Raw genomic sequence first — 40,527 nt, 5'->3', positions numbered from 1 at the left:
AAGTCAGTGGTTTTAGTCGGGGTGGCAGGATTCGAACCTACGACCTCCTCGTCCCAAACGAGGCGCGATACCGGGCTACGCTACACCCCGAACTTTTATTTTAAGGGAAGTTCAAAACCCAATTTTTTTCAATCTAAATTAAGTAATTCAAGACTGTTTTTGTTTCTTTTTTGAGGCCGTTGTCTCAATTGCGAGTGCAAATATAGGGATAATTTTTATTGCACAACACGTCTTTCGAAATTTTTATTAATTAAAATGAAATTGTTTCTAAGTGCTCAGTAGTACACTATATAATATAGAAATAAGAGGAGTATATACTTCGAAAATGTAGCTGTAATGTACAGTTAGGCTAATCTTGCTGACAACCAATTAGATACGCTTTCAATAGCCTATATAGCTGTAAATGGGGTTATTATTTTAAATAATGGCGCTGATTTATCTTTGTATATCTCTTGTAAAAATGGATTCGTATACAGGGTTACGCTAATTTAAATTGTTTAGGCTATTTATAATAATTCTAAATAAAAACCACCTTAGAATTAAGTGCGTAAACAACTGTTAATGAACGAAGTATGTGGTTTTTTAATCTCTTTTGACCACTCGTGTACTATCTAAACTTTAGTTTGAAATAAAGCATTCCGATACTACCTTTGTCTCGATTTTACGTGATGAGACAATCTGTGACTCTAACTACTGATTACATGTTATCCAAAAAACTATTAGTCCGCTTCGCGACAGCATGCATGTTTGTATGTTGTTTTGTTTTTTCTGGCCAACAAGCCTTTGCCCAGAGAGATAAAATTCCAACCGATGAAGCAATCATCAAAAAAGGAGAAGGTCTCTTTAAAGAATACATATGTAATTCTTGCCACGCTGTGGATAAAAAAGTTGTAGGTCCAGCTTTGGCTGGAATTTACGATAGAAGAGAAGTTGACTGGATTTTATCTTTTGTGAAGAGCCCAGGCAAAATGATTAATGATGGCGATCCTCAAGCTGTAGCTCTATTTAAAGAGTATAATCAGGTGATGCCTAATCAAGATCTTTCAGACGAGCAGATTTTGTCAATTATGGCTTATGTTCTGCATACTGAAGAAAACCCTCCAGTAGAAGCTGCGCCAGTAGCTACTGCAACTGGTGCCGAAGGTGCTGCTCAATCAGGCGGTGTTCCTTCAGAATATCTGAATGTAATTATGGTTACTTTGATTGTGGTGTTGGTACTACTATTAGTAGTATTGGTTATCATCATCAATTTCGTTAGCCGTTACTTAAAGGATAAAAAGCAACTTTCTGCAGAAGATGAAGAGATTGTTAATGAGAAATTTAGTGTTTCTGCTTTCCTAAGAAGCCCAACAGTTATAGGTATTGTTACTTTCCTTGTAGTAACCTTAGCTGCTAAAAACGTGATTGACGGTCTGTACACTGTAGGTGTGCAACAAGGCTATGCGCCAACTCAACCAATCGCTTTTTCTCATGAAATACACGCTGGAACTTACGAAATTGACTGTCAGTATTGCCATACAGGTGTAGAGATTGCAAAGAGTGCAAACATTCCATCAGTGAATATTTGTATGAACTGCCATAGTCAAATCAAGACAGATTCTCCTGAGATACAGAAATTATATGCAGCTCAAGAAAGCGGAAAGCCAATTGAGTGGGTACGTGTTCATAACTTGCCTGATTTAGCTTACTTCAATCACTCACAACACGTAAAGGTAGGAGAGATTGAATGTCAGACTTGTCACGGTGAAATTCAGGAAATGGCTGTTGTTGAGCAGTTTGCCCCTCTAACAATGGGCTGGTGTATTGACTGCCATAGAAATACAGATGTAAATACGCAAGGTAACGGATACTACGATAAGTTGGTGGAGATGCATAACGCAACCTCAAAAACACCTATGAAAGTAGCCGATATCGGTGGTTTGGAATGTGCTAAATGTCACTATTAATTATTGAATAGAATTTCGATTTCTGATTGATATACAATGAAAGAAAATCAAAAAACATACTGGAAAGGGATAGAGCAATTAACCAACGAACCTTCGTTTGTTAAAAATGCCGAGAAGGAATTTCCAGAATACCTTCCTATCAACGAAAATGGTGAGGGAAGCAGTAACAGAAGGGACTTCTTAAAATTAATGGGTTTTGGTATCGCAGCAGCTTCTTTAGCGGCTTGTGAGGCTCCGGTAAGGAAGGCAATCCCTTATTTGAACAAACCTGTTGATGTTGATCCTTCTATTCCTAATTATTATGCTTCTACCTATGTGAATGGCGGTGACGCTGTAAGTGTAGTGGTGAAAACTAGAGAAGGTCGTCCGATTAAAATTGAAGGAAATAAGTTTTCTTCAATGACAAAGGGAGGTACTAATGCTCAAGTAGAAGCTTCTGTACTTTCATTGTACGATAAAGAAAGACTAGTAGGCCCTAAAAAAGCAGGTTCTAAAACTGACTGGGAAACTTTAGATAAAGAAGTAATTGCCAAGTTGGGTGAGATTTCTGCTAAGGGTGGTCAAATTAGAATTGTAAGTAATTCTGTTTTAAGTCCTACTACAAAAAGAGCAATAGCCGAGTTTACTGCTAATTATCCAACAGCGCAACACATAAGCTACGATTCATCATCGGCTTATGGTATTTCTGAAGGAAACAGAAGATCGTTTGGTACATCAATGGTGCCATCATATGATTTTAGTAAAGCCAAAACTATTGTGAGTGTAGGTGCCGACTTTTTAGGTACTTGGATTTCACCAATTGAGTTTACTAAGCAGTATTCACAAACAAGAAAAATTAGCGCGGAGCACCGTGAAATGTCTAGACACTATCAATTTGAGTCTAACCTTTCATTAACGGGTGCAAACGCAGATTATAGAACAGGCATTCGCCCTTCACAAGCTGGCCCATTAGTAGCAGCCATATATAATGGTATTGCGGCTAAGGCTGGTCAAGCTAAAGTGAGTGGTGGAAATGCTGGAGATATTGCGCATTTAACAGCAGCAATCAATGAGCTTTGGACAAACCGTGGTGCTGGGCTTGTAGTCTCTGGCTCAAACGATCCAGTTGTTCAGGTTTTGGTAAATGGTATCAACGCCATGTTAGGTAACTACGGTGCTACTATTAATGTAAATGCACCGCTTCATTTCCGTCAAGGAGATGACCAAGCCATGAGTTCATTTGTAAAAGATACCAACGCTGGTTTAATCAGTGCTGTAATCTTCTTTAACTGTAACCCAGTTTACGATTCAGCCGATGGAAAAGCGTTGCAGGCTGGATTAGCTAAAGTTTCATTGAAGATTTCTACATCAGATAGAATGGATGAAACGGCTGCTTTGGCAGACTACGTTGCTCCTGATCATCATTATTTAGAGCAGTGGAACGATGTTGAATTAAGAACTGGTCACTTCAGTTTAGTTCAACCTACAATTGCTCCACTATTCGATACTCGTCAGGTACCAGAAACGTTTTTGAAGTGGTCTGGAAAAACGGTAGAATACTATACTTACCTACAAGATAACTGGAGAGAGAACTTCTTCACCAAACAAACAGATACTTCTAATTTCCAGACATTCTGGGATAAAACTTTGTTTGATGGTGTATTTGAAACAGGAGGGAACTCACAAGCATATATATTTGACTTTAGCGCAGTACCTGCGGCAGCCACTAGCATTGCTCAGAATTACAAGAGCAATGGAACTGGTCTAGAATTGGCGCTATACGAAAAAGTAACTATGGGTAATGGCTCAATGGCCAATAACCCTTGGTTACAAGAAGCTTCAGACCCAATTACAAAAACTACTTGGGATAACTATTTAACAGTTTCTCAAGCCCAAGCAGAAGAGTGGGGAATCAAAATGGATGATGGTACCACTGAGAAAGTAACACTTTCGGTAGGTAATACATCTGTTAGTTTGCCAGTTTTGATTCAGCCAGGGCAAGCCGCTGGAACCGTAGGGCTTGCCTTAGGTTACGGAAGAACTAGCGCGGGTAGAGTTGGAAATGAAGTAGGGGTGAATGCCTATCCTTTCATTACTAAATTAAATGGTGCAAATGTTTACGATGTTTTTGCTGGAGTAACAGTAGAAAAAACAGGCGAATCATACAGAATTGCACAAACACAAACACACCAGACTTACATGGGCAGAGCCAATGTAATTCAGGAGTCAACTTTAGGTGAATACAAAAAGGACACTAAAGCGGGAAGAGAATATCCGTTGATTTACAAAGAAGGAGAGTATATCAAGCCTTCTAAAATCACGCTTTGGAAAGGTCACGAATATAACAATCACCACTGGGGATTGGCCATTGATATGAACTCTTGTACGGGTTGTGCAGCATGTACTGTTGCTTGTCAGGCAGAAAACAATATTCCAGTTGTTGGTAAGGAAGAAGTATTGAACAGAAGAGAAATGGCTTGGATCAGAATTGATCGCTACTATAGCTCTGATGCTCCTGTAGATGATTTGAAAGCTTTAGAGAAAGCTTCAGAAAATCCAGAAGTTACATTCCAACCAATGATGTGTCAGCATTGTAATAACGCACCTTGTGAAACTGTATGTCCAGTAGCAGCTACTACGCACAGTTCAGAAGGACTTAACCAAATGACATATAACAGATGTATTGGTACAAGATATTGTGCTAACAACTGTCCTTATAAAGTAAGAAGGTTTAACTGGTTCAAGTACCACGATAATACGCAGTTCGATAAGAACCTTTCAATGAACAATGATTTGGGTAAAATGGTATTGAACCCAGATGTAACCGTTCGTGCTAGAGGTGTAATGGAGAAATGCTCAATGTGTGTGCAGAGAATCCAAGCGGGTAAACTTGCCGCAAAACGTGAAGATAGAAGACCAAAAGATGGTGATATTAATATGGCATGTGCCTCGGCTTGTCCTGCAGATGCGATCATCTTTGGCGATTTGAACGACAAAAACTCTAGAATTTCTCAAGCATTGAAAATTCAAGAGAAAGAAGACGGTCAAGGAGCTACCGAGCGTGTAGTGGAAGAAGACAGAGCTTATCACGTGTTGGAGGAAATCAACGTTAACCCTAACGTTTGGTATTTCACCAAAATTAGAAATAAGGAAAAACAATCAACTGAAGCTTAATTTTTAAAAGAGATACACTATGCAGGTTACTTCATCCGTAAGAACACCTTTGATAACTGGCGGTAAGACTGTCCATGACGTTACCGAGGATATCTGCAGGCAGGTAGAGGGCAAGCCTTCCAAATCATGGTTATTAGGCATGGGGATGGCACTTACTGCTTTTGGCATTGGTTTCATCGCTGTAGCTGCTACACTTTGGGAAGGAATTGGAATGTGGGGTCTGAACAAAACCGTAGGTTGGGCCTGGGATATTACAAACTTCGTATGGTGGGTAGGTATTGGTCACGCTGGAACTTTGATTTCGGCAGTACTTTTACTTTTCCGTCAGAAATGGAGAATGGCAATTAACAGAGCTGCAGAGGCAATGACAATTTTTGCCGTAATATGTGCTGCTATGTTCCCGGTACTTCACATGGGACGACCTTGGTTAGGAGCTTATTGGGCATTACCGTTACCGAATACATTCGGTTCACTTTGGGTAAACTTTAACTCTCCACTTCTTTGGGACGTATTCGCAATTTCTACATACTTCTCTGTATCTCTAGTGTTTTGGTACATAGGGCTTGTTCCTGATTTTGCTACCATTAGAGATAGAGCAACTGGAGTAAGAAAGAAAATTTATGGAGCATTAAGTCTTGGTTGGAATGGCGCTGCTAAAGCTTGGAGCCGATACGAAAGTGTATCCTTGATTTTGGCTGGTTTAGCAACACCACTCGTACTTTCAGTACACACCATTGTATCATTTGACTTTGCTACCTCAGTAATACCAGGATGGCACACTACGATTTTCCCTCCTTACTTTGTTGCTGGAGCGATTTTCTCAGGGTTTGCGATGGTACTGACATTGATGTTGGTAACTAGAAAACTATTTAAACTAGAAGACTACATTACTATTGAGCACATTGGCTTGATGAACATAGTAATTACAATTACTGGTTCAATTGTAGGTATAGCATACATTACTGAGTTCTTTGTAGCTTGGTATTCTGGAGTTCCTGCAGAACAATACGCATTCTTTAATAGAATGCAAGGGCCATATTGGTGGGCTTACTGGTCTATGATGACATGTAACGTAATCTCTCCACAGTTATTCTGGTTCAAGAAAATCAGAACCAATATTGCCGCTACTTTCATTATTTCAATTATTGTAAACATTGGAATGTGGTTCGAGCGATTTGTGATTATCGTTACTTCATTGCATAGAGATTATCTACCATCATCATGGGCTATGTTCTACCCAACTGTGTACGATATGGGAGTTTATTTATTCACATTCGGATTGTTCTTTACAGCATTCTTATTATTTGCTAAGTTCTTCCCAGTAGTGAATATGGCTGAAATTAAAAGTATTGTGAAATCTTCATCAGAAAAACAGACTGCATAATTATGAGCGATTCTAGAAATTTTGTTCTCGGTGTTTTTGATGACGAGGACGTACTATTAAGCGCGGTACGAAAGGTGAGAGGTGCCGGTGTTAAAATTGACGAGGTATATTCTCCATTCCCTGTTCATGGTCTTGATGAAGAATTAGGCTATAAGAGATCTAGACTTCCGATTGCCGCCTTCATGTTCGGTATATTAGGAACTTCATTAGCGCTTACAATGCAGTTTTGGATGCTAGGAGTGGATTGGCCAATGATTATTGGTGGTAAAGACTTTACTCCACTACCAGATTTTATCCCTGTAACTTTTGAACTAACGGTTTTACTCGCTGCTTTTGGTATGGTGGGTACATTCTTCGTAAGTACTGATTTAAAACCATGGAAAGACCCTAAAATGCTTGATTTGAGAATTACAGATGATAAGCATGTAATGGCAATTGATTTAGGTCAAAACAAATCTGTGGATGCTCAAACAATCAATAGTGTATTGAAAGATTCAGGTGCTATTGAAGTGAACGATAAAGAAGTTGAAGACTAAGCTAAAGATGATCATGTTGAATAGATTGAAAGCATTTTTACCACTCATAGCGATCTTTGCTCTGGCTTCTTGTAATGCTAGTGGCGATAACCCAGGTACAGAATATGCACCACAGATGTATCATTCAATACCTTATGAGCCATTAACACAAATCAAGGAAAAGGATAGAGGAGAATGGCTGAGTAATAGAGAAGATGGATTAGGTGAATTTTATAATTCAAATCCAAACAATGCCTATGAACAAAATGTAAAGTTGCCAGTAGCAGGTACTGTAAGAAGAACCGCTGATGGTGTACTTCCTTATCGTTTAGGAAAAGATGACATTGAAGCGGCAAGCCTTGTAGAAAATCCTCTACCTGAAACACCAGAAATTTTGGCAGAAGGTAAAAGACTATATGAATTGTATTGCGACCATTGTCATGGTACAACTGGACAGGCAGATGGGTTGGTATCACCTGTTTTTCAAGGTGTTCCGCCTTATACAGCGCCAGCGCTAAGAAATCTTTCAGAAGGACACATTTTCCATGTAATTACTTATGGAATTAGAAGAATGGGAGCTCACGGTTCTCAAATCAGTCCAGAGAAAAGATGGAAGATTGTAAAGTATGTTAAACAATTGCAACAAAAGTAACCCACAAATTTTTTAGAAAATGGCAAAAGAAAGATTTGAATTTACGACAAGCTTAAAAAAGAAGCTATATCTCGTAGCCATCATTGGGTTTGTATTGTTGCTTGTAGGTGCAATATTCCCTGGCGGTGGTCATGAAGCTGAGGCTGGTGATCATGAAGGAACAGAACAACACGATGCTGGTACTTCTGACGATCATGGAACTAATGCTAGCGATAACCATAGCGGTGCTGATAATGACGGCCACGGTGGAATGATATCTGATGAATCAGGTGAAGATCATGGTGCAGGCGAAGCGGATCACGGTGGCGGATGGTTAAAAAGATTAGGCGTAAACCTTTGGATCAACAATGTTTATTTTGTTGGACTAGGTATCATAGGAATATTCTTCTTTACACTTCAATATGCTTCACAAGCAGGTTGGTCTGCTTTTTTATTGAGAGTTCCGTTGGCGATGGGAAGCTGGTTGCCTTACGCGTTTGTATTGATGATTGTTACTTTCATGATTTTTGGTCATGATATTTTCCACTGGACGCATAGTGATTTGTATAATCAATTCTTAGCAAATGGAGAGTTAAACCCGCATTACGATGCACTAATTGCTGGAAAAAGTAGCTACTTCTTTCTGCCTTTAGAAGGAGGCTCATTCCCGCTGTTCTTTGTGCTTAGAATGGTTGTATTCTTTGCTGTATGGTTCTTCCTATTTAAGAAAATTAAGTCTTTGGCTTTGGCAGAAGATGAATTGGGTGGCGATAGCTATTGGTTCAAAATGAGAAAATTCTCTGCGATCTTCTTGGTATTCTTTGCAGTGAGTTCATCTGTTTCAGCTTGGGATTGGATCATGTCAATTGACGTACACTGGTTCTCTACAATGTTTGGTTGGTATGTATTTGCTAGCTGGTGGGTAACAGGTTTGGCTTTCATTACACTTGTAACAGTGTTATTAAAAGAAGCCGGTTATTTGTCTCAAGTCACTTCAAATCACCTACACGATCTTGGTAAGTTTATCTTCGCATTCAGTATTTTCTGGACGTATGTATGGTTCTCTCAATTCCTATTGATTTACTATGCTAACATTCCTGAAGAGTCAGTATATTTTGTAGAAAGATTATTGAGTGACAAATACGCACCATTCTTCTTCATTAACCTTATTTTGAATTTCATCTTCCCTCTACTTACGTTCATGACGAGAGATGCAAAACGATTGAATGTATTCTTGAAAATCGTTTGTATTGTTATTCTAGGAGGGCACTGGATTGATTTTTACCTAATGGTAACACCAGGTACGCTTGGCGAAAATGGAGCATTTGGTTTTACAGAGATTGGCTTGTTCATGATTTTCGGAGTCGCCTTCTTGTTCGTTACCTTAACTGCCTTATCTAAATCAGCATTAGTGGCTAAAAATCATCCAATGTTAGAAGAGGCAAAACATCATCATATTTAATAAGAGTAAACTAAAGATATGTTCGGGTTTTATATAGTTTTAGCGATTTTCTTAGTACTGGCGATCCTTTTAATGATCTTCAGAGTAAGTAGATTGATCAGTGTTGTTAAAGGTTCTGATGAAAAGTCAGTGACTGGAAGTAACAATGTAAACGCCATATTGATGGTGGTTTTCTTGGTATTGTTCTTTGGCTTAATGGCGTGGTATTCATTTGCGCATTTCGATTCATATGATCCACCAGTAGCCTCTGATCATGGTTTAGTAACTGATAAGTTGTTTTGGAGAACAATGTGGATCACAGGAATTGTGTTTGTGATTACGCATATATTACTTTTTGTATTTGCTTACAAGTATAGATACAGAGAGAATCATAGAGCCGAATTCTACCCGCATAACAACAAATTAGAGCTTTTGTGGACTGGTGTACCTGCTATTGTATTAACATGGTTAGTAATTTCTGGTTTTGCAGCTTGGTCCGATATTACCAGCAAAGCGCCAGAAGATGCTGAACAAATTGAAATTACAGGTCAACAATTTACATGGTTGATCCGCTATGGCGGAATGGACAATGAAGTTGGAGATTACGATTACCGTTTGATTGATGCTACTAATGATTTGGGCATGGATTTTACGGATAAGGCCAATTTCGATGATTTTAATAACAACTCTATCGTACTTCCTAAAGGGCGACCTGTGTTATTGAAAATCAGAGCTAAGGATGTACTTCATAGTGTTTATATGCCTCATATGAGATTGAAAATGGATGCTGTTCCTGGTATGCCTACTCAATTCTGGTTTGTGCCTAATAAGACCACTGAGGAAATGAGAATCGAGGAAAATAACCCTGATTTCAATTTTGAATTGGCTTGTGCAGAAATTTGTGGTACATCACATTTTGCTATGCGTAGAATTGTGACGGTTTTAGAACCTGAAGAATACGATAAATGGAAAGCAGAGCAGAAATCTTGGTTGTCAAAAAACCCAGATTATATGTCTCAGGTACCTGAGAATTTGAAAGAGTTGGCCGTAGTTACAGCGGGCATTAACGAGTAATTAATAAGACCAATATATTAAGATGGCAACAGCAACACATATTGATGCACACGCGCATGATGATCACGATCACGAGCATCATGAAACGTTCATCACAAAGTATATTTTCTCACTTGACCATAAAACGATTGCCAAGCAATTCCTAATTACAGGTATTATTTGGGCAATTATTGGAGCAGGTTTTTCTGCAATCTTTAGATTGCAGTTGGGATTCCCTGAAGCAGATTTATCTTGGTTAAGACCGCTTTTAGGTAAATGGATTCAACCAGAAGGTAGCTTAGATCCACAATTCTATTTGGCTTTGGTAACTATGCACGGTACCATAATGGTATTCTTTGTATTGACAGCTGGATTGAGTGGTACATTCAGTAACTTCCTTATTCCGCTTCAAATTGGAGCGAGAGATATGGCTTCTGGCTTTATGAACATGCTTTCTTACTGGTTCTTTTTCCTTTCCAGTGTTATCATGTTTATCTCATTATTCTTAGAAACAGGGCCTGCATCAGGAGGTTGGGTAGTTTATCCACCGCTAAGTGCTTTGCCACAGGCAATGGATGGTTCTGGACTAGGAATGACTTTATGGCTTGTTGCCATTGTGTTCTTTATTGTTTCATCATTGTTGGGAGGTATCAATTATATCACTACAATTATCAACTTAAGAACGAAGGGAATGACCTTCTCTAGGTTACCTCTTACAATTTGGAGTTTCTTCCTAACCGCTGTAATTGGTGTTTTATCTTTCCCAGTTTTATTCGCGGCAGCTTTACTATTAGTATTCGATAGAAGCTTCGGAACATCGTTCTATTTATCTGAAATTTATATTGGAGGAGAAGCACTTCCAAATGTAGGAGGTAGTCCAATTCTATATCAGCATTTATTCTGGTTCTTGGGTCACCCTGAAGTATATATTGTATTGTTACCTGCTTTAGGTATTACATCTGAAATTATCGCAACCAATTCAAGAAAGCCAATCTTTGGTTATAAGGCCATGATTATTTCGATGTTGGGTATTACGGTGCTTTCTTTTGTGGTATGGGCACACCATATGTTCGTTTCGGGCTTGAGTCCATTCTTAGGATCGATCTTCATGTTCTTAACATTGATTATCGCTATACCTTCAGCAGTAAAAGTATTTAACTACCTAACAACACTATGGCGCGGAAATATTGTATTTACGCCTGCTATGCTATTCTCAATAGGGTTGGTGTCGGTGTTTATTTCAGGTGGTATTACGGGTATTTTCTTAGGTAACTCAGCAATTGATATTCAATTGCATGATACTTATTTTGTTGTAGCTCACTTCCACTTAGTAATGGGAGCAGCTTCTTCTTTCGGATTACTGGCTGGGGTTTACCATTGGTTCCCTAAAATGTTCGGAAGAATGTTAGATAGAAAATTAGGTTACATCCACTTCTGGTTTACGTTCATTGGTATTTACGCTGTGTTCTTCCCAATGCACTATATTGGAATCGCAGGTTTCCCAAGAAGGTACTATTCGTTTACCAACTTTGATGCCTTCAGTGGATTTACAGACTTGAATGCCTTTATTAGTGTGGCTGCAATTTTGACTTTCTTTGGACAGTTTATCTTCTTATTCAACTTCTTCTACAGCATATTTAGAGGGAAGAAAGCTCCTCTTAACCCATGGAAGTCGACTACTTTGGAATGGACAACGCCAAGAGTTGCTGGACACGGCAACTGGCCAGGTGAAATCCCAACGGTATACAGATGGCCTTACGATTACTCTAAGCCAGGTGCCGAGGATGACTTTATTCCTCAAACAGTACCTTTCTCAGAGACTATGGATTCAAATCTTCCGCATGAGAATGATATGATTGCAATTGAGAAAGAGGAGAGCGCTAGCGAGATTGTAGTTGATGGGGCAAAAGGTCATTAACGGACGAGCATTTAGACGATTTTCGGCCGTCACGGTAATTGCCGTATATCTCCTGATTCTTATTGGAGGTATTGTAAGAACCACTGGCTCGGGAATGGGATGTCCGGACTGGCCCAAATGTTTTGGAAGTTGGGTGCCACCAACAGATGTCAGCCAACTTCCATCTGATTACAAAGAAGTTTACGCCCAAGAAAGGGCAGAGAAGAATAAAAGGTTTGTAAGTTACCTTACAGCATTTGGTTTTGACGAGTTGGCCGATCAGATTTTAAACGATCCTGATATTCTAACTGAGGAAGAGTTTAATGCTACAAAAACGCTTACTGAATACATTAACCGCTTAGTGGGTGCGGTTATCGGTCTTTTGATCTTCGGAACATTTATAATGTCTATTCGATACTGGAAAACCGATAGAACCATTACCGTTCTTTCTTTTATTGCATTTGTATTGGTAGGGTTTCAGGGATGGATCGGATCAATTGTAGTGAGTACCAACTTGCTACATTGGATGATTACTATTCATATGTTACTCGCTTTGTTAATCGTATGCCTTCTTATCTATGTTTATTATAGATCAAAAAGAGAGGTGCTGAACCTTAATTTGGAAGGAACTGGCAAGTTGCGGGCAGTTTTATTGATTTGCTTTATTGCCACATTGCCTCAAATCGTAATGGGTACACAAGTAAGAGAAAGCATCGACCTTTTAGCAGATCATTTTGCTAGGTCAGAGTGGATATCGAAGCTTGGAATGGAATTCTTAGTGCATCGATCATATTCAATTTTGCTGTTGGGCTTACACCTATATTTGGTTTGGCTTTTAACAATGAAAAAGGATACTCCACAGAAATTGAAGCTTTATGGTGCAATAATGTTACTTATTGTGGGTATAGAGGTGTTGAGTGGCGTTGTGATGGCTTATTTTGGAGTTCCAGCGGCTATACAACCAATACATTTGTTGTTAGGAACATTAATTATAGGAGTACAGTACTATGTGCTGTTGCTTTTAGGAAATAGAAGAGTACAAACTAGTTAACTGAATGATATCAGGTAGTTCTGCAAATATTGGAGTAGGAGAGTTAATCGCTCAAAAAGCCAAGGCTTATTTGGAGTTGGTTAAAATGAGACTATCACTTTTGGTGGCTTTCTCTTCAGCCTTTGGCTATACCTTAGCCATGGGAGGCAATGTTGACTGGACCCAACTGATTTTATTATTTATAGGTGGTTTTTTGGTGTCAGGTGCTTCTTGTACAGTAAACCAAGTAACTGAAAAGGAATTTGATGCGATGATGAAACGCACTCAAAATCGCCCTTTACCTACGAATCGACTTTCCAAAAATGAAGCCTTGACATTTGCAGCCATTGTAGCTGTGGCTGGTATTCTTGTGCTTTATTTTTCTACTAATTTATTAACCACAGGTTTGGCTGTTTTGTCCATGGTGCTGTATAGTTATGTCTATACACCATTGAAAAGAGTAGGGCCAATTGCAGTATTTGTGGGGGCTTTTCCAGGCGCATTACCTCCTTTGTTGGGTTGGGTAGCTGCTACAGGAGCGATTAGCCATGAAGCAATGATTATTTTCGGTATACAGTTTATTTGGCAGTTTCCACATTTTTGGGCAATTGCTTGGGTAGCCGATGAAGATTATAAAAAGGCAGGCTTTAAACTTCTTCCTGTAAAAGGAGAGAAGGATATGAAGACTGCTTTTCAAATAATGACATATACACTATTCTTAATTCCATTGGGTTTATTGCCTACCTATTTTGGCATAACTGGAGTTAATTCTGGAGTAGTGGCCACCATTTGTGGAGTTTTGTTTTTAGCGCAGACGATTAAGTTGATGCGTGATCAATCGAGAAAATCAGCATTGAGAATTATGTTTGGTTCATTTCTCTATTTACCGATCGTGCAGATTGCTTATTTATTGGACATGGTGAAATAATGACAGAGAATTATCAATTTGTAGATAGCCAAGTGGAACAACCACTTTCAATGCATCCAAAGAAGTTTGCGATGTGGTTGTTTATCGTAACTGTGGTAATGATATTTGCAGCATTTACCAGTGCTCATATTGTAAGACAGGCCAGCGGAAATTGGTTGGAATATGATTTACCATCTCTTTTTTGGTCAACCTCTGTGGTCATCATAGTAAGTAGTGGGTTTATGCATTGGGCATACCTTTCTGCAAAAAAGAATGATTTTGTAAAAGTACGAATAGCATTAAGTATCACTTTTGTTCTGGGTATGGCTTTCCTTATTGGTCAGTTTATGGCTTGGGGGCAAATGGTTGATGCAGGTGTGTTCTTTGTAGGTAATCCTGCAGGGAGCTTCTTATACATCTTTACAGGCTTACACGGTCTACATTTAGTGGCCGCTGTGATTTATCTTTTATATCTGTTAATTTCGTCTTTCAAGCTAAAGGTGAACTCTGAAAACATGTTGAACATGGAAATGTGCTCAACTTTTTGGCACTTCTTAGGCGGACTTTGGATATACTTGTTTATATTTTTATTACTTAACCATTAACTAGAACCAATTAACTATGGCTACTACAGCTACAGTCGGCAACAAGAGCTTATGGGCAGGTGGGGTTGCGCCTCTTAAGGCGAGCTATGGAAAACTCATGATGTGGTTTTTCCTGCTTTCAGATGCCTTTACTTTCTCTGGTCTTTTGATCGCATACGCATTTATAAGATGGAGTGCTCCAGCTTATAAAGGAAATCCAGATGACTTCGTGTTTTCTACCGAATATTGGCCAATTCCAGAAAAGGTTTATGATGCCTTTCCAGGAGTACATGGTCAAGAATGGCCGTTAGTCTTTGTAGGTTTAATGACCTTCATTCTAATTCTAAGTTCTGTGACTATGGTTTTAGCTGTAGAAGCTGGTCAGAGAATGGATAAGAAGGGCGTGGTTAAATGGATGCTTTGGACTATTATTGGTGGTATTGCATTCTTAAGTTGCCAAGCTTGGGAATGGGCTCACTTTATATCAGGAAGTGGTGTTGCCACTATCGGTGACGTTTTTATAAACGGCAGATGGGTAGAGGACTATGAAATTATGGGCGCAGGTTTGAGCTTCAATCAATACGGACCGCCTGCTTTTGCTGCGCTATTCTTCTTTATTACTGGTTTCCACGGTTTCCACGTATTATCTGGAGTAGTCATCAATATTATTACTTTCTTTAATGCAGCCAATGGTATGTATGAAAAGAGAGGCCATTACGAAATGATTGAAAAAGTTGGTTTGTATTGGCACTTTGTAGATCTAGTTTGGGTCTTCGTTTTCACTTTCTTCTATTTGATCTAAGGACATTTATATACTATGGAACAAACATCAAACGTGGTTGTACAACCAGTAGATAAGAATAAAATTCGCGGTATTTGGAAGATTGCAGGTATACTTGCGATCATCACCGCTATCGAATATGTATTTGCATTCACAATGGATGCAGGCTTACTTAGAAATGTGATTTTCGTAGGTCTTACTATTCTTAAGGCTTTTTACATCGTAAGTGAATTTATGCACTTAGGACACGAAGTGAAAGGCTTAATATATTCAGTAATACTACCTATGATTTTCATCGTATGGCTTATTGTAGCGCTTGTAGAGTTAGAAGGCGGTGCGGTAAAAAGTAGCAGAGGAATAGTGGATTATAATCCAGCTGGTTCCGAGCAAGTCGATGATAGTCATTAGTGATAAGAGCTATATCTAATAATATTATAGAATCAGACTGAGCAATTGGTCTGATTTTTTGTTGATCAGAGTATTATGAAGAATAAGAAAGGCATATACTTATTTCTGTTGATTTTATTACCAGCACTTATCTTTCTCTTTCTGAAAGGTTTTGGGGAAAATAAATTTCAAATTCCAATCTACTATTCCAATGGAATTGGAGATACTTTGCGTCAAGTAAGCTGCTTAGAAAGAAATACCGACCAATACATAGTGAAAAGTCCAGAGCTAGAAATGGGAATCACAAAAGTGGTTCATTTTGAAAGGATGGACGGCCCAGTGTTAAAAACTAGATTGGAAGAGCTAGAAAAAGTACAGGACGTGTTTTATAACAATCCAGACATTCAAATGATGTCGTATCTTAATCAAGCCTCAATCCAAACCGATGCAATTACGGGTTATAATCAGCGGGTCACATTTATGGATCAGTTCTGGCACTTCAAAGAGCTTGATTCAACTAGCTGGTCTAATTTAAAGTATTGTGGTATGGTAATGTCAGACCTCGACAATAGAGTAGTTTTGGTAGATGCTAAGAATAGAATTCGAGGCTACTATAATATTATGGAGAGAGAAGAAACTGATAGGCTAATACTTGAGTTAAGGATTTTACAAACCATAGATTTGGAAAATGAATAAAGTTGATTTGAAGCAAAAAAGATCAATGCTTTGGATAAGGGTTTTATCCGTAGCCATTCCGTTGGCCGTAGCAGTGCTATTGGGGCTGCCACAAAAGCTTGATTTAGGAGATTGGGTGTATAATCTCCCTCATGTAATCGGGGTAATTAACACGCTTACATCGCTCTGTTTAATTTTTGCGTTGATTGCTATTAAGGCAAAAAAGAATGTAGGTCTACATAGAAAATTTAACACTGCTGCACTTGTTTTAGGTGCACTGTTTTTACTCTGCTATGTAACTTATCATGCTTCTGCACCTTCAACTACATTTGGAGGAGAAGGCGCAATAAAATCAGTTTATTACTTTTTCCTGATTAGCCATATTGTATTATCAATAGGAGTAGTTCCTTTGGTGCTTTTAGCCTTTTTCTACGCTTGGAGCAATATGATTGATAAGCATAAGAAAATTGTGAAGTACACTTATCCAATTTGGTTGTATGTTTCTGTAACAGGGGTTATCGTTTATTTAATGATTAGTCCTTATTATCAGTTTTAGTATAAAACCTTTAACTTTGACGCATCATGAGAAGAGTTAAACAAATTATCTTATCGGCAATTTTGCTAACTGTTTTTAATGTTACTGCGCATGCTCAGTGTGCCATGTGTAGAGGAACTTTAGAATCTTCTGTGGCAGGTGGTGATACAACCACCGCATCTAATTTAAACATAGGTATACTCTACCTTTTTGTCGCACCTTATATCCTTTTTGCGGTGTTGGGCTACTTTTGGTATAGAACTAGCAAACGTAATGGTCAAAAGAACAAAGCTCTCAGCAGTATTACAGGCTAGATGCCCCCAGTGCCGTGAAGGCAAACTATTTATATCTAAAGCTTATAACCTTCGGAAATTCCTTATCATGAAAAAGGAATGTGACTGTTGTGGTGTAAGGTTTGAAAAAGAACCACGCTTTTTCGATGGAGCAATGTACATTAGTTACGCAATGTCTGTAGGCCTCTTTTTAGTTAGTGCATTTATTATCTACAATACAATTGAAGACGCCAATGAGAATACTTACCTCATTGCTATTATTACCGAGGTAATTTTGCTCTACCCTCTGATGTATCGCTACAGCCGCGTTTTCTATCTTTATGCCTTTGGAGGTTTTAAGTACTCTCCTAAACAAAATAATTAGTACTTTAAGCCTGTTCTAAAAGAATAGCAAAAGGATTGTTGGCAAAACAGAGAAAATTCGAATTTCAGAAGCACAGGTACTTTTTACTGTGCATTGGTATATTGGCCCTAACGCTGATTATCGATGAAGTGATTTTTTCGGACAGGAAGAGGAGAGTAGAACCCCAAGAAACCATTTCTGCCAATATAAAGGTGCAACTTTCAATTCTAGACCAAGAAGTAAGGTCTGTTGAAAGCAAAGCCATAGTAGACCTAAGCAGGCTTTTCAATCGATTAGAGGTAAGTGGTGAGTTTCCAATTTTTATTTATGAAAATGGAGAAGTAATCTATTGGTCCACCAACCGCTTTGTTCCCAAATACGGAACTCTAGAAGGCCTATTCCAATACCGTTATTTAGAAATAGGAAACGATAAATTCATCGTAAAGAAGACGACCATTAATAGTGCCCAAAACAGAATTGTAGAGATTTATGGTTTTCTTCCGCTCAAGTCTGATGTTCCAATATCAGAAAATTTTGCCAATACAGGACTTAATCAGAAAATCTTCGGCAAATCATATTATGATTTAAGCGCAGATGAGAGTTTGCCTGAAAATAATCTAATTTTCTCACAGCAAGGTGTTTACCTTTTTTCATTTACAGGAACTGATTTAATGAAAATCGATTACCCTGTTTACTCTACAATTATTATTTTAATGTTCGCGCTGAGTATATTTTTCTATGTGCGATCGGCATTTTTTTATTCGGCTTTGCTCAACGATAGAGGCAAGCCTGTCTATGCATTAGGTTTACTTGCACTAATGTTCTTTGCTTTAAGGGCACTCATGATCCGTTATGAACTGCCTTATAGTGTACGTTCCTATGGTTTATTCGATCCTGTCCATTTTGCCGCAAGTTATTTTGAACCCTCATTAGGCGACCTTCTACTTAATCAGATCAGCCTTTTGGTGGTAGTGGTGTATGGCTTTTTAAATTTTCACGATAGAAATGAGGGAACCCATTACGACTGGAAATTCTTTGGAATACTGGCCTTATCCATGTTCTCTTTTTATTACCTCACTTATGAACTCCATTCCATGCTTAGCAATTCGCAATGGAAGCTGGATATCGCCAAGGATAATAATCTAACAATTTATAAACTCATCAACTACTTTGTGATTTTCATACAAGGAGTGATGTTCTTTTTGCTGACCCAACTGGCAGCAACAAGGTTTATTAACTTGAAAAATAAAGCTCCTTTTCAAGTTGGTTTGGCCATCGTTTTAGTTGCTTCATTGGTATTAGGCTGGATTTTAAAGGAAAGTCTATTTGCCTATTTGGCCATTTACATTATTTACTTGGTGTTAATTGTCCGTTTGAAATTTCCGTCTGAGATCAAAAGGCTTAGTTATAATACCTTCCTCTATTTCTTTACGGCATCTTTCGCAGTGGCCTTGGTAAGTACCTTGGTTTTGGGGGAAGATATTAAAAAAGTGGACAGGCAAGATAAAGTGAGCATTGCCACAGAATTGCTCACCAGCAAAGATGAAACCGCAGAATACCTGCTTGGCGAAGCGAAAAGGAAGATTGAAGATGATATACTTATTCAAACGAATATTTCAAGTGTTTTTTCGCCAAAACAGTTAATCCGACAAAGGATACGGAGGTCATACTTGGGGGAATATTTCGATAAGTATGATATTGAAATTATGCTGTTCAACGGTTCTGGCCGCCCTATAAATAACTCCAATTCTAACGATTACTCAACGTATAACCTATATAGCCAAGACCAGTACCGAACCGATCAAGAAGGTGTGTATTTTTTAAGTTTTCGCTTTCCTACCATATCCAATCACTACTATGTGTTTATGGATATTGAGCGCTACAATACTGTGGTGGGACATATAATAATTCAGTTGGTTAAAAAGGAACAATTGAACAACAGTATTCTTCCTCGTTTGCTTTTTGATGAAAGTAGTAATGTGGCGGATAACGGTCATTTCGACTATGCCCTTTTTCAAAATGGTGTAATGGTAAGTAATGTTGGTTATTTTAATTACGCTAAAGACTTTCCGAGTAATTGGAAAGATAATCCAGAGTTGTTTGGTAAAGGCTTGTTAGTAAATGGTTATACACATTTAGCCGTTCAGGGAAGAGACGCTACTGAGTATTTTATTATCAGTAGCCCTGTTTATCCTACTCGCTTTATGATTACCAATTTCTCGTTATTCTTCCTCTTTATTGTTGGAATGATCATCTTGGTTTTCTTAGCCAGTGCTTTGTTTTATAACCTCAGAAAACGAACGGTAACCATTGCCGCCAAAGTTCAAATTCTGCTGAATTTTGCGTTCTTCCTTCCGCTTATTATTGTAAGTATTGTAGTGTTAAGATTGGTAAATGAAACGGTAAGAAAGAATATTGAAGAGAATTATTTAGAAGTGGCCGAAAGTGCGGGTTCAAACCTAACAGTTACGTTAAAGGAGTTTTTAGATAGCCAAAGCGAGAACAACGAAACCTTAGAGAATAGGGTAGGAGAAATCAGCCAATATTCTAGAGCAGACATCAATTTATTCAACGACAAAGGAGTATTGGTTGCCACCAATCAGCGAATGATTTTTGAAAATCAAATTCTCTCTCCCTTCGTGAACCCAAAAGCCATGGCCGAAATTATTGAAAATCGGTCAAGTGAAAAATTGTATACAGAAAGAGTGGGCGAATTAGAGTATCAATCTACGTATGTTGGAATAAGGTCTCAGAACAATGAATTATTGGGTATTTTGAGTATGCCGTTTTTTGAGTCGCAAACACAACTAAAGAGGCAGCAAACCGATATTATTTCCAATATTCTTAATTCATTTACTTTCATTTTTATAGTGTTTGTATTGCTGTCGTTTTTAGCATCAAAAATCATTACTTATCCTTTTACTTACCTCACCAAAAGAATTAAGGCTACCACTTTTTCCAATATTAATGAGCCTTTGGAATGGAGTGCTGAAGATGAAATTGGGCTGATGGTACGTGAGTACAACCGCATGTTGGTGAACTTGGAAAGAAGTAAAAAGGAGTTGGCCATGAGCGAAAAAGAAAGTGCTTGGCGTGAAATGGCGCAGCAAGTAGCACATGAGATTAAGAATCCACTCACTCCGATGAAACTCAAATTACAGCATCTGAAAAGATTGCTCACCGAGGGTAAAGGGCTGAACCAAGATTTCAATAAACCAATTGATAGTATTTTAAATCAAGTCGAATCACTAAGCGATATAGCAACTTCCTTTTCGTCTTTCGCAAAAATGCCCGTTCCAAGAAACGAAAGGCTGGATTTGGCGGATTCATTACGTAAAGTAGTACGCCTGTTCAAGGCCGATGACGATGTGGAAATCATTCCGAATATTCCTCGAAACCCCGTTTGGATTGAAGGAGACGCTAATTTGTTGGGTAGAATTTTTAATAATCTTATTCTGAATGCGCTACAAGCTATGCCAGAAGGGCGCGTGGCAAAGCTCGAAATCAGCCTAGAGGAAACCCATTCTAAAGCGATTATTAGCGTAAAGGATAATGGTTTTGGAATTCCAGAGGAGATTCAAGACAAAATTTTTATCCCTAAATTTAGTACCAAGGTTGAAGGCTCTGGAATCGGTTTGGCCATTGCCAAACGAGGGGTAGAGCATGCAGGAGGGAGTATATGGTTCGAAACTGTGGCAGACGTGGGTACCACATTCTTCTTAGAGTTTCCATTAAGCGATTAATAGTGTTGCGTGGCTTAATTATTTGTATTTGCTTAATTCTATTTGTGCCAACATTATTTGCCCAAACAGAAGAACAGTGCAAATGGGTGAAAACTGACGGTAAACCAATCGTGCTCGATTCGCTTACTGTCATTCCTGAATCCATTAAAGTGGCGCAATTAGAAGGGCAAAATATTCAGTTCAACTTTCAATTGAATACCAATACCATCAGTATTTCATACCCTGCGTTAGATTCTGTTATCGTTTGTTTTCGCACTTTGCCTTACGATTTACACACCAAACGCGCCAATAAAACACTGGCCATTTACGATTCTACCGCGCTGTTCAAAGATGCCATTCGTTACCAGCAAAAGCTGGCCATGCCCAAACGCGAAGAGGCTTTTTCTACCCAAAACATTTCAAAAACAGGGAGTATTACTCGTGGAATTTCCTTCGGGAATAAACAGGATGTGTTTGTGAATTCTTCCCTAAACCTGCAGATGGAAGGACAGTTGACAGAAAATGTGAATTTGCGCGCAGTAATTACCGATAGAAATGTACCTTTTCAGCCGGAAGGAAACACGCAACAACTACAAGATTTCGACAATATTTTCATTCAGCTTTATAACGATAGGTGGTCATTAACTGCCGGTGATGTAGTGCTCAAGAATGGAGCCTCCAACTTCTTGCGTTACTACAAAAATGTACAGGGAGCACAATTCAAAACAGCTTATAAAATGGCCAATGGCTTTAAAGCAGAAACCACTTTTGCGGCCTCAGTAGCCAAAGGCCGATTTGCCTCCATCAATGTGGATCCCATAGAAGGCGTCCTCGGACCTTATCGAGTTCGAGGACCAAACAATGAGCGTTTCATCATTGTAATAGCAGGTTCTGAAAAAGTATTTGTAGACGGAGAAGAACTGACTCGTGGTTTCGATAACGATTATGTAATCGACTATAATTTGGGCGAAGTTACTTTTACCAACAAAGTGTTCATTACCAAATTCAGTAGAATAAGGATTGATTTTGAGTTTTCAGACCAAAACTATTCGCGTTCTATTTTTCAAGCCAGCCACTACCAATCCAACGATAAACTCGATTTCTCTTTTAACTATTATGGAGAGAAGGACAATCGAAATCAGCCCCTCGCTTTTGATTTGAGTTTGGAAGAAAAACGAATTTTAGCCGATGCGGGCGATGATCTAAATCAGGCCTTTACATCTCGTGTAGATAGCTTAGAATACAGGCCAGATATTGTCCTTTACCGAAAAACAATTGGCACGGATAATTTGGGAAATGAATTCGATATTTTTCAATATTCCACCAATCCAGATTCTGCCTTTTTCAATGTTCAGTTTACTTTGGTGGGGCAAGGTAGTGGTAACTACGTGTTAATTAACTCTACCACGAACGGACGAATTTATAAATGGGTAGCCCCTGTAAATGGGCAGTTGCAAGGAGATTATGAACCTATTTCCTTGTTGAATGCTCCTAACCAAAAGCAAATGGTTACGCTCGGTGCTGGCGCCAAATTAAATCAATACGATAAACTGAGTGGCGAAGTGGCCTTCTCAAAAAACGACCTCAATCTATTCTCAGATTTGGATGCAGATGATGATAGAGGAATGGCTTATAAGCTCATCTATGAATCTGTAAATCGACCTGTGAAAGGGCTCGAAGGCTATAAGTTCAATGCAGGTGCTTCATACGAATTCAATAACGATGCTTTCTCATTCATCGACCGTGTGCGTTATATAGAATTTGACCGCGATTGGAGTTTTAACTCAAACGATTTTGAAGAGAAGTTTGCCGAGAATATTCTGGAAGCCAAGGCTGGTTTGCAGAAGGATGCGCTCAATAATATGGATTATCGGTTGGTGAGAAGAAAACGAGGAGAGGCCGTAGATGGTGTACAGCAATACTTTAAAGGAGCAAAAGAGCTCAGTATTTTTAGACTAAAAGTAGATGCTTTTTCCATGAATAATGATCAGCAAGTCTTGTATTCAGAATGGCAAAGGTTATCCACCGATTTGTCTATCCGTTCCAAGTGGTTAATTCCGGGCTACCGTTATCAAGTAGATCGAAATGAGGTTTTTAACACCACTACGGATGAAATTGTACGGTCTTCAATGAATTTTGAAGCACATACTGTCTATTTGAAAAATGATGAAAGCCTTACCACGAACTATGGAGTTGAATACCAAGTACGGCAAGACAGAACACCATTCAACGGAGAACTGATTAACAGCAATAGGTCAGAAACTTGGAGCGCGTTTTTCAATACTGAAATTGATGAAACACAAACCCTACGAACCCTTTTTACTTACCGAGATTTAGAAAATTTAAACCAAATAGGAGAAGACAGGAATGACCGCACCATTATGGGGCGAGTAGATTGGTTGGGAAATTTCTTAGATCGTTCAATTCAGTCAGAACTATCGTATAATCTTGCCAATAGCCGCGAGCTGCGTAGAGAGTTTATTTTTATTCAAGTACCTACGGGGGAAGGAACGCATACTTGGCGTGACGACAATAATGATGGGGTACAAGACCTAAATGAGTTTTACATTGCGGTAAACCCTGATGAAAAGAACTACGCCAAAATTTTTGTTCCTACCGATAATTATGAAGAGGCTTTCAATACCAACATCAGTTATCGACTAAGAATGAAAACACCCAATACTTGGTTTGAAGATGGAGGATTGAAAAAACTCTTGGCGCGTTTCACCAATACAACGGCCTATACGCTGAATTCTAAAATCACGGATGAAGACCTAGCTGCTAGACTTTGGCCTATAAATGTGGCCGATGATATGATTTTATCTTCCAGACAAACCCTGCGTTCTACGCTCTTTTTCAATCAGTCTAGAGCTGCTTTTGCTGCCGATTTAGGTTTTGCTCAGCAAGAGAATCGACAACTATTATTGAATGGCTTTGAGCGTATTGATAATGACGAATTGAGAGCGCATGTTCGTTGGAATGTAAACTACCAAACTAATCTCGATCTGACTTTTATTTCTGGCGAAAGAGCAAGTAGTTCGGATGTACTTACCCAAAGAAATTACCTGATACAGAGTAAGGTTTATCAGCCGGCAATTTCATGGCAGCCCAGCAATTTTTTCAGGCTCACGACCACTTATGCCAATAAGGAAAAGAAAAATGTTTTTTCTGAAAACAGTAATGAAGGCTCTAAAATCAATGAATTCTCAATCGACACCCGTTTTTCTAAAGCGGCTAAAACTACCTTGAGTGCCAACTTTAAGTACATTAATATTGATTTTACTGGGCAAGAAAACTCACCTACGGGCTATGAATTGTTAGAAGCGCTTCGGCCAGGCCGTAACCTTACCTGGAACCTGAACTGGCAACAGAAAATTGGCAATGGACTGCAACTCCTACTCCGCTATGATGCCCGTAAATCAGAAGGCAATCCAATTGTGCATTTGGGCAGGGTTCAGATATCTGCTTTGTTCTAGAATTAGTTTTCAAAACAAAATACCCTATTTTTAACGTTGTAAGCATAAAACAAATAGCTATGTCCTTTATTAAACCTCTTTTCGCACTTGCAATTTTCTTTACGCTTTCATGTGATGCTCAAACCACCAGCGGGCCACTTGAAATCACTGAATCCACTCAAGCCAGTGATTTAGTGCCCGAGTTGGTAACAGACGAACTAAGTAATCCATGGGGGATGGCTTTTCTTCCTGACGGTAAAATATTGGTTACTGAGAAAGCAGGAACTATTGTATTGATTGAGAATGGGAAGGTGATAAATAAGGAAGTTTCAGGAGGGCCTCAAAGTACAACAAGAGGACAAGGTGGACTTTTGGATATCGAGCTTCATCCTGATTTTGAATCGAATAAATGGGTTTACTTTACTTTTGCCAGTGCAGAAGGTGAGGGTGACGGAGCAATGACTGCCCTTTCAAGAGCAAAATGGAACGGCTCGTCATTTGATAATCACGAAGTGCTTTATAAAGGTTCACCTAACACAAGAGCAGGCCAGCATTTCGGAAGTAGAATAGCCTTTGATGCTCAAAATCATGTTTACTTTTCGATTGGAGACCGTGGTAATCGGGATGTAAACCCTCAAGATATTACGCGTGACGGAGGGAAGGTCTATCGATTAAATGATGACGGTTCAATTCCTTCAGACAACCCTTTTGTGAATACGGCTAACGCAAAAACAGCGATTTACTCTTACGGACATAGAAACCCTCAAGGTTTGGCCACGAACCCAGCAACTGGCGATATTTGGGAACATGAACATGGCCCACAAGGTGGTGATGAGGTAAATATCATTGGAAAGGGAAAGAATTACGGTTGGCCAGTGATTACCTATGGTGAAAACTATGGAGGTGGTGCTATCACCGACAAAACGGCTATGGAAGGAATGCAGCAGCCCGTAACTTATTGGGTGCCGTCAATTGCCCCTTGCGGAATGGCCTTTGTTCAGAATGCGAAATACGCTGGGTGGGATGGCGATTTGATTGTGGGTTCATTGAAGTTCAGTTATTTGGTGCGTTGCGTAATCGAAAACGATAAAGTGGTAAGACAAGAAAAAATTGCCGAAGGCATTGGTCGTGTGCGTAATGTAGAAATGGGCAACGATGGCTATTTGTATGTTGGTGTAGAAGGAAAAGGACTTTATAGATTGGTGCAGAAGTAAGGCTCACCAAAATCTACTTTTCAATTCATAGTTGCTTTTCGATAATCTCCAAAAGCAGATCAATATCCTTTTTATGGGTTCTGAATGAAAGCACAGCTACGCGCATGTAGAATTGGCCATTGAGCGTGGTGGAAGAAATGAAAATTCTTCCGTCTTGGTGTATGGCTTTGACAATGGCTGCATTGAATTCATTGGCATCTTTATCCTTGGGTAGGTACCTGAAAATTACTGTTGAAAGTACTGGCGCTGGGCCAACCTCAAAACCCATTGCTTTAATCTGGGTATAGAAATATTGCGCCAATTCCATTTTCTCTTCCAAACAAGCCTTAAATGGAGCAATACCATGAAGCTTAAGCGGTAACCACATACGCATCCCCCTAAAATGCTTGCTCAATTCTGGAGAAAGCTCAGCTGGCGACATTTCATCCCGATGCATTTTGGTGTCCTGCATGTAATTGGCTTCGTAGCTATTGGCCGCTGCCAAATGCTCAATGTTTTTGATCAAAACAATGCCAGAACCATAAGGAAGAAACAAACCTTTATGTGGGTCGAGAATAACTGAATCAGCTTTTTCAATGCCGCTCATTATTTCTTTTCCTTGTTTTGTCAATTGGAAAAAACCGCCATAGGCAGCATCTACATGAAACCATAAATCATGCTCTTCGGCAATACTAGCAATGGCGTTGAGCGGATCAACTGCGCCAACATCTGTAGAACCTGCATTGGCAATGACCAAAAAGGGCTGAAGACCTTGTTCTTTATCTTCAAGTACTTGAGCGTTTAGTTTTTCTGGAATAATTCGATAATCTTCATCCAAATCAATAATGCGCAAGATGCACTCGCCCAAACCACAAAGTTTAATAGCTTTTTGCAAACTATGATGCGTTTGCTGGCTGGTATAGATTACCGTTGATTCAAGGTCTTTCCCCTTTAGTTTTTTAGCCTCTCTCGCTGTCGAAATAGCGATGAGGTTAGCAATGCTTCCGCCCGAAGTTAAATTACCTCCAAAGTGACTCGTATAGCCAATCAGCTTTCCTGCCCAATCGATCAGCGCATTCTCCATGCGCACTGCTCCCGGAGAAGCATAAAATACACCTGCATAACGATTGGAAACCGCGGCCAGATAATCGCCCAAAGCCGATTCGTAAATTCCGCCACCGGGTATATAACCCAAATGACCTCCAGAAGCTGGGTTCAGGCCGGGTTTATCTACTCTTTCGCCAATAAAAGGGAGAATATCTTCAATAAGATGGTTCTGCTCGTCAATATCAAAGAAAGAGTCTCCATCTTCTTTTCCGTAGCTATCAAATTCGTAAGCCTTTCTATTTTCAAGGCTATTCAAAAAGTCTTCTGCATATTCAATTACCGATTTCTGTAAAGAAAGTCTTTGGTCTGCGTTGGTCTCTAAAGCTGTCGACAAACTTTCAGATTTATGATGTTGAGCAGAAGATTGATCTTTCCTATTATCCATTGACTGGTGTTATTTCTTAACTCTGATTTTTCCTTTCATAATTACGTGAAGTGTACAGTAGTAATCTGCATCTTCCTTTGCAACCATACTCCATGAACTTCCTTTTTTCATAAGGGAAGATGACCATTTTTTTGTTTTTTCTTCGGTTACATCGTGATCAACATAATCATTGTTAATAAAGGTAATGGTATCGCCTTTATTGACCTCAATATAATCCGGAATAAACTTTAATTGCTTGATTTCAATAATGTGTTTTTGAGATTTTTGTATTCTTATAGAAGATTCTATAGCCTGATTTTCTGCGATTTGAGCAGGAGATGAGGTAAAGAACAACAATATAAAGCTGATGAATGAAATCGGAATAGTTTTCATAATAATTATAAAAATTGAATGATGAATGGGGTAAAAGGGCCTCTAAAAAATGAGGCCCTTTTTGAACAGAAAGCAACTCTACTTGAAAGATTTTTGAACCATTTCCGCATGTTTAAGGTGCGTTTCTAATGCAGGCACAATGGCTTGAAGAAATTCTCTAAGTTCAGTGTTGCTTGATTGCTTGATCAAGATGCCGTTAACTGCATCAATTACGGCTTTGTGGTAGGCTACTTCGTTGTCGATATATGCTTTGTCGAAGTCTTTTGCACTTTTACTTTTGAGCATTTTCTCTGTTGTTTTAGCACCGTCCATGAGCGATTTGCTAACGGCATTATCCTGTGGAGTTACACCAAGCTTTGTTACCAAAGTAGTAGCTTGTTCAATTACTGATTTGTGATCACGGATCATGGTTTCAGCAAAATTAACAACCTCTTTGTTTTTGGATTTTTTCTTGGCTATCTCGGCATAACTAATGTCGATCTGGTTGGCAACAACCCCTACGTGGGCAATTTCAGCATCATTTAGTTTAGGCGCTTCTTGCCCCAAAAGGGAAGCTGAAATCAGGAAGGAAGTAGCTGTTAAAAACAGCTTAACTTTTGATTTTACATGTTTTTTCATAGCGTTTACTATTCTGTTTAATTTATTTCCTATTGGATACAGAACAGCGCCATTCGTTACAAATTGGTTGATAAATCAATCGGATAATTTGATCTTAAAATACGTAGTGAAATAGAGGGGCTAGAATAGGCAACTACAACCAAAAAGGATCTTCATTATTTTCCTTGAATGTAACTGAATCATGCATTTCGGTCATTTGCGCTAGTTGCTCAGAAGTTGCTATGTCTTGAATTTCAGGAAAAAGTACCCGCTCTTCAAAGCGGATGTGCCTTTCCAATTCCTCTTCAATTCTGCTGAGATTGCGGGCAATGTCTTCCTTATCTTCAAAAAGCCGAGCAAGTCTTCTGTGCTCCGCCATAGCCTTTTTAATGTGCTCATGTTCTTCACCCAAAATGGGAAAGATGAATTTCTCCTCATCTGAAAAATGAGGAATGAGATGGGTTTTATAAAACCAGTCAGCATAAGTCTTTATCCTCATTGGATCAACCTTAGAAAGAAATCCCTTCCGTATTTTCCAACAGAGCAATAAGCCATGATGGTGTTCGCGACTGAAGGGCTGAAGTGCTTTGTGTCGTTTAAGGGGTTTTCTTTCTTCCATAGTTTTTCTTTTTAGTAAAGAGAAATAACCCTGCGATTTCTATACTGAAATTACAGGGCTAGCTAGGATCAACTCTAAGAACGAATAAAAGGGTCCTGTTTATTCATTCTGCCAAGCGTAACTTATGCAGTTAATTTCTTCTCTAAGGCTACGGCTTTAGGGAAGAGAATGTTGTTCTCTAAGTGAATATGAAGGTGTAAATCATCTTCAAACTCTTTTAAAAGAGAAAAGGCCACTTTATAAGTATTACAAGCATCAGCTGGTGGTGTGTATTGGTTGCTTAATTTGCTAATCTGACGAAAACGTTCTCCTTCAGTGTCGTGTTCGTGCATCATTGCCTGTACGGGGTTGTTTACAGTGCCAAAATGTGGAGGGTGTGCTTTAATATCTTCACTTTGGGAATTCACCATTTTTCTAACAAAAGGGAAGAGCATGAGTTCTTCTTTTTTCATGTGCATAGCCAATTCACCAGCAGATGCATTGAAAAGTGATTCTATTTCTAATAATTCAGGGTGGTTTTTGCCGTGAACACTACTTATTTTATTCAAGTACTGTTTTATTACGGGCATTTTCTCTTCTACATAGCGATGGTGCTTTTTCTCAATGTAGTCTGCTAGTAAATCAATTGGCCAAAGTTTGTAGTCATTTCCTCCAGCGTGTACTCTGGTAATCGCTGAATTGAGTTTATCCATGAGCTCGTCTTGATTGATGTTTTTTTCTTCGCATGCCACATCTATACTACGGTTGCCATTGCAACAGAAATCAATTCCATAAGATTCGAATACTGCCGCGGCACGGTAATCTTCAGCTACAATTTCACCAATGGTTTTTTCAATAAGATTTTCCATAATCTGTTTTTTTAAATTGTGTAATACCATAAATAAGTAAGCATATCACCTTAATAACTTCTGCCCCAGCGTAATAGAAATGGAGGTTAGAAGCAGGTGGTATAATGTCTTCAATGTACATTTCGGCTCTAGCGTCAAGCGCAGGTAAAAGCCAAAGTGTTTGAATGAATAGGAGTAAGAGTGGGAGTAAGAAGGCTACGGTTTTTGTACTCAATAAGGGTGCTTTATGAATGACAAGCTGTATGCCTATTGCAATGGCGAATACCCATTCCACTTTGTTTAGTGCACCAAAAACTAATCGGCCAATGCCCAAACCTAAGGAAAGCGTAATGCCTGGAGCTTGAAATTTCAACCAAGCTTCCATAAAGCTAATCGCGCAAACAAAGCCTATCCATAAGAAGACAGAAACTACTGCGATTGGCGATTTTACTTGTATTGTCATAACAAAGGTTTTGAGTCTCGTTCTTTATAATATTCGATTTTGAATAAGAACATTTCGGCCATTTTTTGAGCACGCCATTTGGCTTCATCAGCTTTCTCGCCCTCAAAAAGTTCATCTATGGTGCCATAGAATAACTCAATCCATCGCTCGAAGTGCTTTGCATCTATGGGCAGGTGAGCATGCGGTGCAAAAGGACTTCCGTAATAGGTGTGTTCACCCAACAGAATGGTTTGCCAAAAGCGGTACATTTTCTCTAAATGCTGTGGCCATTTATTTTTAATCACACCATTGAATATATCGGCCAGTAGTTCGTCATTCCTCACCTTATCATAAAAGGTGTCTACTAATAATTTGATGTCGGATATGCTTAAGATTTCTTTCATTAAAAGAATGATTTATATAAGTCTGGATTCCAGTTCATTATTAAATAGAAGAGGCCAAAAGCCACAAAAGAGATCACCAAAGCCCATACCCAAGCTGGTATAGCCTTAGGCGTTTCAGAGCCTTTAATAATAAACTGATCTTCTATTTCGCTACCATAAGCGTTAATGGTGATGGACACTTGAGTGTCGACCACCTCGTTTTTTCGCAAGCCAACCACGGCTATTTCAGGGCCATTCCTTACTTCAAAAGGAATGGTTTTTACTCCTTCAACACCATTGCTGGATTTGGCTACTATTTTTAGTTTATGTTGACCATCAGGTATTTTGGTCGTGTCCATGGTAAACTTCACTGGAGGTTTAAATTCTCCGAACGGAACTGTTTCTTCATCCAGAAACACCTTTATAATTCGTTGGTCTTCCATTTTATCCGAAGTATTCATGGGTTACAATATTTTTAATGTGATGAGGGTCTGCTTTCTCTGGTTTTACCAAATACTTAATGCTGTAGAAAAACGTGAGGCTTACAATGATTACAGCAGACCATATGATGATATAATCGAGCGTGCCATTTGGACCAGCGCCATGCGTAATTTCAGCCAGAGCCTTAGGTTGTTTTTCCTTACACAGCTCACAGGCATTTACCATTTGTTGAGCGATGAAGGTTAACATGAAAATTAAACTTAGCTTTCTCATTTCTTATGGGTTTTGTTGGTTGACCATGTCTCTTATTTTCTTCACGTCTTCAGCCGAAAGGGTAGAGGCATTATTGCCCCAGCTGGTTCGCTCATGGTTGGCAATGGCAGCTATTTCTTCATTGCTCAATTGATCAGCAAATGGTGGCATTTGAGCAAACTCACTGCGTGCATCATAGCCCATAAGAATTACCTTGACCATCATTTCTGGACTGGGGTCAGTTACAATTGGGCTTCCCACTAAAGAAGGGAAAGCACCTTGAATTCCTTCACCGTTGGCTTGGTGACAGGCTGCGCAAACATTTGCATACAGTTTAGCACCATCAGGAAGCAATGCTTGGTTAGGGTCGGTAGCGCTTGTGGTCACCACTTCTTTTTTGTTTTGGGGAATAAAGGTAGGGCTGCTGCCAGGCATTTCTGTTTGTTTTAGAGACTGTAGATAGGCCACCAGTTGCAGAGCTTTGGTGGAGGCCACAATCTTTGTGTTGGGCTTATTAAAGAAAGGACTGCCCACAGGTACAACCACATCTTCTGGAGTGACTTTATCGGTAGCTTTTTCTTCGAATAACCACGGGTATGACGGCATGATGGATTCCTTTACCACAGAACGTGGGTTATAAAGGTGCATCAGGTGCCAATCTTTAACAGGTTGCCGTTTTCCGATATTGGTGAGGTCGGGGCCAGTGCGTTCACTGCCCAATAGTGAGGGTGATTGCCGCCACACATCCAGACGTTGTTTACTAAAGTAGTAATCCGAGGGCATTGAAGGACGATCGCCCCAAACGTTGTCCATTTCAATGCTTCTCACTTGCTGGGTATGGCAGGCAACACAGCCTTCAGCAATATAGAGCCTGAGCCCTTCTTGCTCCATTTCCGTAAAGGCCATTTGATCGGGTAGTGGTGCTGTTTTCTGCATTTGAGATGCAGGCAATACCGCAATCAACAGACTGAGTGTCAAGAAGCCAGCTATGGCCATATTGACAAGTATTTTATGATTTTTATGAAAGTTGAACATTTCGTTTTATGCAGTTATAGTTTCTAGTTGCTTCAATTTCAGGGGTTTTACTACAGGCTCTTTTTTTGCCATATAGTAAAAATTATAAGCGAAAATGAGGTGGGAAAGGAACATGAGTGAACCGCCTACTGCGCGCCATACCCAATAAGGTTGCATCAAAATAACAGAGTCGATAAATGCATTTCCTTCTAACCAACTCAGCCCTCTTAGAGTACCACCAGCCATTAATGAAATGGTGTAAGCGAAAAGTCCAATGAAGGCCATCCAGAAATGTGCTCCCACAAAAATCTGTGGCGGTTCCTTTCCTGTCAACTTTGGAAGAAGCGTATAAATACAAGCCCAAAGAATGAATGAAATAATACCGTACATGGTCATGTGCGAATGCGCCACATTAAAATCGGTGAAATGCCAGATGTAATTGGTGAACCTAAAGGCCTGGAAGCTGCCTTGTGTAGAACCCACAAAGTAATAGATTACACCTACTAAAAAGAAGGGCAATACATAACTTTTCGAAATATGGCTCCAACTGCCTTTCATGGTCATTAGAAAGTTAGTAGTGCCAGAAACTACGGGAATGAACATGCCTGCGCTGAATACAATCGCCACCGTTTGTAGCCACCAAGGCAAAGGGCTAAACACAAAGTGGTGAGTGCCAATTAGTGTATAAAACAGCATTTGCGTCCAAAATGCGAGCACCCCTAGGGAGTATGAGTAAATGGGTTTGTTAAGGGCTGAAGGAAGGTAGTAATAAATAAGCCCCAAGGTAAAAGTCATGAACCACATACCTACACCTTGGTGCATGTAGTAACCTTGAATAATGGTTTCTCCCAAGCCGTTTTGATAGCTGGGAATGTAAGCGATAATGGTCAGAATGATCGTCCAGGCCAAAGAGGCGAGAATAAACCAGTTAGAAATGTAGATTTCAGAAATCTTTCTTTGCGCTACCGTTTTATAGAAGTTGCGGAATGTGATGATGAGGCCAATGGCGAAAAGGGCCATGACTGGCCAAATGTATTCTCTGTATTCACCACCGCCATTATTAATGCCTGTCATTAAACAGATATTTCCTAAAAACACAGAAAGGTTAATAAGTACCCAAGCATGCCAAGCATACTTATAGCTATAAATGATAGTGTTGGAAGTACGAGCAATTACAAAATAGCCCAAGCCAATCATAGACAAGGAAGCCCAGCCCCAAAAAACGGTGTTTGTGTGTACAGGTCTTAAACGGCCAAAGGATAGCCATGAAACACTATCGAGCTCTGGCCAAATGAACTTCATGCCCAAGTATTGACCTATGAGTGTGCCGAATACTAGCCAGAATACTGAGGCCCCTACATACCAAAGAACGATCTTTCTAAGTGGGGCTGGGGTATCAAAACCTAGTGTTGTCTTTTTTTTTTCGTCAAAGAAAGGGTTGTTCGTCTCGTGACTAATCTCCCTGAGCAGTCCTTTATCGTCAGTAGCGGCTACATCGCTTGCTAGTTCATTGCCTATGAGTTTGTAGGCTAAGGCTGCTTTTCGTTTGGCTAGTATTTCGTCAATTTCATTATCATCTAGCTTGATCAGGTCTTCATTAAAGGCCAAGTCCTTCTTTACTATTTGTTGGTGACGGTAGTTACCAATGAGACTAGAAAGCTTGGCCATTAAAATGATGATGGCAACAACCAACACAATAACAATGAGTACAATAGTTCCGATTACACCTGGGCTACTGAGCCAATTAGGTGCGTCCATTGTTTCATTTTGCGCTTTTAGTGCGAAAGTAGGAAGCAAGAGTAATGCTGTGGTAAATAGATAATTTCGTTTCATTACAAGATATTAATACCTTTATATCCTTTATTTTGATAAATATTTAGCGTTTCAAATAAGTCAAACCCGTTTCTAAACTGGTGGCCAATTCAAAAAGGCTTGTATTTTCAAGCATTTTCCTCAATTCATTTCTTATGCTGGTGAACTTATCGTGAACAGGGCAGGGTTCGTTGGCATTGCACACCTTTAAACCTAAACCGCATCCTTTGTAAATACTGTCACCATCAAGAGCATTCACAATTTGGCTAAGCTTTATCGAATCAATTTCATCTTTAGCAATTTCGAAACCACCATTAGGGCCTTTTATTGAATTGATTATTTTTGCTCTGGCCAACTGCTGCAAAACTTTAGCAGTGAATGCTTCCGGAGAATCTATTTCCGCAGTAATGTCTTTCAAACTCGCACGTTCCTCGTTAAGAGATTTCTGTGCGATGTAAATCACTGCTCGAATTCCGTATTCACATGCTTTTGAGAACATAGTTGACTTATTTTCTGTCCAAAGATAAGTCAGGTTTTTAATTCGGACAAATTTATCCGAATTATTTATTATGATTTTATTATTATTCATTCCATTCTCTGCAAATATGTGGGGGATATATATTCAGCCCTTAATACAAAGCCATTTAGCTTTTATTGAGGGCTGAGGTTACTTGACTTATTCGCTCCGTTTTTCGCCTTTGCCGTGGGCTAAAATTATCCGAGTGATTCTCGCCAATGAAAACACACTAATGGCCATTACAATATCGCGTACGGCAACGTCCAGATGACTGCCAGTGAGCAATAGGCTTAACGCAATTAGAACAAGCCAAGCAGCGACTACATAACTGCCCATTTCTGTTTTGGTCAATACCAAAATACCAGCACCTATTTCTACTATGCCCACAATTATCATAAAAGTGGAAGCGCTAAAAGGTAGCATGTCAACCATACCAGTTGATAGATATTGGGTCCAATCTGTTAGTAGATTTAAAAACTTGTCTGCTCCGGCAGCAATGGGTACTAAGCCAAAAGTGAACTTAATCAAGTTGTGGATTTTGAAAATTTCTTTAATGTCTCCTGAATTTCTCATAAGTTTTTTAGTATTTAATTTCCCTTTAGATCATCGATTCACAATTCGGTTACAAAATTTGTAACCCAACCAAGGCCTCTGCATCCAATGTTGGATTTTAGAATATTTCAGAAGAATCAATTGGAACTTGGTTGAAGCCTTATAAAGAGTATTTGTATAGGAAGATTGAGTTGTTGGATATCTTATGAATAGGTAGGGGAGTTGCAAAAGTCATCGACTGTTGAATATGTAGTGATTTCAAGTGGTTAATTCCCAGCTATTTGAAAAAAAATGATGATTAGTTTGTAACAGGATCAGACCCTTTGTATCAAATACTCAATGTTGCGATCCAACTCAGTTGATTGTTTAATTGTGCCGAAGACCTTATATGGTCTTATCACCTCAATTATCCTATTTCTGTGTTCTATAATCTGCGGGAAGCATAAGGCCAGATATTGATTGCGTTTGATGTCTTGACCCAGAATTTTAAATGTTCGATATCGGTCTTGCGTCCCGTTCAGGAAGATTGCTTTTATCCAAATCCTTGAAATATAATATGTAAACCCTAATTCCTATGAAAAAAAATATTTTAGCACTTGGCGTTTTAATCGCTGTCTTCTTTCTCAGCCTAGTTGGTTGTAATGATGATATTGAAATTAGAACCGAAACAATTACAGCGGTTGATACGCTGTTTCTAGATCCAGTATTGGTATCGCAGGGTAGAGAAACATTTAGATATAATACTTTCGGAGATGAGGCTTTTTGGAGTGGTGTACTTCATATTGATAAAGCTATTTTAGGAGAAAGCAATGGAGGGTATGGAGCAGGAGTGAGTCCGGCCACGGCATTGTCCGTTGGGTTAAAAGTGGACTCAGAGGCACTTCCTGAAGAAGTTGTTAGTGCAATTCAGGCAGGTCAAATTGATTTACAAGACCCGGCCAGCACATTGGCATTATTGAAGTTAGATGCCGTTGTTGGCGTGAAAGGCAACTTCAATGAGGCTGGTGATATGACTTCTGTGGGGATTACTTGTGCACTTTGTCACTCTACCGTAGATGATTCTTTCACTGAAGGAATTGGAAAGCGATTAGATGGATACCCAAATAGAGACTTGAATGTTGGAGTTATTATTTCTTTGACTGATAATGCAAAATTTTTGGCGGATTTACTTCATGTCGATGTGCCTACGGTGGATGCTGTTCTTAAAGGCTGGGGGCCTGGTAAATTTAACGCAGGTCTGATGGTAGATGGGAAAGCACTGAAACCTGACGGCACTATTGCCGCCAATTTGTTACCTGCTGCTTATGGTTTACAGGGGGTTAATTTGGCCACATATACGGGTTGGGGTGATATGGTGTATTGGAATGCATTTGTTGCCAATTTAGAAATGCACGGTAAAGGTAACTTTACTGATGCGCGTCTTAATGATCCGGTGAGATTCCCTATTGCGGCTGAGAATAACTTTGGCAATGTGGTAAATGACCCTGATTTAATTACACCAGAGTTAGCCGCTCTTCAAGCTTATCAATTGTCTTTAGATGCTCCGAAGCCCCCTGTGGGTAGCTATGACTCACAAGCCGCTGAGCGTGGAAAAGTGTTGTTTAATGGTGTTGCCGAATGTGCTACCTGCCATATTTCTCCAATATTTACAGATGCTGGTTATAACTTACATAGTGCCGAAGAAATAGGAATCGATGATTTTGAGGCCATGAGATCTCCTACTGGTCAATACAGAACTACTCCGTTGAGAGGTCTATTTGCTAGAATGAAAGGTGGGTTTTATCACGATGGCAGATTCGAAACTTTAGATGATGTAATTAATCATTATGATAGCCATTTCAACTTAGGCTTGTCTAATCAAGATAAGAATGACCTGATAGAATATTTAAAATCAATTTGAGTTAGAGTGTGTTTAAGGCATTGAGAGTTTGAGGATACGGGGCTGAAGGGGGCACTTTCCTCAGCTCTCTCTTGCCTAGATTACCCGTTATATTATCAGGAGTAATGATGGTCTGTCATGCTCTTACTTGTTATAACCCACCAAATTTGCTATCAAGTTCTTCCATAATAATACCTTAAGAAATCACGATTCTTTATGTTGAATACATTAATCACCTATTTAAAATCGACAAGGTTGATGGGGGTATTGTTTCTTGCTTTTGCTACTGCCATGGGTATAGGAACGTTTATTGAAAATAAACATGGCACCAATGCTGCTCGAATTCTGATTTATGAAGCATGGTGGTTTGAGGCAATATTGATGCTGTTTGTGGTCAATTTTGTAGCTAACATTAAGGTTTATCGCTTGAGTCGTAAGTCCAAGTGGCCCGTTTTAACCATACATTTGGCTCTTGTTGTCATAATTGTGGGCGCTACAATTACCCGCTACACAGGCACTGAGGGCTTAATGTCGATTAGAGAACAAGCCGTGAGTGATGAAATTATCTCGGATGAAACACAGCTTAAGGTAATTATAGAAGCCCTTTCCGACTCAGTTAAGGAACGCCAGATTATTGAAAAATCTCTATTGTTGTCTCAGTATACACAGCGCCACAATGATTTTTCCATTCATACGGATTTAGCGAACAAGGAAATTCAAATAGATTATGCGGATTTTATTTCTTCAGCGTCAGAAGTGTTTCAAGCAAATAATTCAGGATATCTGTTCCTCAAGCTTGTTCTATTGGTGGAGGCTGAACGTCAAGATTTTTACCTCAAAGAAGGAGAGGCTAGATTACTCAATGGCCGGACTTATTCATTTAATAAGCCTACCGAGAATGCTATTAATTTTGAATTGACTGGGGATGGTTTGGTGATTACTGCTCCCTTGGATGGATTTGTTTCTCAAATGACTTCTGACGATTCGTATGAAATTCACAAAGGGACTAAAAATGAATTTCGACTAAAATCTTTTTATACTATTGAAGAGCAGCAATTTGTGGTTCCGGAACTTCCGCAAAGAGGCGAAGTTAGCTTAGAATCTAATAGTGGAAACATGAATGAGGTTTTAGATGACGCCCTTATCTTGAACGTAAAAATCGATTCGGTTCAAAAGGAAATTATAGTTTTTGGGAGTGAGAAGAAGATAGGTAAACCTGAGTTGGTCATTATTAATGGAATGCAACTTACGGTATCCTATGGTAGCGAGATGCTCAAGCTACCATTTAAACTGGGATTGAAAGACTTTAGGGCTGAAAAATATCCAGGAACTACCAATAGTTATTCTGCTTTCGAGAGTGAAATCGTGGTGATCGATGATCAGAGTAGTTTCGACTATGATATCTTCATGAATCATGTTTTAGACTACAAAGGCTATCGTTTTTTTCAAGCCTCATTTCACCCAGATGAAAAGGGGACGATTTTATCGGTCAATCATGATTTTTATGGAACATGGGTTACCTATATAGGATACTTCGTTCTTTATTTAGGTTTACTACTTATTTTATTCGATAAGCGCTCTCATTTCTCTAAAGTTGCTGGTAAACTGAAGAAGCTTAATTCCAGCATATGCCTGATTGTTGTTTTGCTAGTAGTATCTGATTTAAAAGCTCGAGCTCAAGAACAGCCTTTGTCTACAATGTTAGTTCGAGAAAAAATTGATTCATTGGTGTTCAGTAAGCCTGTACCTGAGAAACAAGCTTTAGCATTTGGCCATTTGCTTGTTCAGGATTGGAACGGGCGAATGAAACCTATGAACACCTATAGCTCAGAAATTTTGAGGAAGGTGAGCAAGAGTAACACTTATCAAGGTCTGAATTCTGACCAAGTGCTTATTTCAATTTTAGAACGACCACAGCTTTGGTATAATGTTCCGTTGATTTATTTAAAACGGGGGAATAGCACACTTAGGACTAAGCTTGGCGTGGCTTCTGATGCTACTCATATTTCGCTTGCTGAGTTTTTTGAACGGAATGGTGATTACAAGATTCAAAACGAAGTTGATAATGCTTATAAATCAATCGTCCCAAATCAATTTGATAAAGATTATATGGAGGTTGACAAGAGAGTCAACTTAATGTACAACGCTCTATTGGGGAGTCAATTAAGAATATTCCCAGTGCCAGGCGAGAAGAATAATAAATGGATTTCATCGAATGAGCTTTCTGGTTTCTCTGTATCGAAAAACGATTCATTGTTTATACAACATTCGATTCCATTATACATCTCTGGCATGTTGGAAGCTGAAAGATCGAATGACTATGCTGAGGCAGATCTTATTTTAGAAAAGATAAAGAAATTTCAGGCGAAATATGGTGGTGATGTACTTCCTAGTCCCTCGAAAGTAAATGCAGAAGTACTTTACAATAAATATGATGTGTTTAGAAAACTCTATACTTGGTATACCTATGTGGGGGGGCTATTATTGATACTGTCTATTATATTCATGCTAACTAGGGGCAGGAAATTAGAATGGCCACTAAAAGCAGTTCGCTTTTTAGTTTATGCTTGCTTTATACTTCACAGTGTAGGGTTAATCGGTAGGGCTTATATATCGGGCCATGCTCCCTGGAGTGATGCATATGAAACAATAATTTATATTAGTTGGGCAACGATGCTCTTTGGAATAATCTTAGGGAGAAAGTCGGATTTAGCCTTGTCTGCTACTACATTTGTGTCCGCAATAATTCTTATGGTGGCGCACTGGAATTGGCTTGATCCCGCAATAGCCAATTTACAACCCGTTTTGAATTCCTACTGGCTAATGATTCATGTAGCAATTATAGTAGCAAGTTATGGCCCTTTTACCTTAGGCATGGTCTTGGGCTTATTGAGCCTTATTTTGATGATTTTTTTAAAACAATCGAACTCAAAGGATTTGATAGTGAATATAAAAAAATTAGTACTGACTACAGAGTTGAGTTTAACCGTGGGTTTGGTAATGCTTACAATTGGTAATTTTTTAGGAGGACAATGGGCAAATGAAAGCTGGGGAAGATATTGGGCTTGGGATCCCAAAGAGACTTGGGCGCTGATCAGTATAATGCTTTATGCTTTTATTATTCACATGCGCCTCATTCCTAAACTCCGTAGTGAATGGCTGTTTTCTTTAGTGAGTGTAATAGCTTTCTATTCTATTTTAATGACCTATTTCGGTGTTAATTTTTATTTATCGGGACTTCATTCTTATGCCAAAGGAGATAATATAGTAACACCTGATTTTGTCTATTATTCTTTACTGTTCATTGGCGTAGTCTCTTTTTGGGCCTATCTGAAATACAAGAAGTACTGGTTTAAACTTGGGTTGTCTTAACCGTTGAGCTCAAATTTTTGAATTGTTAATG

Annotated in this window: 35 protein-coding genes and 1 tRNA gene; 22 read left to right on the top strand and 14 right to left on the bottom strand. The window is 39.1% G+C overall.

What is annotated here, in order from left to right; all coding sequences use genetic code 11:
• Window positions 1–16: 16 nt before the first annotated feature.
• Window positions 17–90: transfer RNA gene (locus OB69_RS14200), tRNA-Pro, on the bottom strand.
• A gap of 611 nt (window positions 91–701) precedes the next feature.
• Here OB69_RS14200 and OB69_RS14195 point away from each other — a divergent pair.
• From OB69_RS14195 to OB69_RS14100, 20 genes are all read left to right on the top strand, one after another.
• Entirely contained in the window at window positions 702–1,946 is a 1,245-nt protein-coding gene (locus OB69_RS14195) for a cytochrome c3 family protein (RefSeq protein ID WP_053224413.1), read from the top strand.
• 36 nt (window positions 1,947–1,982) lie between these two features.
• Window positions 1,983–5,099: a TAT-variant-translocated molybdopterin oxidoreductase gene (locus tag OB69_RS14190; RefSeq protein WP_053224397.1), complete on the top strand. Its 3,117-nt coding sequence runs from the start codon at window positions 1,983–1,985 to the stop codon at window positions 5,097–5,099.
• 19 nt (window positions 5,100–5,118) lie between these two features.
• Complete coding sequence (gene nrfD, locus OB69_RS14185; protein WP_053224396.1) at window positions 5,119–6,483, top strand: NrfD/PsrC family molybdoenzyme membrane anchor subunit; 1,365 nt, start codon at window positions 5,119–5,121, stop codon at window positions 6,481–6,483.
• A 2-nt stretch (window positions 6,484–6,485) separates the two neighbouring features.
• Entirely contained in the window at window positions 6,486–7,019 is a 534-nt protein-coding gene (locus OB69_RS14180; RefSeq protein WP_053224395.1) for a DUF3341 domain-containing protein, read from the top strand.
• Window positions 7,020–7,032: 13 nt separating this feature from the next.
• Window positions 7,033–7,650: a c-type cytochrome gene (locus OB69_RS14175; RefSeq protein ID WP_245620826.1), complete on the top strand. Its 618-nt coding sequence runs from the start codon at window positions 7,033–7,035 to the stop codon at window positions 7,648–7,650.
• Between the two features lie 19 nt (window positions 7,651–7,669).
• Window positions 7,670–9,091, top strand: coding sequence for a hypothetical protein (locus tag OB69_RS14170; RefSeq protein ID WP_053224393.1), 1,422 nt, complete (start codon window positions 7,670–7,672; stop codon window positions 9,089–9,091).
• Window positions 9,092–9,109: 18 nt separating this feature from the next.
• The gene (locus OB69_RS14165) at window positions 9,110–10,144 is read left to right on the top strand and encodes a cytochrome c oxidase subunit II (protein WP_053224392.1); all 1,035 of its coding nucleotides are present in this window, start codon (window positions 9,110–9,112) and stop codon (window positions 10,142–10,144) included.
• Window positions 10,145–10,166: 22 nt separating this feature from the next.
• The gene (locus OB69_RS14160) at window positions 10,167–12,041 is read left to right on the top strand and encodes a cytochrome c oxidase subunit I (protein ID WP_053224391.1); all 1,875 of its coding nucleotides are present in this window, start codon (window positions 10,167–10,169) and stop codon (window positions 12,039–12,041) included.
• Window positions 12,022–13,071 carry a COX15/CtaA family protein gene (locus OB69_RS14155; RefSeq protein WP_053224390.1) on the top strand — a complete coding sequence of 350 codons (1,050 nt, stop codon included), beginning with the start codon at window positions 12,022–12,024 and terminating at the stop codon, window positions 13,069–13,071. Before OB69_RS14160 ends, OB69_RS14155 begins: the two co-directional genes overlap by 20 nt.
• Before the next feature lie 4 nt (window positions 13,072–13,075).
• Window positions 13,076–13,978 carry a heme o synthase gene (cyoE, locus tag OB69_RS14150; RefSeq protein ID WP_053224389.1) on the top strand — a complete coding sequence of 301 codons (903 nt, stop codon included), beginning with the start codon at window positions 13,076–13,078 and terminating at the stop codon, window positions 13,976–13,978.
• Window positions 13,978–14,562 (top strand): cytochrome c oxidase subunit 3, encoded by a 585-nt coding sequence (locus tag OB69_RS14145; RefSeq protein ID WP_053224388.1) that lies wholly within the window; start codon window positions 13,978–13,980, stop codon window positions 14,560–14,562. The genes cyoE and OB69_RS14145 overlap by 1 nt, the downstream gene beginning before the upstream one ends.
• Window positions 14,563–14,578: 16 nt before the next feature.
• The gene (locus tag OB69_RS14140) at window positions 14,579–15,343 is read left to right on the top strand and encodes a cytochrome c oxidase subunit 3 (RefSeq protein ID WP_053224387.1); all 765 of its coding nucleotides are present in this window, start codon (window positions 14,579–14,581) and stop codon (window positions 15,341–15,343) included.
• A 33-nt stretch (window positions 15,344–15,376) separates the two neighbouring features.
• On the top strand, window positions 15,377–15,730 hold the full coding sequence (locus OB69_RS14135; protein WP_311316241.1) for a cytochrome C oxidase subunit IV family protein: 354 nt from the start codon (window positions 15,377–15,379) through the stop codon (window positions 15,728–15,730).
• 75 nt (window positions 15,731–15,805) lie between these two features.
• Entirely contained in the window at window positions 15,806–16,405 is a 600-nt protein-coding gene (locus OB69_RS14130; protein ID WP_053224385.1) for a hypothetical protein, read from the top strand.
• 25 nt (window positions 16,406–16,430) lie between these two features.
• The gene (locus OB69_RS14125) at window positions 16,431–16,940 is read left to right on the top strand and encodes a DUF420 domain-containing protein (RefSeq protein WP_245620825.1); all 510 of its coding nucleotides are present in this window, start codon (window positions 16,431–16,433) and stop codon (window positions 16,938–16,940) included.
• Between the two features lie 26 nt (window positions 16,941–16,966).
• Window positions 16,967–17,233 carry a hypothetical protein gene (locus tag OB69_RS14120; RefSeq protein WP_053224383.1) on the top strand — a complete coding sequence of 89 codons (267 nt, stop codon included), beginning with the start codon at window positions 16,967–16,969 and terminating at the stop codon, window positions 17,231–17,233.
• Complete coding sequence (locus tag OB69_RS14115; RefSeq protein ID WP_071387154.1) at window positions 17,193–17,576, top strand: DUF983 domain-containing protein; 384 nt, start codon at window positions 17,193–17,195, stop codon at window positions 17,574–17,576. The genes OB69_RS14120 and OB69_RS14115 overlap by 41 nt, the downstream gene beginning before the upstream one ends.
• 38 nt (window positions 17,577–17,614) lie before the next feature.
• Window positions 17,615–21,298 (top strand): sensor histidine kinase, encoded by a 3,684-nt coding sequence (locus OB69_RS14110; protein WP_157608590.1) that lies wholly within the window; start codon window positions 17,615–17,617, stop codon window positions 21,296–21,298.
• A 44-nt stretch (window positions 21,299–21,342) separates the two neighbouring features.
• A complete protein-coding gene (locus tag OB69_RS14105; RefSeq protein WP_157608589.1) occupies window positions 21,343–24,753 on the top strand; it encodes a hypothetical protein in 3,411 nt (1,136 codons plus the stop codon).
• 59 nt (window positions 24,754–24,812) lie between these two features.
• Window positions 24,813–25,946, top strand: coding sequence for a PQQ-dependent sugar dehydrogenase (locus OB69_RS14100; RefSeq protein WP_082338186.1), 1,134 nt, complete (start codon window positions 24,813–24,815; stop codon window positions 25,944–25,946).
• Between the two features lie 25 nt (window positions 25,947–25,971).
• Here OB69_RS14100 and OB69_RS14095 read toward each other — a convergent pair whose 3' ends face one another.
• The 13 genes from OB69_RS14095 to OB69_RS14035 all read right to left on the bottom strand — a co-directional run bounded on the left by OB69_RS14095 (window position 25,972) and on the right by OB69_RS14035 (window position 35,266).
• Complete coding sequence (locus tag OB69_RS14095) at window positions 25,972–27,417, bottom strand: pyridoxal phosphate-dependent decarboxylase family protein (RefSeq protein WP_082338185.1); 1,446 nt, start codon at window positions 27,415–27,417, stop codon at window positions 25,972–25,974.
• Between the two features lie 9 nt (window positions 27,418–27,426).
• Window positions 27,427–27,789 (bottom strand): cupredoxin domain-containing protein, encoded by a 363-nt coding sequence (locus OB69_RS14090; protein ID WP_053224379.1) that lies wholly within the window; start codon window positions 27,787–27,789, stop codon window positions 27,427–27,429.
• Between the two features lie 78 nt (window positions 27,790–27,867).
• Window positions 27,868–28,407 carry a DUF4142 domain-containing protein gene (locus OB69_RS14085; RefSeq protein WP_053224378.1) on the bottom strand — a complete coding sequence of 180 codons (540 nt, stop codon included), beginning with the start codon at window positions 28,405–28,407 and terminating at the stop codon, window positions 27,868–27,870.
• Window positions 28,408–28,540: 133 nt separating this feature from the next.
• The gene (locus OB69_RS14080) at window positions 28,541–29,005 is read right to left on the bottom strand and encodes a hemerythrin domain-containing protein (RefSeq protein ID WP_053224377.1); all 465 of its coding nucleotides are present in this window, start codon (window positions 29,003–29,005) and stop codon (window positions 28,541–28,543) included.
• Between the two features lie 122 nt (window positions 29,006–29,127).
• The gene (gene ric / locus OB69_RS14075) at window positions 29,128–29,853 is read right to left on the bottom strand and encodes an iron-sulfur cluster repair di-iron protein (protein ID WP_053224376.1); all 726 of its coding nucleotides are present in this window, start codon (window positions 29,851–29,853) and stop codon (window positions 29,128–29,130) included.
• On the bottom strand, window positions 29,837–30,295 hold the full coding sequence (locus tag OB69_RS14070) for a hypothetical protein (RefSeq protein WP_053224375.1): 459 nt from the start codon (window positions 30,293–30,295) through the stop codon (window positions 29,837–29,839). Before OB69_RS14070 ends, ric begins: the two co-directional genes overlap by 17 nt.
• Window positions 30,292–30,678, bottom strand: a complete 387-nt coding sequence (locus tag OB69_RS14065) for a group III truncated hemoglobin (protein ID WP_053224374.1) — start codon at window positions 30,676–30,678, stop codon at window positions 30,292–30,294. The genes OB69_RS14070 and OB69_RS14065 overlap by 4 nt, the downstream gene beginning before the upstream one ends.
• Window positions 30,678–31,118 carry a cytochrome C gene (locus OB69_RS14060; RefSeq protein WP_245620824.1) on the bottom strand — a complete coding sequence of 147 codons (441 nt, stop codon included), beginning with the start codon at window positions 31,116–31,118 and terminating at the stop codon, window positions 30,678–30,680. The genes OB69_RS14065 and OB69_RS14060 overlap by 1 nt, the downstream gene beginning before the upstream one ends.
• On the bottom strand, window positions 31,102–31,371 hold the full coding sequence (locus OB69_RS14055; RefSeq protein ID WP_053224373.1) for a hypothetical protein: 270 nt from the start codon (window positions 31,369–31,371) through the stop codon (window positions 31,102–31,104). Before OB69_RS14055 ends, OB69_RS14060 begins: the two co-directional genes overlap by 17 nt.
• A gap of 3 nt (window positions 31,372–31,374) precedes the next feature.
• The gene (locus OB69_RS14050; RefSeq protein ID WP_053224372.1) at window positions 31,375–32,385 is read right to left on the bottom strand and encodes a cbb3-type cytochrome c oxidase subunit II; all 1,011 of its coding nucleotides are present in this window, start codon (window positions 32,383–32,385) and stop codon (window positions 31,375–31,377) included.
• A gap of 6 nt (window positions 32,386–32,391) precedes the next feature.
• Complete coding sequence (locus tag OB69_RS14045) at window positions 32,392–34,197, bottom strand: cbb3-type cytochrome c oxidase subunit I (RefSeq protein ID WP_053224371.1); 1,806 nt, start codon at window positions 34,195–34,197, stop codon at window positions 32,392–32,394.
• Between the two features lie 43 nt (window positions 34,198–34,240).
• Window positions 34,241–34,675 carry an RrF2 family transcriptional regulator gene (locus OB69_RS14040; protein WP_053224370.1) on the bottom strand — a complete coding sequence of 145 codons (435 nt, stop codon included), beginning with the start codon at window positions 34,673–34,675 and terminating at the stop codon, window positions 34,241–34,243.
• A gap of 177 nt (window positions 34,676–34,852) precedes the next feature.
• Complete coding sequence (locus OB69_RS14035; protein ID WP_053224369.1) at window positions 34,853–35,266, bottom strand: hypothetical protein; 414 nt, start codon at window positions 35,264–35,266, stop codon at window positions 34,853–34,855.
• A gap of 553 nt (window positions 35,267–35,819) precedes the next feature.
• Between OB69_RS14035 and OB69_RS14030 the strand changes: the two genes are divergently transcribed.
• On the top strand, window positions 35,820–37,145 hold the full coding sequence (locus tag OB69_RS14030; protein ID WP_053224368.1) for a hypothetical protein: 1,326 nt from the start codon (window positions 35,820–35,822) through the stop codon (window positions 37,143–37,145).
• A 195-nt stretch (window positions 37,146–37,340) separates the two neighbouring features.
• A complete protein-coding gene (ccsA, locus tag OB69_RS14025) occupies window positions 37,341–40,496 on the top strand; it encodes a cytochrome c biogenesis protein (protein ID WP_071426792.1) in 3,156 nt (1,051 codons plus the stop codon).
• Window positions 40,497–40,527 lie beyond the last annotated feature (31 nt).

This window comes from Roseivirga seohaensis subsp. aquiponti (assembly GCF_001267955.1).
Lineage (GTDB): Bacteria > Bacteroidota > Bacteroidia > Cytophagales > Cyclobacteriaceae > Roseivirga > Roseivirga seohaensis.
This window is presented reverse-complemented; position numbering and strand designations above follow the sequence as displayed.

Excerpts from the sequence above, each read along its gene's own strand:
- OB69_RS14195 (WP_053224413.1), top strand. The coding sequence starts at position 702 with ATGTTATCCAAAAAACTATTAGTCCGCTTCGCGACAGCATGCATGTTT.
- OB69_RS14190 (WP_053224397.1), top strand. The coding sequence starts at position 1,983 with ATGAAAGAAAATCAAAAAACATACTGGAAAGGGATAGAGCAATTAACC.
- nrfD (WP_053224396.1), top strand. The coding sequence starts at position 5,119 with ATGCAGGTTACTTCATCCGTAAGAACACCTTTGATAACTGGCGGTAAG.
- OB69_RS14180 (WP_053224395.1), top strand. The coding sequence starts at position 6,486 with ATGAGCGATTCTAGAAATTTTGTTCTCGGTGTTTTTGATGACGAGGAC.
- OB69_RS14175 (WP_245620826.1), top strand. The coding sequence starts at position 7,033 with ATGTTGAATAGATTGAAAGCATTTTTACCACTCATAGCGATCTTTGCT.
- OB69_RS14170 (WP_053224393.1), top strand. The coding sequence starts at position 7,670 with ATGGCAAAAGAAAGATTTGAATTTACGACAAGCTTAAAAAAGAAGCTA.
- OB69_RS14165 (WP_053224392.1), top strand. The coding sequence starts at position 9,110 with ATGTTCGGGTTTTATATAGTTTTAGCGATTTTCTTAGTACTGGCGATC.
- OB69_RS14160 (WP_053224391.1), top strand. The coding sequence starts at position 10,167 with ATGGCAACAGCAACACATATTGATGCACACGCGCATGATGATCACGAT.
- OB69_RS14155 (WP_053224390.1), top strand. The coding sequence starts at position 12,022 with ATGGGGCAAAAGGTCATTAACGGACGAGCATTTAGACGATTTTCGGCC.
- cyoE (WP_053224389.1), top strand. The coding sequence starts at position 13,076 with ATGATATCAGGTAGTTCTGCAAATATTGGAGTAGGAGAGTTAATCGCT.
- OB69_RS14145 (WP_053224388.1), top strand. The coding sequence starts at position 13,978 with ATGACAGAGAATTATCAATTTGTAGATAGCCAAGTGGAACAACCACTT.
- OB69_RS14140 (WP_053224387.1), top strand. The coding sequence starts at position 14,579 with ATGGCTACTACAGCTACAGTCGGCAACAAGAGCTTATGGGCAGGTGGG.
- OB69_RS14130 (WP_053224385.1), top strand. The coding sequence starts at position 15,806 with ATGAAGAATAAGAAAGGCATATACTTATTTCTGTTGATTTTATTACCA.
- OB69_RS14125 (WP_245620825.1), top strand. The coding sequence starts at position 16,431 with ATGCTTTGGATAAGGGTTTTATCCGTAGCCATTCCGTTGGCCGTAGCA.
- OB69_RS14120 (WP_053224383.1), top strand. The coding sequence starts at position 16,967 with ATGAGAAGAGTTAAACAAATTATCTTATCGGCAATTTTGCTAACTGTT.
- OB69_RS14115 (WP_071387154.1), top strand. The coding sequence starts at position 17,193 with ATGGTCAAAAGAACAAAGCTCTCAGCAGTATTACAGGCTAGATGCCCC.
- OB69_RS14100 (WP_082338186.1), top strand. The coding sequence starts at position 24,813 with ATGTCCTTTATTAAACCTCTTTTCGCACTTGCAATTTTCTTTACGCTT.
- OB69_RS14095 (WP_082338185.1), bottom strand. The coding sequence starts at position 27,417 with ATGGATAATAGGAAAGATCAATCTTCTGCTCAACATCATAAATCTGAA.
- OB69_RS14090 (WP_053224379.1), bottom strand. The coding sequence starts at position 27,789 with ATGAAAACTATTCCGATTTCATTCATCAGCTTTATATTGTTGTTCTTT.
- OB69_RS14085 (WP_053224378.1), bottom strand. The coding sequence starts at position 28,407 with ATGAAAAAACATGTAAAATCAAAAGTTAAGCTGTTTTTAACAGCTACT.
- OB69_RS14080 (WP_053224377.1), bottom strand. The coding sequence starts at position 29,005 with ATGGAAGAAAGAAAACCCCTTAAACGACACAAAGCACTTCAGCCCTTC.
- ric (WP_053224376.1), bottom strand. The coding sequence starts at position 29,853 with ATGGAAAATCTTATTGAAAAAACCATTGGTGAAATTGTAGCTGAAGAT.
- OB69_RS14070 (WP_053224375.1), bottom strand. The coding sequence starts at position 30,295 with ATGACAATACAAGTAAAATCGCCAATCGCAGTAGTTTCTGTCTTCTTA.
- OB69_RS14065 (WP_053224374.1), bottom strand. The coding sequence starts at position 30,678 with ATGAAAGAAATCTTAAGCATATCCGACATCAAATTATTAGTAGACACC.
- OB69_RS14060 (WP_245620824.1), bottom strand. The coding sequence starts at position 31,118 with ATGAATACTTCGGATAAAATGGAAGACCAACGAATTATAAAGGTGTTT.
- OB69_RS14055 (WP_053224373.1), bottom strand. The coding sequence starts at position 31,371 with ATGAGAAAGCTAAGTTTAATTTTCATGTTAACCTTCATCGCTCAACAA.
- OB69_RS14050 (WP_053224372.1), bottom strand. The coding sequence starts at position 32,385 with ATGTTCAACTTTCATAAAAATCATAAAATACTTGTCAATATGGCCATA.
- OB69_RS14045 (WP_053224371.1), bottom strand. The coding sequence starts at position 34,197 with ATGAAACGAAATTATCTATTTACCACAGCATTACTCTTGCTTCCTACT.
- OB69_RS14040 (WP_053224370.1), bottom strand. The coding sequence starts at position 34,675 with ATGTTCTCAAAAGCATGTGAATACGGAATTCGAGCAGTGATTTACATC.
- OB69_RS14035 (WP_053224369.1), bottom strand. The coding sequence starts at position 35,266 with ATGAGAAATTCAGGAGACATTAAAGAAATTTTCAAAATCCACAACTTG.
- OB69_RS14030 (WP_053224368.1), top strand. The coding sequence starts at position 35,820 with ATGAAAAAAAATATTTTAGCACTTGGCGTTTTAATCGCTGTCTTCTTT.
- ccsA (WP_071426792.1), top strand. The coding sequence starts at position 37,341 with ATGTTGAATACATTAATCACCTATTTAAAATCGACAAGGTTGATGGGG.